This window comes from Calidithermus chliarophilus DSM 9957 (assembly GCF_000430045.1).
GTDB lineage: Bacteria > Deinococcota > Deinococci > Deinococcales > Thermaceae > Calidithermus > Calidithermus chliarophilus.
Window position 1 is genome coordinate 1799461 of record NZ_KE387023.1, and the last position, 54865, is coordinate 1854325.

At 68.0% G+C, this 54865-nt stretch carries 57 protein-coding genes and 5 tRNA genes; 21 read left to right on the forward strand and 41 right to left on the reverse strand.

The genetic code is table 11. The annotated features are described in order from the left end of the window. Positions 1-549 precede the first annotated feature (549 nt). Together MEICH_RS0108805 and cysK are read right to left on the reverse strand one after the other, a co-directional pair. Positions 550-1671, reverse strand: a complete 1122-nt coding sequence (locus MEICH_RS0108805) for an acyl-CoA dehydrogenase family protein (protein WP_027892305.1) — start codon at positions 1669-1671, stop codon at positions 550-552. A 212-nt stretch (positions 1672-1883) separates the two neighbouring features. Further along, on the reverse strand, positions 1884-2840 hold the full coding sequence (cysK, locus tag MEICH_RS0108810) for a cysteine synthase A (RefSeq protein ID WP_027892306.1): 957 nt from the start codon (positions 2838-2840) through the stop codon (positions 1884-1886). A 160-nt stretch (positions 2841-3000) separates the two neighbouring features. Here cysK and MEICH_RS0108815 point away from each other — a divergent pair, with 160 nt between their 5' ends. Beyond that, positions 3001-3471, forward strand: coding sequence for an FKBP-type peptidyl-prolyl cis-trans isomerase (locus MEICH_RS0108815; RefSeq protein ID WP_027892307.1), 471 nt, complete (start codon positions 3001-3003; stop codon positions 3469-3471). A 66-nt stretch (positions 3472-3537) separates the two neighbouring features. Beyond that, on the forward strand, positions 3538-4362 hold the full coding sequence (locus MEICH_RS24345; RefSeq protein WP_036219078.1) for a R2-like ligand-binding oxidase: 825 nt from the start codon (positions 3538-3540) through the stop codon (positions 4360-4362). Positions 4363-4590: 228 nt separating this feature from the next. Here MEICH_RS24345 and MEICH_RS0108825 read toward each other — a convergent pair whose 3' ends face one another. The 3 genes from MEICH_RS0108825 to MEICH_RS0108835 all read right to left on the reverse strand — a co-directional run bounded on the left by MEICH_RS0108825 (position 4591) and on the right by MEICH_RS0108835 (position 7818). After that, positions 4591-5181: a hypothetical protein gene (locus tag MEICH_RS0108825; RefSeq protein WP_027892308.1), complete on the reverse strand. Its 591-nt coding sequence runs from the start codon at positions 5179-5181 to the stop codon at positions 4591-4593. Positions 5182-5282: 101 nt separating this feature from the next. After that, positions 5283-6020, reverse strand: coding sequence for a bifunctional demethylmenaquinone methyltransferase/2-methoxy-6-polyprenyl-1,4-benzoquinol methylase UbiE (gene ubiE, locus MEICH_RS0108830; RefSeq protein ID WP_420804464.1), 738 nt, complete (start codon positions 6018-6020; stop codon positions 5283-5285). Positions 6021-6252: 232 nt separating this feature from the next. Then, positions 6253-7818 carry a DNA repair protein RecN gene (locus MEICH_RS0108835; protein WP_027892310.1) on the reverse strand — a complete coding sequence of 522 codons (1566 nt, stop codon included), beginning with the start codon at positions 7816-7818 and terminating at the stop codon, positions 6253-6255. A 222-nt stretch (positions 7819-8040) separates the two neighbouring features. Between MEICH_RS0108835 and MEICH_RS0108840 the strand changes: the two genes are divergently transcribed. After that, complete coding sequence (locus tag MEICH_RS0108840) at positions 8041-8874, forward strand: sulfurtransferase (RefSeq protein ID WP_027892311.1); 834 nt, start codon at positions 8041-8043, stop codon at positions 8872-8874. Between the two features lie 194 nt (positions 8875-9068). On the opposite strand, the gene MEICH_RS0108850 is transcribed toward MEICH_RS0108840, so the two are convergent. After that, on the reverse strand, positions 9069-9926 hold the full coding sequence (locus tag MEICH_RS0108850) for an SDR family oxidoreductase (RefSeq protein ID WP_027892312.1): 858 nt from the start codon (positions 9924-9926) through the stop codon (positions 9069-9071). Then, positions 9923-10288 (reverse strand): holo-ACP synthase, encoded by a 366-nt coding sequence (gene acpS / locus MEICH_RS0108855; RefSeq protein WP_027892313.1) that lies wholly within the window; start codon positions 10286-10288, stop codon positions 9923-9925. Before acpS ends, MEICH_RS0108850 begins: the two co-directional genes overlap by 4 nt. Before the next feature lie 217 nt (positions 10289-10505). On the opposite strand from acpS, the gene rsmF reads away from it, so the two are divergent. Then, a complete protein-coding gene (gene rsmF / locus MEICH_RS0108860; RefSeq protein ID WP_027892314.1) occupies positions 10506-11867 on the forward strand; it encodes a 16S rRNA (cytosine(1407)-C(5))-methyltransferase RsmF in 1362 nt (453 codons plus the stop codon). Between the two features lie 212 nt (positions 11868-12079). Here rsmF and MEICH_RS0108865 read toward each other — a convergent pair whose 3' ends face one another. From MEICH_RS0108865 to MEICH_RS0108935, 14 genes are all read right to left on the reverse strand, one after another. Further along, a complete protein-coding gene (locus MEICH_RS0108865) occupies positions 12080-13123 on the reverse strand; it encodes a 3-dehydroquinate synthase (protein ID WP_027892315.1) in 1044 nt (347 codons plus the stop codon). Then, entirely contained in the window at positions 13104-13664 is a 561-nt protein-coding gene (locus tag MEICH_RS0108870; protein ID WP_027892316.1) for a shikimate kinase, read from the reverse strand. The genes MEICH_RS0108865 and MEICH_RS0108870 overlap by 20 nt, the downstream gene beginning before the upstream one ends. Before the next feature lie 31 nt (positions 13665-13695). Continuing rightward, the gene (aroC, locus tag MEICH_RS0108875; protein WP_027892317.1) at positions 13696-14847 is read right to left on the reverse strand and encodes a chorismate synthase; all 1152 of its coding nucleotides are present in this window, start codon (positions 14845-14847) and stop codon (positions 13696-13698) included. A gap of 66 nt (positions 14848-14913) precedes the next feature. Continuing rightward, the gene (locus MEICH_RS0108880; protein ID WP_027892318.1) at positions 14914-16398 is read right to left on the reverse strand and encodes a type II secretion system protein GspD; all 1485 of its coding nucleotides are present in this window, start codon (positions 16396-16398) and stop codon (positions 14914-14916) included. A 15-nt stretch (positions 16399-16413) separates the two neighbouring features. Further along, a complete protein-coding gene (locus MEICH_RS0108885) occupies positions 16414-17523 on the reverse strand; it encodes a hypothetical protein (RefSeq protein ID WP_027892319.1) in 1110 nt (369 codons plus the stop codon). Beyond that, positions 17520-18098: a type IV pilus inner membrane component PilO gene (locus MEICH_RS0108890; RefSeq protein ID WP_027892320.1), complete on the reverse strand. Its 579-nt coding sequence runs from the start codon at positions 18096-18098 to the stop codon at positions 17520-17522. Before MEICH_RS0108890 ends, MEICH_RS0108885 begins: the two co-directional genes overlap by 4 nt. Then, a complete protein-coding gene (locus MEICH_RS0108895) occupies positions 18088-18792 on the reverse strand; it encodes a competence protein (protein ID WP_027892321.1) in 705 nt (234 codons plus the stop codon). Before MEICH_RS0108895 ends, MEICH_RS0108890 begins: the two co-directional genes overlap by 11 nt. Then, positions 18785-19924, reverse strand: a complete 1140-nt coding sequence (gene pilM / locus MEICH_RS0108900) for a type IV pilus assembly protein PilM (RefSeq protein WP_027892322.1) — start codon at positions 19922-19924, stop codon at positions 18785-18787. Before pilM ends, MEICH_RS0108895 begins: the two co-directional genes overlap by 8 nt. A gap of 204 nt (positions 19925-20128) precedes the next feature. Continuing rightward, the gene (locus tag MEICH_RS0108905; RefSeq protein ID WP_027892323.1) at positions 20129-21136 is read right to left on the reverse strand and encodes an isocitrate/isopropylmalate dehydrogenase family protein; all 1008 of its coding nucleotides are present in this window, start codon (positions 21134-21136) and stop codon (positions 20129-20131) included. Positions 21137-21227: 91 nt separating this feature from the next. Next, complete coding sequence (locus MEICH_RS24350) at positions 21228-21701, reverse strand: DUF5317 domain-containing protein (protein WP_051304062.1); 474 nt, start codon at positions 21699-21701, stop codon at positions 21228-21230. A 29-nt stretch (positions 21702-21730) separates the two neighbouring features. Further along, positions 21731-23116: an HD domain-containing phosphohydrolase gene (locus MEICH_RS30570; RefSeq protein WP_027892324.1), complete on the reverse strand. Its 1386-nt coding sequence runs from the start codon at positions 23114-23116 to the stop codon at positions 21731-21733. 439 nt (positions 23117-23555) lie between these two features. Continuing rightward, positions 23556-24398, reverse strand: coding sequence for a glycosyltransferase family 2 protein (locus MEICH_RS0108925; RefSeq protein WP_027892325.1), 843 nt, complete (start codon positions 24396-24398; stop codon positions 23556-23558). Positions 24399-24447: 49 nt separating this feature from the next. Continuing rightward, positions 24448-24524 (reverse strand) — tRNA-Val (locus MEICH_RS0108930). Between the two features lie 14 nt (positions 24525-24538). Further along, a tRNA-Cys gene (locus MEICH_RS0108935) sits at positions 24539-24613 on the reverse strand. A 181-nt stretch (positions 24614-24794) separates the two neighbouring features. On the opposite strand from MEICH_RS0108935, the gene MEICH_RS0108940 reads away from it, so the two are divergent. The 3 genes from MEICH_RS0108940 to MEICH_RS0108950 are packed head-to-tail and all read left to right on the forward strand — an operon-like array spanning position 24795 to position 27657. Then, the gene (locus MEICH_RS0108940) at positions 24795-26249 is read left to right on the forward strand and encodes a 2-phosphoglycerate kinase (protein ID WP_027892326.1); all 1455 of its coding nucleotides are present in this window, start codon (positions 24795-24797) and stop codon (positions 26247-26249) included. After that, the gene (locus MEICH_RS0108945) at positions 26246-27256 is read left to right on the forward strand and encodes a S41 family peptidase (RefSeq protein WP_027892327.1); all 1011 of its coding nucleotides are present in this window, start codon (positions 26246-26248) and stop codon (positions 27254-27256) included. The genes MEICH_RS0108940 and MEICH_RS0108945 overlap by 4 nt, the downstream gene beginning before the upstream one ends. Positions 27257-27294: 38 nt before the next feature. Then, positions 27295-27657 carry a hypothetical protein gene (locus MEICH_RS0108950; RefSeq protein WP_027892328.1) on the forward strand — a complete coding sequence of 121 codons (363 nt, stop codon included), beginning with the start codon at positions 27295-27297 and terminating at the stop codon, positions 27655-27657. On the opposite strand, the gene MEICH_RS0108955 is transcribed toward MEICH_RS0108950, so the two are convergent. The 5 genes from MEICH_RS0108955 to MEICH_RS0108975 form a co-directional block, all read right to left on the reverse strand. Continuing rightward, a complete protein-coding gene (locus tag MEICH_RS0108955; protein WP_027892329.1) occupies positions 27621-28388 on the reverse strand; it encodes a nitrilase-related carbon-nitrogen hydrolase in 768 nt (255 codons plus the stop codon). The genes MEICH_RS0108950 and MEICH_RS0108955 overlap by 37 nt on opposite strands. Further along, the gene (locus MEICH_RS0108960) at positions 28385-28687 is read right to left on the reverse strand and encodes a hypothetical protein (protein ID WP_027892330.1); all 303 of its coding nucleotides are present in this window, start codon (positions 28685-28687) and stop codon (positions 28385-28387) included. The genes MEICH_RS0108955 and MEICH_RS0108960 overlap by 4 nt, the downstream gene beginning before the upstream one ends. 5 nt (positions 28688-28692) lie before the next feature. Then, positions 28693-28998, reverse strand: a complete 306-nt coding sequence (locus MEICH_RS0108965; RefSeq protein WP_027892331.1) for a hypothetical protein — start codon at positions 28996-28998, stop codon at positions 28693-28695. Between the two features lie 186 nt (positions 28999-29184). Beyond that, positions 29185-30492, reverse strand: a complete 1308-nt coding sequence (thrC, locus tag MEICH_RS0108970; RefSeq protein ID WP_027892332.1) for a threonine synthase — start codon at positions 30490-30492, stop codon at positions 29185-29187. Positions 30493-30508: 16 nt separating this feature from the next. Further along, complete coding sequence (locus tag MEICH_RS0108975) at positions 30509-31522, reverse strand: homoserine dehydrogenase (RefSeq protein WP_027892333.1); 1014 nt, start codon at positions 31520-31522, stop codon at positions 30509-30511. An 18-nt stretch (positions 31523-31540) separates the two neighbouring features. Here MEICH_RS0108975 and queG point away from each other — a divergent pair, with 18 nt between their 5' ends. Continuing rightward, positions 31541-32653, forward strand: coding sequence for a tRNA epoxyqueuosine(34) reductase QueG (gene queG, locus MEICH_RS24355; RefSeq protein ID WP_036218471.1), 1113 nt, complete (start codon positions 31541-31543; stop codon positions 32651-32653). 246 nt (positions 32654-32899) lie between these two features. Here the strand turns inward: queG and MEICH_RS0108985 are convergent, their stop codons facing one another. Beyond that, complete coding sequence (locus tag MEICH_RS0108985; protein ID WP_027892334.1) at positions 32900-33607, reverse strand: metallophosphoesterase family protein; 708 nt, start codon at positions 33605-33607, stop codon at positions 32900-32902. Between the two features lie 109 nt (positions 33608-33716). Here MEICH_RS0108985 and lnt point away from each other — a divergent pair, with 109 nt between their 5' ends. The 10 genes from lnt (at position 33717) to MEICH_RS0109035 (ending at position 45814) form a co-directional block, all read left to right on the forward strand. Next, the gene (gene lnt, locus MEICH_RS0108990) at positions 33717-35051 is read left to right on the forward strand and encodes an apolipoprotein N-acyltransferase (RefSeq protein ID WP_036218472.1); all 1335 of its coding nucleotides are present in this window, start codon (positions 33717-33719) and stop codon (positions 35049-35051) included. Positions 35052-35082: 31 nt separating this feature from the next. Beyond that, positions 35083-35168: transfer RNA gene (locus tag MEICH_RS0108995), tRNA-Leu, on the forward strand. A gap of 74 nt (positions 35169-35242) precedes the next feature. Continuing rightward, positions 35243-35473 (forward strand): preprotein translocase subunit SecG, encoded by a 231-nt coding sequence (gene secG / locus MEICH_RS0109000; RefSeq protein ID WP_027892336.1) that lies wholly within the window; start codon positions 35243-35245, stop codon positions 35471-35473. Between the two features lie 469 nt (positions 35474-35942). Continuing rightward, entirely contained in the window at positions 35943-37670 is a 1728-nt protein-coding gene (locus MEICH_RS0109005; RefSeq protein ID WP_027892337.1) for an ABC transporter substrate-binding protein, read from the forward strand. A 52-nt stretch (positions 37671-37722) separates the two neighbouring features. Continuing rightward, the gene (locus MEICH_RS0109010) at positions 37723-38724 is read left to right on the forward strand and encodes an ABC transporter permease (protein ID WP_027892338.1); all 1002 of its coding nucleotides are present in this window, start codon (positions 37723-37725) and stop codon (positions 38722-38724) included. 8 nt (positions 38725-38732) lie between these two features. Continuing rightward, positions 38733-40118: an ABC transporter permease gene (locus tag MEICH_RS0109015; RefSeq protein ID WP_027892339.1), complete on the forward strand. Its 1386-nt coding sequence runs from the start codon at positions 38733-38735 to the stop codon at positions 40116-40118. Between the two features lie 177 nt (positions 40119-40295). After that, a complete protein-coding gene (locus tag MEICH_RS0109020) occupies positions 40296-41324 on the forward strand; it encodes an ABC transporter ATP-binding protein (protein WP_027892340.1) in 1029 nt (342 codons plus the stop codon). Continuing rightward, a complete protein-coding gene (locus tag MEICH_RS0109025; protein WP_051304063.1) occupies positions 41321-42325 on the forward strand; it encodes an ABC transporter ATP-binding protein in 1005 nt (334 codons plus the stop codon). Before MEICH_RS0109020 ends, MEICH_RS0109025 begins: the two co-directional genes overlap by 4 nt. Before the next feature lie 143 nt (positions 42326-42468). After that, complete coding sequence (locus MEICH_RS0109030; protein WP_027892342.1) at positions 42469-43686, forward strand: DUF4139 domain-containing protein; 1218 nt, start codon at positions 42469-42471, stop codon at positions 43684-43686. Positions 43687-43951: 265 nt separating this feature from the next. Continuing rightward, positions 43952-45814, forward strand: a complete 1863-nt coding sequence (locus MEICH_RS0109035) for a S9 family peptidase (protein ID WP_027892343.1) — start codon at positions 43952-43954, stop codon at positions 45812-45814. A gap of 141 nt (positions 45815-45955) precedes the next feature. Here MEICH_RS0109035 and MEICH_RS0109040 read toward each other — a convergent pair whose 3' ends face one another. Then, a complete protein-coding gene (locus MEICH_RS0109040; RefSeq protein ID WP_027892344.1) occupies positions 45956-46177 on the reverse strand; it encodes a hypothetical protein in 222 nt (73 codons plus the stop codon). A gap of 233 nt (positions 46178-46410) precedes the next feature. Between MEICH_RS0109040 and murA the strand changes: the two genes are divergently transcribed. Further along, complete coding sequence (gene murA, locus MEICH_RS0109045; RefSeq protein ID WP_027892345.1) at positions 46411-47688, forward strand: UDP-N-acetylglucosamine 1-carboxyvinyltransferase; 1278 nt, start codon at positions 46411-46413, stop codon at positions 47686-47688. Positions 47689-47744: 56 nt separating this feature from the next. On the opposite strand, the gene MEICH_RS0109050 is transcribed toward murA, so the two are convergent. The 4 genes from MEICH_RS0109050 to rpmH form a co-directional block, all read right to left on the reverse strand. After that, on the reverse strand, positions 47745-49172 hold the full coding sequence (locus MEICH_RS0109050; RefSeq protein WP_051304064.1) for a YidC/Oxa1 family membrane protein insertase: 1428 nt from the start codon (positions 49170-49172) through the stop codon (positions 47745-47747). Then, positions 49169-49426: a membrane protein insertion efficiency factor YidD gene (gene yidD, locus MEICH_RS24360; protein WP_051304065.1), complete on the reverse strand. Its 258-nt coding sequence runs from the start codon at positions 49424-49426 to the stop codon at positions 49169-49171. The genes MEICH_RS0109050 and yidD overlap by 4 nt, the downstream gene beginning before the upstream one ends. A 91-nt stretch (positions 49427-49517) precedes the next feature. Further along, entirely contained in the window at positions 49518-49958 is a 441-nt protein-coding gene (gene rnpA, locus MEICH_RS0109065) for a ribonuclease P protein component (RefSeq protein WP_084542249.1), read from the reverse strand. 57 nt (positions 49959-50015) lie between these two features. Beyond that, positions 50016-50156, reverse strand: a complete 141-nt coding sequence (gene rpmH, locus MEICH_RS0109070; protein ID WP_027892348.1) for a 50S ribosomal protein L34 — start codon at positions 50154-50156, stop codon at positions 50016-50018. A gap of 150 nt (positions 50157-50306) precedes the next feature. Here rpmH and MEICH_RS0109075 point away from each other — a divergent pair. Together MEICH_RS0109075 and MEICH_RS0109080 are read left to right on the forward strand one after the other, a co-directional pair. Beyond that, positions 50307-50382: transfer RNA gene (locus MEICH_RS0109075), tRNA-Glu, on the forward strand. Positions 50383-50415: 33 nt separating this feature from the next. Further along, a tRNA-Val gene (locus MEICH_RS0109080) sits at positions 50416-50491 on the forward strand. Between the two features lie 73 nt (positions 50492-50564). Here MEICH_RS0109080 and MEICH_RS0109085 read toward each other — a convergent pair. The 9 genes from MEICH_RS0109085 to MEICH_RS0109125 form a co-directional block, all read right to left on the reverse strand. Continuing rightward, on the reverse strand, positions 50565-51734 hold the full coding sequence (locus MEICH_RS0109085) for a tyrosine-type recombinase/integrase (protein ID WP_169730644.1): 1170 nt from the start codon (positions 51732-51734) through the stop codon (positions 50565-50567). A 70-nt stretch (positions 51735-51804) separates the two neighbouring features. Then, positions 51805-52032, reverse strand: a complete 228-nt coding sequence (locus MEICH_RS0109090) for a hypothetical protein (protein ID WP_027892350.1) — start codon at positions 52030-52032, stop codon at positions 51805-51807. A 180-nt stretch (positions 52033-52212) separates the two neighbouring features. Further along, the gene (locus MEICH_RS0109095; RefSeq protein WP_169730645.1) at positions 52213-52464 is read right to left on the reverse strand and encodes a hypothetical protein; all 252 of its coding nucleotides are present in this window, start codon (positions 52462-52464) and stop codon (positions 52213-52215) included. Next, complete coding sequence (locus MEICH_RS0109100; protein WP_157202684.1) at positions 52461-52733, reverse strand: hypothetical protein; 273 nt, start codon at positions 52731-52733, stop codon at positions 52461-52463. The genes MEICH_RS0109095 and MEICH_RS0109100 overlap by 4 nt, the downstream gene beginning before the upstream one ends. Before the next feature lie 15 nt (positions 52734-52748). Further along, the gene (locus MEICH_RS0109105; RefSeq protein ID WP_157202685.1) at positions 52749-53144 is read right to left on the reverse strand and encodes a hypothetical protein; all 396 of its coding nucleotides are present in this window, start codon (positions 53142-53144) and stop codon (positions 52749-52751) included. Further along, the gene (locus MEICH_RS28540; RefSeq protein WP_157202686.1) at positions 53141-53296 is read right to left on the reverse strand and encodes a hypothetical protein; all 156 of its coding nucleotides are present in this window, start codon (positions 53294-53296) and stop codon (positions 53141-53143) included. The genes MEICH_RS0109105 and MEICH_RS28540 overlap by 4 nt, the downstream gene beginning before the upstream one ends. Before the next feature lie 38 nt (positions 53297-53334). Next, positions 53335-54090 carry a hypothetical protein gene (locus tag MEICH_RS0109115; RefSeq protein WP_169730646.1) on the reverse strand — a complete coding sequence of 252 codons (756 nt, stop codon included), beginning with the start codon at positions 54088-54090 and terminating at the stop codon, positions 53335-53337. A gap of 50 nt (positions 54091-54140) precedes the next feature. Then, on the reverse strand, positions 54141-54425 hold the full coding sequence (locus MEICH_RS0109120) for a hypothetical protein (RefSeq protein WP_157202687.1): 285 nt from the start codon (positions 54423-54425) through the stop codon (positions 54141-54143). Then, entirely contained in the window at positions 54418-54687 is a 270-nt protein-coding gene (locus tag MEICH_RS0109125) for a hypothetical protein (protein WP_027892356.1), read from the reverse strand. Before MEICH_RS0109125 ends, MEICH_RS0109120 begins: the two co-directional genes overlap by 8 nt. Positions 54688-54865: the final 178 nt, after the last annotated feature.

Genomic DNA, 54865 nt, shown 5'->3' on the forward strand with positions numbered 1-54865 from the left:
GCGAGGAATAGCGTAGAGAGGTGCCGATAGCTGGTAGCCCATAGCCGATAGCTAGGCGTGGAACATTCGCTCACCGTTCACGGTGAGCGCCTTTTTCTCTGCTTGCTGGTGGGGGAGGGGCGGTTTGCGGTGCTTTGATTTGGCGACCGCGGTTCCGCCGTCGGAGGGTGTAGGGGAGGCCATTCCACGTGGCGAGGGCATCGCGGTACGCGATCCGGCATACGCCGGAAACCTGCTCCCCCTCGCACCCTCCGAGGGACTCGCGGACATGCCGCCGGGCCTCAGTGCCCGCGTGTGCGGGGGTGCGGGCCGCACCTTGACCCGGCGGCATGCTCGTCTGCGCCACCTCCCTCACCCCCTCCCGCGTGAGCCGCACACCCCGGCCGGGGCGGGGCAGCGACCACCGAACGCCCGTCCCTTGGGGCGTGGGGCTGTAGTTGGCTTACGGGCCGGGCACAACCCCAGTGGATGATCGATTTCAAAAGGGCGTTCGGCTATCGGCTATCGGCTATCGGCTATCGGCTATCGACTATCGACTATCGACACCCCTCAGCGATACAACTCCCTCGAGATTACCAACCGCTGAATCTCGCTCGTGCCCTCGTAGATCTCCGTGATCTTGGCGTCGCGGTAGTAGCGCTCGGCGCGGTATTCGCGGTGGTAGCCGTAGCCGCCCAGCACCTGCACGGCGTCGCGGGTGACGCTCACGGCGGTGTCGGAGGCGAAGAGCTTGGCGGTGGAGGCCTCGAGGGTGAAGCGTTCGCCGCGGTCTTTCTTGGCGGCGGCCTCGAGGGTGAGGGCGCGGGCGGCGGCGATCTTGACGTGCATGTCGGCAAGCTTGAAGCCGACGCCCTGGAACTCGCGGATCTTCTGGCCGAACTGGGTGCGCTCGCCGGCGTAGGACCTGGCGATGTCGAAGGCGGCGCGGGCCATGCCCACGGCCTGGGCGGCGATGCCGATGCGGCCGGAGTCGAGGCCGGCGAGGGCCTGGGCGAGGCCGCGGCCCTCCTGGCCCAGCAGGTTCTCGTCGGGGACGAACACGGCGTCGAAGTGGACTTCGGTGGTGTGGGCGGCGTGGAGGCCCATCTTGTGTTCGGGGCTGCCGAAGCTGAGGCCGGGGGTGCCCCCCTCCACGATGAAGCTGCTGATGCCCGTGTCGCCTCGAGCCATCACCACGTACACCTGGGCCTGCCCGCCGGAGGTCACCCAGCTCTTGACCCCGTCGAGCTGCCAGCCGCCGCTCACCTTGCGGACGGCGAGCTTCATGGAGGCGGGGTCGGAGCCGGCGTGGGGTTCGGTCAGGCAGAAGGCCCCGATCCACTCGCCCCGGGCCAGGGGCACGAGGTACTTCTTCTTCTGCTCGGGGGTGCCGAACTTGTTGAGCATGTACTGCGGGAGGCCGCTGGTGACGGAGAGGATGACGGCCACGCTGGGGTCGGCGGCGGCGATCTCCTCCATGGCCAGCACCCAGGTCACGCTGTCCAGGCCCGCCCCGCCCCACTCCTCGGGGGTCGTCATGCCCAAAAGCCCGAGCTCGGCCAGGGTTCTGAGCTGCGGCCAGGGATACTCGCCCGACGCGTCGTACTGCGGGGCCTTCTCCCACAGCACCTCGCGGGAGACCTGCCGCACCATGTCCAGGACCATCTTCTGGTCGTTGGTCAAGACTGCCATGATACCTATCGTATCACGCGCCTGGTGAAGAAAAAGCGTAATACGTGCCCGGGGAAGGGGAGGGTACCGGGTGGCAGGGAAGGGCGTAGGAGGCTGGTGGCTCGGGGTGAGAGGAACCCCTCCCCGTCGGCGTCGAGGGTCTAGGGCCGGGGGTCGAGGACCAAGGCGTACGACGTACGACCCGCGCCGGGCGTTCGGCTATCGGCCATCAACTATCGACCATCGACCATCGACGGCCTGGCCACGCTCGAGCCCTCCTCCTCCGCGTAAAGCGCCGTGGTGAGGTACTTCGAGCCCGAGTCCGGGCTGATGCAGACCACGCGCTTGCCCTCGCCCAGCTCCCTCGCCACCTGGAGGGCTCCCCAGACGATCCCCCCGCTGCTCATGCCCAGGAAGAGGCCTTCCTCGCGGGCGAGGCGGCGGGCGAGGGGGAAGGCTTCCTCCTCCCACACCTGGATCACCCGGTCGAGCATGCGAACGTCGAGGTTGGGCGGGATGAAGCCGGGGCCCATGCCCTGGAACTGGTGCTGGCCCATCTGGCCGCCGGAGAGCACGTTGGAGCGGCCCGGCTCGCAGGCGATGACTTGCACGCCGGGGACGCGCTCGCGCAGGTAGCGCCCCACGCCCATGATGGTGCCCCCGGTGCCCGAGCCGTAGACGAAGGCGTCGACGCGGCCGTCCATCTGCTCGAAGATCTCGGGGCCGGTGGTCTCGTAGTGGGCCTGGACGTTGGCGGGGTTGTCGAACTGGTCGGGCATGTAGCCGCCGGTCTCGAGCGCGATCTCCTGGGCCTTCTCGCGGGCGGCCAGCATGCGCCGCTCGGGGTCGGTGAGCACCAGCTCGGCCCCGTAAGCCCGCAGGGTGCGCTTGCGCTCCTCCGACATCTGCGCGGGCATGCACAGGATGAGCCGGTAGCCGCGGCTGGCGGCGATCATCGCCAGGCCGATCCCGGTGTTGCCGCTGGTCGGCTCGACGATGACCTGGCCCGAGCCGGGCTTCAAGATGCCGCGCTCCTCGGCGTCGCGCACCATGTACCACGCGGCGCGGTCCTTGATGGAGCCGCCGGGGTTGGAGCCCTCGAGCTTCACGAAAACCTCGGCCATGCCGGGCTCGACCACCCGGCGCAGCTTGACCAGAGGGGTCTTGCCGATGGCGTCCTCGATGAACATGCCCCCTAGCATACGTCGGGCACGGGCCGGGGGGGTGCGGGGGCCTACAAAAACCGAAAGGGCACGGCGGTAACCATTCCCCGCGGGCTAGGGTGGTAAACTCAGGCGTTTGAGTGCCTGCGGCAAGATTCTTCCCACGCCAGGCACGACAGGTGTACCGATGATTGCAACGCAAGACCACGTGGTGACCATCCGCTACGTCCTCACCGTCGGGGGCGAAGTCATCGACCAGGGCGAGCTGCCCTACCTGCACGGCTACGGCAACATCATCCCGGGCCTCGAGGAGGCCCTGGAGGGCAAGCAGGTCGGCGACTCGCTCCAGGTCAGCGTGCCCCCGGAGAAGGGCTACGGCCTCGAGGACCCCGAGGGCGTGCGGGTGGTCCCCCGCGACCAATTCCCCCCGGACGCCCCGCTCGAGCCCGGCGCCCAGCTCTACGCGCAGGACATGGACGGCCAGGTACTGCCCTTCTGGATCATGGAAGTCGACGGGGACGAGGTCACCATCGACTTCAACCACCCCCTCGCCGGGGAGACCCTCAACTTCGACGTGACCATCTCGGGCATCCGCGCGGCCACCTCGGAGGAGCTCGAGCACGGCCACGTGCACGGGCCCGAGGGCCACGTGCACTAGGAAGCGCCGGTAGCTGAGCGCGGAAGGGGCGAGCCACTGGCTCGCCCCTTCCGCTACAATCACCCCATGCGACAACTGGCGACCAGCCGGCCGGGGCGGGCCGAGGACGGCTTCGTGACGCAGCTCTACCACAAGGCCAAGCGCAACTTCTGGGACCCGCAGGCGCTCGAGTTCGACCAGGACCGGCAGGACTGGCAGGGTCTGAGCCCGGACCAGCGGGAGGTGCTGCTGCACCTATCGGCCCTGTTCGTGGGCGGGGAGGAGGCCGTAACCCTCGACCTCGCGCCCTTCCTGTGGCGGGTGAGCCGGGACGGCCGCTACGACGACGCGCTGTTCGTGGCCGCCTGGACCCTCGAGGAGGCCAAGCACGCCGAGTTCTTCGACCGCTTCCACCGCGAGGTGGTGGGCACGGCGCCCGAGCTGGCCGTCTACCACCTGCCCTCCTGGCAGAAGATCTTCTACGCGGCCCTGCCCGATGCCATGAACGCCCTCGTCGCCGACGCCAGCCCCGAGGCCGAGGTGCGGGCTCTGTGCACCTACAACCTCGTCGTGGAGGGAATCCTCGCCGAGACGGGCTACCGGGCCTACCGCGAGGTGCTCGAGCACGGCGCCATCCTGCCGGGCCTGCGCGCGGGTCTGACCCACGTCCAGGCCGACGAGGGCCGCCACATCGCCTACGGCCTGCACACCCTCGGCAAGCACCTCCAGGCCCACCCCCACACCCGCGCGGTGCTCGAGGACGTCCTGGCCGAACTGGTCCCCGCCGCCCTGGGCGTGGTGGAGGAGATCTTCGCCGCCCACGACCCCATGCCCTTCGCCCTCGAGCAGGAACTGTTCGTGGACTACGCCTTCCGCCAGTTGCAGCACCGGCTGGAGGCGCTGGAGAGATAGGGGTGCGCGGCTTGTGCCTCGTGTCCTGTGGTAAGCCCCTCCCCGCGCCCGGGGAGGGGGTATCCCCCCAGCCCCCCTTGCTAAGGGGGGTAGAGACAGGCGTCTGGCGTTTGGCGTTTTGCGTCTCGCGTACGACGTAGGACGTACGACGTACGTTGGGCGTTCGGCGTTTTGCGTTTGGCTATCGGCTATCAGCTATCGGCTATCGACCATCGACCATCGACCCATTCAAGCCCGCAACCCCTTCGACAGCGGTTGCCCCTTCGGCAGCCAGAAGGCGAGGTACTCGTGCTCGAGCCGCATCAGCAGCCGCAGGCCCTCCTCGGTCTCGAAGCGCATGAACAGGGGCAGGCTGAAGCGCGCCTCGCCGCGCTCGATGCGGAAGTTCTCGTAGGTGTAGGCCATGTAGAAGTCCTGCTCGCTGTGCATGAGGCGGTCGGTGTAGAAGACGACGGTTTCGCCGTAGCCCTTGGTGGCCTTGCTCATGTCCTCCCAGAAGATCCCCTGGGCCTCGACCTCGCTCAGGTACTCCCCGCTCACCATGCCCAGGCGGCCGTAGAAGGCGGCGGGGAAGTCCTTGAACTCGTAGTAGAGCCCCTGGGGGCCGTGCCAGAGCTTGATCAGGCCGTTCTCATAGCAGCGCCCCTGGGCGCTCTCGCGGGCGAACTCGCGGGCCAGGCTGAGGTGCTCGAGGTCGGGGAAGGAGCCCATCTCTAAACCCTCGAACAGCAGGCGCTGCGGGTCGATCACCAGGTCGCGCGGGCGCGGCAGGGCGGGCTTGGGGGTGCGGGTTTTGCTCTTGCTCGAACGCAGGGCCATTCTTCTCCTTAGCTCTTGGGGCTCGAGGCCGGCGGGCGCGAAGGGTCTCTTTTCCTTACGCGGGGATTCCGGCCGGCGGATCTACCGGACGGGGTAGCGGCTCACTTCTCGCCGACGTGCAGGGCGGCGATGCCGCCGGTGAACAGCTTGTGGCGCACCCGGAAGCCCGCCTGCTGCATCATCCGGGCGAGGGTTTGGGGGTCGGGGAAGCGCTCGACCGAGGCGGGCAGGTAGCGGTAGGCGGCGGCGTTGCCCGAGATGAGGCCGCCGACGAAGGGCAGGATGCGGGTGAAGTAGAAGCGGTAGAGCACGCCCAGGCCGCTCTTGGGGGGCGGGGGGAACTCGAGGATGCACAGCCGCCCGCCGGGCCGCAGCACCCGGTAGAGTTCGGCCAGCGCCCGCTCGTAGTCGGCGAAGTTGCGGAAGCCGAAGGCGATGGTCACGGCGTCGAAGTGCCCGTCGGGGAAGCTCAGGTTGAGCGCGTCGGCTTCCTGGAAGCGCACCTCGAGCCCGGCCCGCCGGGCCTTGGCGCGGGCGCGCTCGAGCATGGGCGGGGCGAAGTCGCCGCCGACCACCTCGGCGTGGGGGGCGCTCTGCTTGAGCAGCAGGGTCAGGTCGCCGGTGCCGCAGGCCAGGTCGAGCACTCGCCGGGGGCCATGCCCCAGGGCCTCGCGCACCGCGGCGCGGCGCCAGCTCTGGTCCACCCCGGCCGAGAGCACGCGGTTGAGCAGGTCGTAGCGCGGGGCGATCTCGCTGAACATCTCCCGGACGGCCTGGGGGTCGCGTTCGCGGCCAGGTTCGGCAGGGAGCTGGGTTTTGCGCTCGCTCTTCGGCAGCACCGAACGAGTGTAGCACAAGGGGTTAAGGGCAAACGATACCCAGGACAGCTTGCGGGAGAGCCTGCCGCCCGGAGGGGGTTTTATACCAGATTCGGTCAGTCCGTCGCCGGACGGCGACGGACTGACCCGACCGAAGGGAGTGCTCTGGGATTCAAAAAGATAACCTCTGGGATCTTTGGATTTGGATGATTATCTTTTTGAATCCGGTATTATGGGCTCGAGCGCCGGTGAGCTACCGCGCTTGCAGCAGCTCGCGGGCGTGCTGCATGGCGGCGTCGGAGTAGGAGCCCGAGAGCATGCGGGCCAGCTCGCGCACCCGCTCCTCGCCCCCCAGCGCCTGGATCTCCACCCGGCCCTTGTTCTTGACCACCCGGTAGTGCTGCTGGGCCTGGGCGGCGATCTGGGGGAGGTGGGTCACCACCAGCACCTGCCGGCGCTTGGCCAGCCGGGCCAGCCGCTCGGCCACGCGCCAGGCGGCCTCCCCGCCCACCCCGGCGTCCACCTCGTCGAAGACCACGGTGTCGGCCTCGCTGCCCGTGAGCAGCGCCAGCGCGAGCATCACCCGCGAGAGCTCGCCGCCCGAGGCGGCCTTCTCCAGCGGGGCCAGCCCCTGCCCGGGGTTGGCGCTGAAGAGGAGCTGCACCTCCTCGAGCCCCTCCGGCCCCGGCTCGTTGAGGGGGACCAGGCCCACCTCGAAGCGGGCCTCGGGCATCCCCAGGAAGCGGATCTCCTGCGTGGCCTTGGCGCTGAGGTCGCGGGCGGCGGCGCGGCGGGCCTCGGAGAGGGCCTCCCCGGCCTGCGTCAGCTCGGCGTGGGCCTTCGCCACCTCGCCCGCCAGGGCGGCCAGCCGGTCCTCGGCCCCCTCGAGCTCGGCCAGCTCGCGGCGCGACTCCTCCGCGAAGGCCAGGATGCCCTCCACCCCCTCGCCGTACTTGCGCTCCAGCCGCTCGATGAGGGCCAGGCGCCCCTCGACCTCCTCGAGGCGGGCGGGGTCGGCCTCGAGGCCCTCGAGGTAGTCCTCCAGCTCGCGGGCGATGGCCCGCAGGCTGTCCAGGGCGGCCTCGAGGTCGTTGCCCAGGCTCTCCAGGCCGCTGTCGTAGCGGGCGGCGCTGCGCAGCTCCTTGAGCGCGGCCCCCACGATCCCCAGCCCGTCGCCCTCGCCGCTGAGCCCGCCGGCCGCCGCCCCCACCCGCTCGCGCAGGGTCTCGAGGTGGCGCAGCCGCTCGACCTCGTTCTCCAGGCGCTGCTTCTCGCCGGGCTCCAGCCGCGCGTCGTCGATCTCCTTGAGCTGGAAGCGCAGCACGTCCAGCCGCCGCTCGCGCTCCCGCGCGGCCTGGGAGAGCCGCTCCTGCTCGGCCAGCAGGCCCCGCCAGCGGGCGTAGCGCTCGCGGTAGGCCTCGAGGGTCGCCCCTTCGATGAGGCTGTCCAGCAGGCCGCGCTGCGCCTTGCGCGAGGCCAGGGCCAGCGCCGCGTGCTGGGCGTGGATGGCGAGGTGCTCCCCCGTCGCCTCGGCCAACTCGCGCAAGGAGACCACCTCGCCGTCCAGCCGCGGCGTGCTGCGCCCCCCCGCGACCCGCCTCGAGAAGACCCGCCCCCCGAACCACGCGGTCACCAGGAGGCTGTCGGCCCCGGAACGGATCATCCCCTCGGCCTTCTCGCCCAGCAGCAGCGACAGCGCGTCCACCAGCACGCTCTTGCCCGCCCCGGTCTCCCCGGTGAGCACCGTGAGCCCCCGGTCGAAGTCCAGGGCCACCGATTCCAGGACGGCCAGATTTTGCACCTCGAGCCTTTCCAGCATCGCCCCTAGTTTAACGGGCGCCGATAGGCGTGACTGATAGTGGGTGACCAAAGGCGGGTGGTGTGTGGCTCGTGGTGAAAAGAGCTCCCCCTGCCCGCGGGGAGGGTTTATCCCCTCTGGCCCCCCTTGCTAAGGGGGGAACAAGGCGTCTTGCGTCTTGCGTTTGGCTATCCGCTATCGACCATCGACCATCGACCATCGACCTTAAGGTAACTTGTTCCCATGCACCCCCTGGTAACCGCCGAATGGCTCCTCGAACACCTCCAAGACCCCGACCTGCGCGTCGCCGACGTGCGCTTCTCGCTGGCCGACCCCCTGGCCGGGCGCATGGCCTACCTCGAGGCCCACATCCCCGGCGCCGTCTACCTCGACCTCGAGACCGACCTCTCCGGCCCCGTGCGCCCCGACCGCAAGGGCGGCCGCCACCCCCTGCCCGACCCGCAAGCCCTGGCGGCGACGCTCGGGGAGGACGGGATCGGCGACGAGCACTTCGTGGTGGCCTACGACGAAAACGGCATGTTCGCCCCGCGCCTGTGGTGGCTGCTGCGCTGGCTGGGCCACGAGCGGGTGGCCGTGCTCGACGGGGGCATCAGGGCCTTCGTGGCGGCGGGCGGCTCCCTCACCGCCGAGCGGCCCGAGTACCCCAGGGCCACCTTCACCCCCCGCCCGCAGGCGGGCTGGGTCGTGTCGGCGGAGGAGGTGGCCTCGAGGGGTGCAGGCACCGTGCTCATCGACGCCCGGGCCCCTGAGCGCTACCGGGGCGAGGTCGAGCCCATCGACCCCGTGGCCGGGCACATCCCCGGTGCCATCAACCGCAACTGGGCCGACAACTTCGAGCCCGACGGCCGGCACAAGTCCCCCCAGGCCCTGCGCGAGCGCTTCGCGGCGGGCGAGGGCAAGGAGCTCATCCTCTACTGCGGCTCGGGCGTGAGCGCCTCCGCCAACCTGCTGGCGCTCGAGGTCGCCGGGATCAAGGGCGCCAAGCTCTACGCGGGCTCCTGGAGCGACTGGGTGAGCGACCCCTCGAGGCCCGTCGCCAAGGGGGAAGAGGGCTAGGTCTCCCGCGCGTAGTACTCCCACTTGATCCCGTCGGGGTCGCCGAAGGCGATGTAGGGGAAGCGCATCCCCAAGAACTCGTCGGTCTTGGGCCCGATCACCTCCACGACCGTCAGGGAGGGGTGTGCTCTAGGATCCGAAAAGATAGCCTCTGATGGTCTTTGGATTGGACGATTATCTTTTTGAATCCGGCATCAGCCCTTGCGGCCGTACAGGCGCCGGACCAGCCCGCCCAGGATCATCTCGTCCAGCAGGCGGTCGGGCAGGAAGCGCGCGAAGAAGATCCCGGCCTTCGCGTCGCGGCCCACCACGTAGCGGGTGCGCGGGCGCGGGGCGGTGAGGGCGTGCTCGACCGCTTTGGCGACCTCGAGCGGGGGCAGCCCCTTGCCGTCGATGCCCTCCACGTAGCGGATCAGGCCGTCGATCGCCTTGCCGTAGAGGGCGCGGGCCTCGGGCGGCAGCTTCTCGAGCAGTTCGCGGCCCCAGTTCACCCCCTTGCCCCAGATGGGGGTCTGGATGTTGCCGGGCTCGACGACGCACACCTCCATCCCCCAGGGCTTGAGCTCCCGCCGCAGCGCGTCGGAGAGGGCCTCGAGCGCGAACTTCGAGGACGAGTAGGGCCCGAACAGCGGGGCCGCGACCCGGCCCGAGATCGAGCTCATGTTGACCACGCGCCCCCGGCCCTCCCGCAGCAGGCCCAGGAAGCCCTGCAGCACCGCCACCTGCCCGACCACGTTGACCTCGAGCTGCCGCCGCAACTCCTCGAGGGGGAGGAACTCGAGCGGCCCCGCCATCGCGATCCCCGCGTTGTTCACCAGCCCGTCGAGCCTGGGGGTGTGGGCCCGGACGGTCTCCGCCGCGCGGGCGATGCTCTGGGTGTCGGTCACGTCGAGCAGCACGGGGTGCAGGAGGCCCGTGGCCTGCCGGGCCAGGCGCTCGCCGTCCTCGAGCCTGCGCACCCCCGCCCAGACCGTGTGCCCTTTCCCCGCGAGGTGGAGCGCGCAGCACTCCCCGATGCCCGTGGAAGCCCCGGTGATCAGGAAGTGCTTCACAGCGCCTCCAGGACCACCACCGCCGTGGCGTGCTCGTGCTCGTGCGCCAGCGAGACGTGGGCCCGCCAGCCCTCCCGCTGCATGCGCTCGGCGATGCGTGGCGCGAAGTTCAGCGCCGGGCGCGGCCCCTTCATCTCCACCCACACCTCGCGCCAGCCGTGGTTCTCCGGCCAGCACTTCTGAAAAGCCTCCTTGGCCGCGAAGCGGGCCGCCAGCGAGAGCATGGGGTCGGCCTTGGCGAGGCAGTACGCGATCTCCTCGGGGGTGAAGTGGCGCTCGAGAAAACGCTTGGGGTGGCGTTCATACACCCCACGCAGCCTCGAGACGGAGGCGATGTCGGTTCCGACGGCGACGATGGGCATGGAGTCATAGTAAGGAGGCGAAATGCTGAACGCCAAGCGCCGGGCGCGGGGCGCGGGTCGTACGTCGTACGCAAAACGCAAGACGCAATACGCAAAACGCTTTGGCCCCCGGCCCTCGACAAGGGGGCTACCACGAGCCACTAGCTATCAGCTATCGGCCATCAGCTATCGACTATCGACTATCGACCACCGACACCCGTAAGGTAACGTGTTCCCTGTGGATTTGCCCAAGGCTTTCCTGGCCCGTATGAGCGAACTGCTCGGCGGGGAATTCGCCGAGTTTCACCGGGCGCTGACCTCGGCCGACCGCAGTTACGGGCTGCGGGTCAATACGCTCAAGCTCAGCCCCGAGCAATTTCGCTCCGTCAGCCCGTGGCCGCTCGAGCCCATCCCCTGGGCCCCGGAGGGCTTCTACTACCCGCCGGAGGCCCGGCCGGGGCCGCATCCGTTTTTCTACGCGGGGCTTTACTACATCCAGGAGCCCTCCGCCCAGGCGGTGGGGGCGCTGGCTGATCCCCAGCCGGGCGAGCGGGTGCTCGACCTGGCGGCCGCGCCGGGGGGCAAGACCACGCACCTGGCCTCGAGGATGCGCGGCGAGGGCTTGTTGGTGGCCAACGAGGTGGACGGCGGGCGCATGGGGGGGCTGCTCGAGAACGTGGAGCGCTGGGGCGCGAGGCTGGCCGTGGTGAGTGCCCCGGTCGAGCGACTGGCCGAGCAGTGGGGCGCCTACTTCGACCGGGTGGTGCTCGACGCGCCGTGCTCGGGCGAGGGGATGTTCCGCAAGGACCCCGACGTGGTGCGCCACTGGGGCCCGGGGGCCCCGGCGCGCTCGGCGCGGGTGCAGCGCCAGCTCATCGACCACGCCGGGGCGATGGTGCGGCCGGGCGGGGTGCTGGTGTACTCCACCTGCACCTTCGCCCCCGAGGAGAACGAGCAGGTCATCGCCCACTTCCTCACCCGCAACCCCGAGTTCGAGCTCGAGGCCGCCCAGCTCCACCCCAGCTTCGCCCCGGGCGTCCCGGCCTGGGGCGACGGCAACCCCGCCCTAGCCAAGGCCGCGCGCCTGTGGCCCCACCGCGTGCAGGGCGAGGGCCACTTCCTGGCGAAGCTGCGCAAGGTGGACGGCTACGAGGAGACCCCGCCCCGCGAGAAGGTGCCCCCGCTGTCCAGGGAGTCCCGCCAGGCCTGGCAGGGTTTCGCCCAGGAGCACCTGAAGGTGAGCCTCGAGGGCGAGATCTGGGAGCGCGCCGGTCACCTCTACCTCCTGCCCGAAGGACTCCCCAGCCTCGCCGGCGTCAAGGCCCCGGCCCCCGGGCTCTACCTGGGCAAGGTCCAGGCGGGCCGGGTGCTCCCCGGCAAGGCCCTGGCGCACCACCTCGAGCCTTCCCAGGTCGCTCGAGCCGTGGAACTTGCCCCCGACGACCCCCGTGCCCTGCGCTTCGTGCAGAACAACCCGGTCGAGCTCGAGGCCGAGGACGGCTGGGCGGTCGTGGCGGTGGCGACGGCGGTGGGGAGCTTCAGCCTGGGATGGGCCAAGATCAAGGGCGGGGTCGCGCGGATGGGGCGGGCGACGTTGTGAGTCGGTGGTTGATGGCCGGGCGCGGGTCGTACGTCGTACGCAATACGCCTAACGTCGAACGCCCAACGCCGAACGCGAGATGCGAGACGCAAAACGCCTTGTCACCCCCCTTAGCAAGGGGGGCTGGGGGGGGATAACCCCACACGAGCCACAAGCTGACGGCTGACCGCTGAAAGCTGATGGCTGATGGCTGATAGCTGATAGCTGACCGCTTACGGCTTACTGCTAACCCGCTCGAGAAACTCCCCGTAAGCCTGCCGCAGCACTTCTTCCTCCACGGGCTGCACTGCTAGGTGGCCGGGCTCGAGGGGGATGACCCAGTGCAGGTTACTGCCCAGTTTTTTCTTGTCGCGGGCCATGTAGGGCCAGACCTCGTCCCAGCTCAGGGGGGGCAGGGGAGGGGGTTGGAGCCAGCGCAGCAGCGCTTCGACCCAGGGCGTCAGGTCGGTGCCGCCGTGGGCCTTGCCCAGCAGGGCGGCGTAGAGCAGGCCGTAGGCGACGGCGGCGCCGTGGGAGAGGGCGTGGTGGGTGGCGGCCTCGAGGGCGTGGCCCAGGGTGTGGCCCAGGTTGAGCTTCTTGCGCTCGCCCTTCTCGTAGGGGTCGGCCTCCACGACCCGCACCTTCACCGCGACGGCGCGCTCGAGGTACTCCTCCAGCCCCGGCCAGTCGGGGCGCACGGGCTCGAGGCGCATCAGCACCTCGTCGCCGGCGATGATCCCGTGCTTGAAGGCCTCCACCAGCCCCTCGCGGAAGAGGGAGGGGGGGAGGGTGGCGAGGCTGTGGAGGTCGAGGTAGACGGCCTTGGGGGTGTGGAAGGCTCCCACCAGGTTCTTGCCCTCCTCGAGGTTGATCCCGGTCTTGCCGCCCACGCTGGCGTCCACCATCGCCAAGGTGGTGGTGGGGAAGCTCACGTAGGCGACGCCGCGCAGGTAGCTCGCGGCCACGAAGCCGCCGAGGTCGGTGAGGGTGCCCCCGCCCACGACGTACAGCGTGGCGTCGCGGGGCAGCCCGAGCCCGGCCAGCCAGGAGAGCACCCGGCCGTACGTCTGGAGGGTCTTGGCCGCTTCGCCGCCGGTCAGCCCCAGGCGGTGGGGGATGGCCAGGGCCCCCGCGAGCTCGAGGGCGTACCCCTCCACCGCCCGGTCGTAGAGCAGGGCTTTGGGGCCCGGCCCGGCCTCGGCTTTGGCCTGTTCGGTCAGCCCGCTGCCGAGGTAGAGCGGGTAGGCCGGGTTCTGGTCAACGGTCAGCTTCCGCATAGTCCCACAGCTTCTCGATGAGCTCCTGCACCACGTCGTGCACCTCGCGCCCGTCGGTCGAGGCGTGGATGGTGGCCTGCCGGTAGATCTCCTGCCGCTGTTCCATGAGCTGCCGGATTCGCGCCAGGGGGTCGGCGTCCATGAGCAGGGGGCGCTGCCCGGGGCGGCGGCTGACGCGCTCGAGGATGGTCTCGGGGCTCGCCCACAGCGCGATCACCGGCCCCCGCGCCAGCAGCCGCTCGCGGTTCTCGGGCCGGGTGAAGGTGCCCCCGCCCAGCGAGAGCACCAGGTAGTCCTTCTGCACCAGCTCGGCCACCGCCTCGCTCTCGAGCCGCCGGAAGGTCTCCTCGCCCAGGTGGGTGAAGATGTCGGGGATCGAAAGGCCGGTCTCGCGCTCGATGTAGCCGTCGAGGTCGATGAAGTGCAGCATCAGCTCGCGGGCCAGCTCGCGCCCGATGCGGCTCTTGCCCACCCCCATGAAGCCGGTCAGGGCGATCCAGGTGGCCGGACGGTCCACCTCCAGGACGCGGGGCTGGTCCATCACGCACCCCCTCTCGAGCCGGTCGGTGCCATCAGTATGCCAGTACCCGCTCTTTGTAGCGCTCCACCCGCTCGACGAGCTCGTCCAGGGTGTCCCCGCCGAACTTCTCCAGGTAGGCCTGCGCCAGCACGATGCCCACCACGGCCTCGAGGATCACGCTCGCGGCCGGGACGGCGGTGGTGTCGCTGCGCTCGCGGGCGGCGTCGGCGGGCTCATGGGTCACCACGTCCACGGTGGGCAGCGGCCGCATCAGCGTGGCGATGGGCTTGAGCGCGGCCCGCACCACCAGCTCCTCGCCGTTGGTCATGCCGGCTTCGAGGCCCCCCGCCCGGTTGCTCCGGCGGTAGTAGCCCCGGCCCTCCTCCCAGTAGATCGGGTCGTGGACCTCCGAGCCCGGCTTCATGGCGTTGTCGAAGCCGGTCCCGATCTCCACCCCCTTGATGGCGGGCACGCTCATCGCCATGTGCGCGATGCGCCCGTCGAGCTTGCGCTCCCAGTGCATCTGCGAGCCCAGCCCCGGCACCAGCCCCTTGAAGCGGGCCTCGATGACGCCCCCCAAGGTGTTGCCGGTGGCCTTGGCCTCGTCCACCCGGCGGATCACCTCGGCCTCGCTCTGGGGGTCGGTCATGCGCACCGGGCTCTCCTCGACGTGCTCCTTGAGGTTCCAGTCGAAAGGGGTCGCGCTCCACACCCCGGCCATCCCGGCCACGTAGCCCACGCTCTCCACCCCGAAGAACGACAGCAGCTTGTGGGCGATGGCGCCCACCGCCACCCGGGTGGCCGTCTCGCGGGCGGAGGCGCGCTCGAGCACGTCCCGCAAATCCTTGTGACCGTACTTGATGCCCCCCGGCAGGTCGGCGTGGCCGGGGCGGGCCGCCGTGAGGGCCTTCTTGCGCGGCTCGTTGCCCGGGGCCGGGTCCATGATCTCGGTCCAGTTGCGGTGGTCGGCGTTGCGGATCACCAGGGTCACCGGGGCCCCGGTGGTTCGCCCCATCCGCACCCCGCTCATCAGCTCGGCGGTGTCGGTCTCGATCACCATCCGGCGCCCGCGCCCGTACCCGCCCTGCCGCTTCTTCAGCCAGGGGTTGATGTCCTCCGCGCTGAGCGGCAGTTGCGAAGGGAGTCCCTCCACGATCGCGGTGAGCTGAGGCCCGTGGGATTCACCCGCAGTCAGAAAACGCATGCCAAGAGCCTAACACACCAAAAAGCGAGGGGGGCAGGCCTGGCCTGCCCCCCATCGGCTCAGCTTTTAGCGGGCATCGCTGATGATGTTGGCGGTGATGATGATCAGTAGCTCCTCACTGCTGACGGTGCTGGTGCGCTGCTTGAAGAGCAGGTCGAGGATGGGGATGTCGCCGAGTATGGGAACCTTGTTCTCCTCGTTGACGGTGTTTTGCTGGACCACTCCACCGATCACTACGGTCTGGCCATCCTTGATGCGCAGCTTGGTACGGTCGGAGCGGGTCTTCACCTCGATGCTGTTGGCGATAGGGCCTTGCCTGGGCTGCTCCCCGGTCTGGGTGAAAACCTCCAGGGTGATCTGCCCGTCCGCGGTGATCTGCGGGACGACGCGCACGAGCAGGCCCACGTCGAACTCGCGGGTGGGTTCGCCCTGCACCTGCGGGGTGACGATGAGCCTCGAGCCCGACTTGACCTCGAAGTTGGGGTAGTTGTCCTCGACGATCTGGGTCACGTCGCTCAGGCGGCGGGCCAGGCTCTGCTGCTCGAGGATGTCGAGCACCGCCCGGATGTTGAGCGCGGCCAGGCTCTTGGAGGCGTCGAAGATCAGGCTCAGGGCGCCGTCGATGATGCTGCCGACGAGGTTCCCCCCGCTCAAGCTCTCCCACTTGATGCCGAAGCTGCTGACCACGCTGCTGTCCACCGACTGGATGCGCACCTTGAGCTGCACCTGTTTAACCGGCACGTCGAGCTCGCGGATGAGGGCTTCCACGCGGGCCATCTGCTCGGGGCTGGCGGTCACGATCAGGGTGTTGGTGCGAACGTCGGCGGTGAAGAAGGCCGTGCTCTGGGCTTGGGGCTGGGCCTGAGGCTGGGTTTGGCCCTGGGCCTGCTGCCCGTTGCTCTTGCCCTCGAGCGCCGAGCTGAGCACCTCGGCCATCGCCTCGGCGCGGGCGTGGGCCAGCTTGAAGTTGCGGGTAATCCGGTCCACCTGCGCCTGGGGCCGGTCGATCTGGGCGAGCAGGGCGGCGATCTCGGAGTGCTGCTTCTCGGTCGCGGTGATGAGCAGGGTGGGCTGCCCGGGCGCGACGGTCACGCGGATGCCGGGGATTTCGGCCTCAAGGAAGCTCTTGAGCGCGGTGGGGTTGCCGTTGATGGCGTAGCTGCGGCGCACGGTGGGCTCTTCCGTGGGCGTGGTCGGCTGCTGCGCCGTCTTGGGCACGTAGCGCGAGACCACTTCCGGAGAAGCCACCAGCATCACGTTGTTCTCCAGGAGGATGTAGTCGAGCTTGCCGTCGCCGTAGGTGTTGATGAGCAGGTCCCAGACCTGGCGGAAGGGCTTCTTCTCCAGCGAAACCCGCACTAAGGTGGCCGGGATGTCCCGCAGCAGAGGGGTAAGGCCCACGCTGGTCGCCGTGCTGCGCAGGGCGTCCTCCAGCGGGATGCCGTTGGGGGCGATCAGGTCCACCGCCTGGTCGAAGCGGGCGTCCCTGGGGAGGCTACCCGCGAAGGCCAGGCTCAGGAGTAAGACGATAAGGGACAGGATTCGTTGCATAAGCTATCACCGCCTCTAGGGGTTCACCAGTTCGAGCGTAAGGCTTTCCGACCCCTGCACCAAGAGGGCTTCGCGGGCTGTTAAGGTTTTAAGAAGGACCTCGCTCTCGGGGAAATTGCGCCCCACCGGGAGCACGAAGAAGCCGTTCTTGCCCTGGAAGATGCCCACGCTCGTGGGGCCGAGCACCACGCCGACGAGCCGCAGGTTCTGCTCCTGCACGAAGCGGGTCAGGACCGAGACCACCGGGGTTTTGACGACGGGGGTGGTGGCCGGCGTGGTGGGCGTGGCCTTGGGCTCGAGCGTCGGGTTGGGCTGTCCCTGCTGGCCGACGGGAGGGAGGCTGGTGCTGCCGCCGAGGTTGGCCTCGCCGGGCTGGGCCACCTGCGGCTGCGTGGGCTGGGTGGCCTGGGCGGTGGGGACTTCGCGGTCGAGCGGGGCGAGCCGCAGGGGGAGAGCCCCGCCGCTCAGGCTGGGGGCCGGGGCCGGCGTGCTCGCCCCGGCACGGGGGTTGGCGGCCGGAAGCCGGGCCTGGCTGCCGCTGCCCGCGGGGGCCGTGGTGGGCGTCGCGGTGGGGCGAGGGGTGGGGGCCGGAGCCGTCACCCGGATGTTGGGCGAGGGAAGGGGCGTCTGCACCGGGCGAACTTGCACCCGGGGGCCGCTGGGGATGGCCCGGGTCGGGGGCGGGGTCTGCGCCACCACGGGTGGAGGGGTGGGCTGGGTGGCGGTGGCGGTGACGGTAGGCTGCTGGCTGGGCGGGACCTCCTCCGGGAACAGCGGCATGAAGGGGTTGGGAGGTGCCTGCACCTGCAGGCGGCCGGGGGCCGTGGGCCCGGGGCTGGCCTGGGCCGGCTGGGCCGGACCGCTCTGGGCCTCGGGGGCAGGGCTTTCGCCGGGCGTGGTCTCGGCCTTGAGGAAAGGCAGCGGCACGACCTCGAGCGAGCGCGCGGGAACGGTTCCCTCCGGAGGGGTCACGGGGGTGGTGGGCGTGACCGCAGTGTCCGCCGGCTGCCCCACCTGGCTCGCCACCAGGTACCACACCCCGACGAGCCCGGCGAACAGCAGGCCCGCCAGGGCCACCTTGGTGGACTGGGGGAGTTTGCGGAGGGTGTTGCCGAGCTGGTTCATTGCTGCCCTCCCTGCGGCGCCGCGGCCTGACCGGTGTAGACGTAGACGGTCATGGTCATGCTGCTGTTGATGATGGGGTTGCTGCTCTCAGCGCCCACCGTCAGGTTGAGGCCCGCGACGGTGGCGAAGCGCTGGAGGTTCTCGAGCTGCTTCAGGAAGGTGAAGAGCTCGGGGAAGGGCGACTCGACCTGCATCGCCAGGTTGATCGTTCGCACCCCGGCCACCTCGCTGCCGCCGGTGGTGCGCCCGATGGTCTTGAGCGTGACCCCGCTGCGGCGGGCGAGCTGGGTGAGAAGGGTGAGCACCTGGGAGAGGTCCTCTTGCGGGGGCAACTCGCGGAAGAAGCGCTGGCGCTGGAGCTCGAGGTCGAGGATGGTCGCGCGCAGTTGGGGCAGCGCCCGCTCGGCCGCCCGTCCCCGGTCACGCTGCACCGAGAGCTCGGCGATCTGGCTGCGCAGCAGGCCGATCTCCGAACGCATGGGCTGAATCAGGAAGAAGTACAGCCCCAAAGCCAGCAAAAAGGAGGCCAGGATGATGATGATGGCCCATTCGCGTTGGCCGAGCCTAGCGAGCACCTTGTCCACCTCCTGTGGCGCTGCCCTGCGGGGCGGAGCTGGTGCTGCCGGGCGCGGGCTGCGCGCCCGGGACGCTGTCCACCAGCCCGACCGTGGCGGAGAAGGTGTAGACCCCCCGCTGCAGGTCGAGGCTGGAGTCGCGGAAGTTGATGCCGAAGCGCGGCGAGGACTCGAAGGCGTCGACGAAGCGGATGAGCTCGCGCTCGTTGAGGGCTTCGCCGCGCAGGTCGAACTCCACCCGGGCGCTCTTGCCGTCGTAGGCCCCGGCCTGGGCGGCGGTCTGGGACTCGGCGGGCGTGAGCAGCTTGGTGCCGATGCTCTTGAGGTTGACCCCGAAGGCGCTGCCGCTGGGGGCGCTGCTGGAGCGGGGGATCTGGTTGATGACGGCCGCCAGGTAGTCCGACCAGTTGACCTTGCTCTGCTCGAGCTGGCTGCGGATCGCGATCACCTGCTGGAGCTCGGTGCGCTGCTGCTCGAGGCGGCGCTGTTCGGCGATGAAGCGTTGCAACGAGTTGACCTCGATCTGAAGCTGTTCTTGTTCCCTTTGGAGCGCGTTGCGCTCGGAAAGGGTGGAGAAGTAGAGGTAAGCCGTGATGCCCAACGCCAGCCCGGCGAAGCCGACGGCGGCCAGTCGCCACCACCCCGGCTCGACCCGGCGGCGCAGGGTCTTGGGCAGCAGGTTGAGCTTAATCAATTGAACCCACCCCCCGCATGGCTAAGCCCACCGGCACCACGAACTCGGCGGAGAGGCCGCGCAGGTAGTCCGGATCGAAGCGGCTCTTGTCGTAAGACACGTTTTTCCAGGGGTCCACCACTTCCAGCGGGATGCCCAGGGTGTCGGCCAGCAGCGGCACCAAGCTGCGCAGCTTGCTGCCGCCCCCCGCCACGAAGCCCTGGTCGATGCCCAGGTCGCCGACTTGCACCCGGAAGAACTCGAGGCTGCGCCGCAGCTCGGTGGTGAGCTCGACGAGCACCGGGCGGATGGCGTCGTACATGCGCGCCGGGTTGAAGCGCTCGCGCTCGGCGTCGAAGTCGAGGAGCAGGTCCTCGTCCTCGGTGGGGATGGTCGCCAGGCCGTAGTTCTTCTTGGCCTCCTCGGCGGCGGTGCTGTCGAGGTTGAAGGCCTTGGCGATGGCCGCGGTGAAGTCCTTGCCCGAGAGGTTGATGACGCGGTTGAGCAGCAGGCGCTCCCCGCGGGTCAGCACCAGCGCGCTCGACTCCGCGCCGATCTCGAAGTACAGCGTCACCAGCTCGCGGCCGCCGTCGCCCACGAGCTGCGGCTCGAGCACGCGCAGCCCGGCAAAAGGCTTGACGTCGATGATCAGTGGCTCGAGGCTCGCGGCCTTGAGGGTCTCGACCAGGCTGGCTACGGTCTCCTGCCGCGCCGCCCCCACCACCACGTCCATCTGCTCACCTTCCGCTACGCTGTCGAGGGGGTCCAAGGGCGCATAGTCCATCACCACTTCGTCGATGGGGAAGGGGATGTAGCGCTCGGCTTCCCAGCGCACGGCCTCCTCGAGCTGCTTGGCGGCCATCTTGGGCACCTGCAAGGTGCGGGTGATGACCGCCGAGTTGCTCACCGCCGTTACCACGTAGCGCTTGCGGGTACGGATCTCCGCCAGCATCTCGCGCAGCTCGTTGGCCAGCGCCTGTGGATCAGCGATGTTGCCCTCCTGGAAGAGTCCTGGAGGGGTTGGCCGGATGGATAAGCCCCGCAACGTAGGGGGTGTCCCCGACAACTCTACCAGCTTGAGGTTGGCCGAACCGATCTCGAGGCCCAGGGCCTCGACCCGTGGCTTCAACAAGCTGCTAAAGAACTCACGCACACTGCCCCCTTTCGGTCAACATGGGTCTCCAGGACGGTATTTGAGTATAACATTAGCGCAATTCCTGGGACCTTCTGCTTGCATCAGTGTAACGTACCCCGTTGCGACTGCAATGGTCAAATGAACTCCTGGACGAATCTCGTCCAGGAGCCAATTTGAGCCTTTGGGAAGGGTTGTATAAAGAACAAGTTAACGAACCTGGCGTTACAGCGCCGCCGCCACGGCCTTGGCGAAGGTTTCGGTGTTGGCGTCGCCTCCGAGGTCGGGGGTGCGGGGGCCGTTCTCGAGCACCCGGTCCACGGCGCGCTCGAGGCGCCGCGCGGTCTCGTGCTCGCCCAGGTGGTCGAGCATCATGGCCGCGGAGAGGATGGTGGCGGCGGGGTTGGCGATGCCCTTGCCGGCGATGTCGGGGGCCGAGCCGTGCACCGGCTCGAAGATGGCGTTGTCGAGCCCGATGTTGCCGCTGGCGGCGATGCCCAGGCCGCCCACCAGCCCGGCGGTGAGGTCGGAGATGATGTCGCCGAAGAGGTTGGTGGTCACCAGCACGTCGAAGCGCTCGGGCCGGATCACCAGTTGCATCGCGCAGTTGTCGATGATGATGTCCTGGGTCTTGACCTCGGGGTAGTTCTTGGCCTGCTCGAGCACCGTGTTAAGGAACAGCCCCTGGGTCAGCGGGAGCACGTTGGCCTTGTGGGCCACGTGGAGCTGCTTGCGCGGGCGGGTCATGGCGAGCTTGAGCGCGTACTCGCCGATGCGCGAGCTGGCCTTGCGGGTGATCACGGTGTCGGCGATGGCCAGCTCCCCGCCCAGGTAGCTGCGCTCCTGCTCGACGTAAAGCCCCTCGGTGTTCTCGCGCACCACGATGAGGTCCACCCCCTCGCGCGCCCCGGGCACGGGGTGGTACTTGGCGGGGCGCACGTTGGCGAAGAGGTCCAGGCGTTTACGCAGGTAACGGATGGCGCCGAAGAAGCCCGGCACCTTCTTGTTGGGGCTGCTGGCCGCCCCGAACAGGGTGGCGTCGGTGGAGGCGATCTTCTCGACCGTCTCCTCGGGGACTGAGATCCCCACTCTTTCGAAGGTCTCCCAGCCCGCCTCGGCCTCCACGAAGTCGAGCTTCAGCCCGGTGGCCTCGAGCACCAGCCGGGCGGCCGGGATCACCTCGTGGCCGATGCCATCGCCTTCGATCAGACAGATTTTGTAGGTGCGGCTCATTCAAATCACCAGCCGCCATTCTACGCCCTTTTCCGCCGGGCGCATTTCCTTAAACGGCCTGCCCCTACCACGGCCCCGGCGCCCGGCCGGCTCAGTCCGTGTCGAAGCGGATGTCGATGTTCCACTCCTGCCGCCGCTGCCGCCTGGCCTCGAGGCCCAGCTCGAGCACCAGCGCCGCGATCCCGATGATCAGATAAACGTCGCCCAGGCTGAGCACGCTCTTGGCCCAGTAGACGGGGAGGATATCCCCTAAATAGTAGAAGGGCGTGTCCGGGGTCATGAGCGAATGCACCGCGTCCGAGCGGGCCGTGAGCTGCTGGGCCATGCCCTCGCGGGCTTCGGGCGGGACGGCCTCGAGCCACACCGGCATGTGCCCCCGGTTCGCCACGATGACCAGCGTGTTGAGCGCGAAGCCCAGCCAGACGAACCACAGGCTGCGAAGGCGCAGGTTCGCCAGCAGGCCGTAGCTCACGCACGCCAGCACGCCCGCCTTCGCCAGCGGCCCCCCCACCTCGGGGCTCAGCCACCCCCGGCCGGTCGAGAAGCCGACGAGGGCCTCGAGCAAGGCCCCCGCGAGAAAAACCCACCCGGCCTTCAGCTCGACTTTGGCGAAGTCGCCGGGGCGGACTCGGAGCGCGAGGGCAAGGGCAAGTCCAACGAGGGCACTGGCGAGGTATAGCTGCGTAGGAAAACCTCCCGGTCCTTCCAGATGGGGTCCTGCAACCAGATCCCCTTAAAGAGCTTAACCAGTTCCGGGTCGAACTGGTCCCCGGCGAGGTCCTCGAGCTCCTGCATCGCCCGCTGGGGCGACTTGGGGGGCGAGTAAGAACGCCCCGCCGTCATGGCCTCGTAGGCGTCCGCGATGCAGACGATACGCGCCCACAGTGGAATGGCGTCCCCTGCCCGGCCCTCGGGATACCCCCGCCCGTCCCAGCGCTCGTGGTGGTAGAGCACGATCGGCAGGACCTCCTTGAAGTAGCGGGCCGCCGGCTTGAGGATCTCGGCGCCGCGGGTGGTGTGGCTCTTAATCAGCTCGAACTCCTGGCTGGTCAGCCGGATCGGCTTGAGCAGCACGTCGTCGGGGATGCCCACCTTGCCGATGTCGTGGATGCGCGCGCCATAGGCGATCTTGCGCCGATCGGCTTCATCGAGGCCTTTGGCTCGAGCCAGGTCCGTTGCGATCGCCGCGACCCGCTCAGAGTGGAGCCGTGTAAAAGTATCCTTCGCGTCGAGCGCTTGAACGAGGGTGTCGATGGTGGCGTTGAAAGAGTCCTCGAGTTTGACTTTCTCGTCCCAGTAGAAGCGGGAGAAGTAGAGCAGCAGCATAAAAACAAGTACGGTGTATCCACCCCAATCCCCTACGAGCGGAGTTCTATATGCACTCGCCAAAAACAAAGCTACGGGAGCAGTGATCAGGTAGCTATAGGAGAGCCAGCTAAAGTTGTCATGCCAAATCTTTATAACCGGTACCTTTGACGCAAGGTGAATTACAGCTACTACTAGCCCAACATTGACGACGAAGTAGACGATAGATGCGAGAGCTATCCCAGCAAGAGCGGTAACATCAACAGATGCAACCTTTAGTGAGAAGGTTGAGTTGACGAAGAACCAGGTGAAGCTTGCCGCGCTTGCCGCAAGCCCTGTTTGGACACGGTTGAAAAGATCCTTATACCAAGGGTATGTGTGGTTGAGTTGCTCATACCGGAAGATAACCAGCAACGTCGGAGCTACCCACGGCGGGAAAAGTATAGCGGTGGCTAGAGCGACGACGTAGGAGTGTGAGATCCCGGCTTCAAAGGGAAGTTTGACGCCTACTCGCGTAGCAGCTACAAGAAGCAAGCCCCAGAAGAAGATGTCAAAGGCTGAAACATTGCCTACCTGAGATATGCGGGATAACAAGAGTACGGTTAGCAGCAGTAGTGCCGTCAAACCAAAGATATAGATAAGTACTGGCTTAGGCGGCAACGAAGCTTTAGACATTGCTCAAGTACTTTAACAGATACTTAAAATAAAGTCAGGTGCAAGTTTCACAACTTGCACCTGACTACTCCACTTACTTCTCTTGCTTTTACCGCCACTCAGCGCTAGCACCGGCAGCAAGGCCGAGGGCTACGAGGCTGGAAAGCAGAGCGAAAACTTTGTAGGCGAGCTTTTTCATGGTGATCCTCCCCAAGGAACCTAGAACCATTCCGTTCCTGTTCTCTTGAGAGAATCATAAGAAGATCAAGACGCCCGGTCAAGATATATACCGAGTCTATAAACCGTGCCAAAACGGCGTTCTGGACACGCTTCTTGTCGCCTGGGTAATAAAAGACACCCAGACCGTAACTTACAGCCAGCGGGTCGGGTGTGACATTTGAACATCGAGGAGTATAGGGGGGCACTACACTCGCAATGAGGACCCACTGCCCCGTAAACGTTACGGGTGTATCTTACTGCTTTCTTCCAACAAAAAGGAAGAGGGCAGGCCTTTTTGTTGTCCCAGACGTCTTAAAAGCAGGCTATAGGCTGCCTTGTGCTTGGGGTTGGGGTCAAGTAACACCCTTAACCGGGCCTCGAGCCACACCGCCTTACGGTGCAGGCCGTGCAGCCAGGGGTAGTGGGTCTGGCTCACGATCAGCCCGCCACGGTAGCCTTCGGCGATGAAGCGGGGGTCGTTGGGCGTGGAGGCCCCGCCCAGGTGCAGGACTTTGCGGGGTACCAGGAGCACCTCGAGGCCCTTGCGGCGGGCGCGGATGCCCCACTCGAGGTCCTCGTTGTAGAAGAACAAGCGCTCGTCCATGCCGCCGAGTTCGGGCAGGAGGTCACGCTTTAAGAGGATCAGGGCCCCGGAGATCCAGCTCACCGCTCGAGGTGCCCGGAGGTTGAGGTAGTAAGGGGCGTAGAGCGGGCCGAAGGATTGGGGCCGGCCGTGCGGCGTCATCAGGACGGGGCCGGCCATCACGGCTTTGGGGCGGTCGTCCAGGGCCGCTCTCAGGGCCTCGAGGTCGCCCGCCTCGAGGTACACGTCGCTGTTCATGACCGCGACGTGGCGGCCCGTCGCCGCCTCGAGCCCGCGGTTGACGGCGTAGGCGTAGCCCCGGTTGGCGACGCTCAGCGTCTCGACGGCGGGCAGATTCCGGGCGAACTCGAGGCTGCCGTCCGCCGAGGCCGCGTCGACGACGATCAGTTGGGCGTGCGGGTAGTGACGCTGCAGGCGCTCGAGGCACTCGGGCAGCACGCGGAGGGAGTTGTGCGAGATCACGACGACCGAGAGTTCCACCGGACCCAGCTTAACGAAAGAGCGGGCCGGAAATTTCCGGCCCGCTTCCTGGTGGGCGCGATTGGACTCGAACCAACGACCCCTACCGTGTCAAGGTAGTGCTCTAGCCATCTGAGCTACGCGCCCGTGCATCCCTGCTTTGGAGGCGCCGGCCGGATTCGAACCGGCGAATCGAGGTTTTGCAGACCTCTGCCTTACCACTTGGCTACGGCGCCTTGTCGTGCCCAAGTTCGTCCCCGGCTCGGCCTGCCTCGGGGACCGGCATCCGATACCCTAGCACAGGGATTCGAGGGTGTCAACGAAAAGGCTCGGGGTTGAGGCCAAGGAGCGCCGGACGGGGCACAAAAGCCGTCAGACTCCACCTTCCTCATGAGTAAGCCGCCGTATACTGCAACCGTGCGCGAGCTTTTCGTCAAGACCCCGAGGGGGTATCGCTGGCCTTTTTCCAAGGGGTTGCTGACGGAGACCCTGATGAACGCCGGCATGGGCATGGAGGCCGCCATGTCGGTGTCCCACACCGTGGAGGAACGGCTCAAGGCCCGCAAGAAATCCGAGATCTCCGCCGCGGCGCTCAAGCGGCTGGTGGTGAGCGAGGTCGAGCGGGCCTTCGGGGCCGACCTGGCCGCCAAATTGCGCAAGCAGACCCACACCTTCGAGGACATCCTGGTCAAGGAGGGCTACCGGCGGCGGCCCTTCTCCAAGGGGGTGCTGGCGCGCAGCCTCGAGGACGCCGGCTTCGCGCTCAAGGAGGCCTACGCCCTGGCGAAGGCGCTCGAGACCGACATGCGCCAGGAAGGCCTCACCGAGATCACGGCGGAGGAGCTCGAGCGCCGGGTGGTGCGCGAGGTGGAGCGCCGCTACGGCCGCTCGGCCCGCAAGCGCTACGTCGGGCGGCACAACCTGGCGGGGGAGCTGTTCGTCGAGGAGGCAGAGGGGGAGCCGCGGGTGCCCTTCTCCAAGGGGGTCGTGGCCCAGTCGATGATGGAGGCGGGCCTGGCCCCGGACGCGGCGTACCGCCTGGCCCGCATCCTGGAGGGCCGGCTGCGCGAGGAAGGCGACAGCATCGTCAGCCGCTCGAGGCTGCGCGAGATGGTGATGCTCCTGCTCACCGACGAGGCGGGCGAGGACATCGCCCTGCGCTACCAGACCCTGCGCTCGATCAAGCGCACGGTGCGCCCGATCCACCTGCTGATCGGCGGCGTGACCGGCACGGGCAAGAGCATGCTGGCCTCGGCCCTGAGCTACCGGCTGGGCATCACCCGGCTGATCTCCACCGACACCATCCGCGAGATCCTGCGGGCCACCGTGCCCGCCGACTTAGTGCCCACGCTGCACACCAGCAGCTTCGACGCCTGGACCGCCCTGGCTCTGCCCAAGCAGGCCCAGCCCGACGACTCGCTGATCCTGCAGGGCTTCCGCGACCAGGTGGCGCGGGTGGCGGTGGGGCTGCGGGCCATCCAGGAGCGCGGGGCCCAGGAGCGCACCTCGCTGGTGGTGGAGGGCGTGCACGTGGTGCCGGGCTACCTCTCCCACCCCTGGCAGAGCGAGGTGATCCAGATCCCGCTGATGCTGGTGGTCAACGACGAGACCATCCACCGCGACCGCTTCACCCTGCGCGAGAAGGAGACCCAAGGCAAGCGCCCGCGCACCGACTACCTGCGGCACTTCGACGAGATCCGCATGATCCAGAACCACCTCGTCGAGCTCGCGAGCAGCGCGCGCATCCCGGTGATCCCGGGCGAGGACCTGGACCAGGCCATCGAGAAGTGCCTCGAGGTCATCGTCCAGCGGATGCAGGAGGCCTACCGCCAGACCCTCCCCGAGGTGCGGGGCAGGGGAGGGGCCGCTTGAGGGGCGCGACGCTTCGCTGGCTGGCCCTGGGCCTTCTCCTGGGGAGTGCCCTCGCCCAGCCCGACGGCTACGCGCTGCGCCTGGAGCAGGCCTGGCGGCTGGTCCAGGAGCGCTACTGGGACAGCGCCTACAACGGCGTGGACTGGGGGGCGGTGGGGGCGAAGTACCGCGCCCGGCTTCCCGAGGTGCAGAGCTGGGGCGAGCTCTATGGGCTCATCACCGCCATGTACGACGAGCTCGACGACCAGCACACCCGCTTCCTGAGCCCCGAGGAGGCCCGGTACTACCTCGAGGGGATGCAGTGCTACCCCCTGCCCTTCAAGGAAGGGGAGGTGACGGCTCGAGGGCCCTCGAGCCCCTCCGCCCCTCAGGCCCCGCCCGCCCCTAAGCCCGCCCCGCGCGAAAAACCCCGGCCTTCCCCGGAGAAACCGGCCTTCCCGCCCTCGAGCGTGGAGTTCAAGGACCGCGTCGTGGTGTTCCGGCTGAGCGACCTGGTCGACGGCAGCGGCGTGCAACTGCTGCGCCGGGCCATCGAGCGCTACGACGCGCAGGCCATCGGCTACGTGCTCGACCTGCGGGGCAACCCCGGCGGCCTGGCCGTCCGCATGGCCGAGGTCGCGGGCTACTTCATGCGGGGGGTGCCCTGGCGCATGGTGACCAAGGGCCTGGGCGTGGCCCCCCTGCCCACCACGCCGCTCTTCGGCCAGCCCCTCACCCAGAAGCCGCTGGTGGTCCTGATCGACGGGGAAGTGAACTCGGCGGCCGAAGGGCTGGCCGGGGCGCTCAAGAACGCCAGGCGGGCCTACCTCATCGGCACGCGCACCGCCGGCAACACCGAGCTGCTGCTGCCCTACTGCTTCCCCGACGGGGCGGTGGCGCTGGTGGCCTCGGGGGTGTTGGCCCCCTTCAACGGCCCGACCTGGGAGGGGCGGGGGGTGGAGCCCGACCAGGTGGTCGAGAAGGACCCGCTGGCGGCCGCGCTCGAGTACCTCAAGCGCCTGCGCTGATTGCCAAAGCCCGGAGGCTGCCGTAGGCTCGGTTCGGCATGATCGCGGTCGAGGATTTCTTCGTGGCATTGGCGCTGGGGGGTCTGGGATTCGCCGCGGCGCGCTTCACGCGGCTTGGTTGGGGCGTGGCCGGGGTCTGGCTCAACCTGCTGTGGTTCATCTACCAGACCTCCTTCGGTTCGGGCTGGGTGAGCTACCACCACGGGCTGGGGGTGGCCTTCGTGCTGGCCGCGGGGTGGGGGCAGTACGGGCTGGCCTGGGCCCTGGCGCCCTGGCCCCTGCTGATCTACCTGCGCCTCGAGCTCGGCACCTACTGGACCTACCTCCCCAACATGGCCGAGGGGATGCTGCTGGGCGCGGCGGCCTACTTGCTCACGGGCTGGGCGAAGAGGTCGCCGTAGAGGTCGCGGCGGCGCTCGGATAGCACCGGGAACTGCTGGCGCAGGCGCTTGGGCAGGGCAGGGTCGAGCTCGACCACCAGCAAGCCCTCGGCCTCGAGCCGCCCCAGCACCTCGCCCAGCGGGCCCACCGCCAGGCTGGGGGCCCCGAAGGGGGGCTCGGCATGGTTGACGGCCAGCAGGTAGGCCTGGTTCTCAGCGGCCCGCGCGCGGGCCAGCAGCTCCCAGGCCGCCGCCCGCTCGGCGGGCCAGGCCGAGGGCACCAGGAAGAGGTCGGCGCCCTGCACGGCGTAGCCCCGGTACAGCTCGGGGAAGCGCAGGTCGAAGCAGATGCTCAGCCCGGCGGTGAAGCCGCCGAGCTCGAGCGCCACCGGCCTTTCGCCTGGGACCATGGTGCGGGGCTCGTCGAAGGCGGGGATCAGGTGCAGCTTGGTGTAGACCGCGCGCTCGCCCTCGGGCGCCAGCACCCGCAGGCGGTTGGCGTGGCGCTCGCCGGCGGCCTCGAGCACCCCGCAGGCTACGGTCATCCCGCTGTCGCGGGCGAAGTCCTGGAGCCGGGCCAGCACCTCCGGGGTCTGGGCGGCGTCCGGGTAGCGGTAGCCGGAGGAAAACAGCTCGGGCAGCAGGGCCAGCTCGGCACCTTGGGCGTGGGCCTGCTCGAGCCAGCCCAAAGCGGCCTCGAGGGTGGCCTCGGGGGTTTCACGGGTCGCCAGGTGCACCAGTGCGGTCTTCACGGCACGCTCCTTTGCCTCAGGTAGAGCAGGTAGGGCAGGGCCAGCCCCAGCGCCAGCCCGCCCGCGTAGCCCAGGAAATGCCCCACGAAGAGCTGGGTGAAGGCGAGCACCCCGCCCACCCAGGCGTACAGCGGCAGCACGAAGGGCCGCTGCCCCTGCGGGTACTGCAGGATGGCCGCGCCCAGCATCACGCCCAGCCCCAGCCCGACGAGCGGGGGGCTGGAGCGCAGCAGGTAGCCCACGGCGAAGGCCGCCACGCCCAGCAGGGAGAGGGCTTGCGCGAAGCGGTGGGGCGACATAGGCCTTACGACTTGATGAACAGCTTGACCACCACTTGCGAGATCACCAGCGCGACCCCGCCCCACGCGATCTGGGGCTCGCTCCCCGCGAAGCCCATCAGCGCGCAGAACACCCCGGCGGCCAGGAACCACGTCGCGTACTTGGGGTTGACCGTGAGGCCCAGCCCCAGCGCCACCAGAAAGCCCGAAGCAGCCGGGGAGAGGGTGCTGCCCACCAGCACCACGCCGATCAGCAGCCCCAGCGTGATCACGAGGCCCACGAGATAGGCCCCGGGAAAGGGTTCTTTGTTAACTCTCTCCTTCGACTCCATGCCCCGTAGTCTACGCGATCCGGGTGAAGGGGGTGTGGGGAACGGGTGGCTCGTGGCTCGTAGGAACCCCTTCCCGTCGGCATCAAGGTCGAGGGCCAAGGCGTCTTGCGTTTGGCGTTTGGCGTACGACGCAGGACGTACGACCCACGCCCGGCGCCCGGCTATCGGCGTTCAGCATTCCGCATCTCAACCCAGCAGCACCTGCCTGAGCGCTTGCAACGAGGGCTCGACGGTGGTCACCTGGGTCTCCCGCTGCCAGAGGGCCTCGAGCGCCCCGTCCTTGGGCGCCGGGATGCCCAGGGCGCTGGACACGGCCTCGGGGAACTTGGCGGGGTGGGCGCAGGCCAGGGTGACGAGGGGGGTGCGGTCGCCGGTCTCGGCGCGGTAGCGGGCCTGGGCCTCGAGGCCCACCGAGGTGTGGGGGCAGGCCAGGTAGCCGTAGGCCCGGTGGGTCTCGCGCATGCGCTCGAGGGTCGCCTCGTCCGAGACGGTGGTGCCCCAGAACCACGCCCGCATGCGCTCGGGGCCGAGCAGGTGCAGCAGGCGCTCGAAGTTGCTGGGCGAGCCCACGTCCATGGCGTTGGAGACGGTGGCGATGGTGGGGTGGAACCCGTAGGCCTCGGCCTTGCCCGCCAGGAAGTCGGGGAAGAAGTGGTTGGCGTTGTGGGCGGCGAGGAAGCGCTGCACGGGCTGGCCCATCAGAGCGGCAAAAACCCCGCCGGTGAGGTTGCCCAGGTTGCCGCTGGGGACGCAGAAGTTCAGGCGCTGTGGGCTCAGGCCGTGCTCGGCGGCGAGCTGCTGAGCGGCCCAGAGGTAGTACAGCGCCTGCGGCAGCAGCCGCCCGATGTTGATGGAGTTGGCGCTGCTGAGGGGCAGGTGGGCCAGTTCGGGGTCTACGAAGGCCTCCTTGACCATGCGCTGGCAGTCGTCGAAGCTGCCCCGCACCGCCAGCGCCCGCACCCCGGGCCGCCGCACGATGAGCTGGCGCTCCTGCACGTCGCTGACCTTGCCCAGCGGGTAGAGCAGCACCACCTCGATGTTGTCCTGGCCGGCGAAGCCGTCGGCCACGGCGCTGCCGGTGTCGCCGGAGGTGGCGACCAGGATCACGCGGCGCTCGCCGCGCCGGCGCAGGAAGTGCTGCATCAGGCGGGCCATGGTGCGGGCCCCGAAGTCCTTGAAGGAGCGGGTGGGTCCGTGGAAGAGCTCGAGCACGAACAGGTCGTCGCCCAGGCGCACCAGGGGGCAGGGGAAGTCGAGGGCGTCGTGCAGGATGGCCTCGAGCTCGGCCAGCGGGATCTCGGGCTCGAGCCAGTGGCGCAGGACGCTGACGGCGAGCTCGGGGAGGGAGCGCGCGCTCAGCCAGTTGGCGGAGTCAACGGTCGGAACCCTGTCGGGCACGTAGAGCCCGCCGTCCGGGGCCAGGCCCTTGAGCAGGGCGTCCTCGAAGCTCAGCGGGGCTCGGTGGGGGTCGCGGGTGCTGTAGTACTGAATCATCGTGCTCCTGAGCGGCTCAAACTTCTTCCAGCGCCTCGACCTGAACCTCGGGGACGGGGAGCGGGGCCGGGATGGGCAGGTGGCCGGGCTGGCCCGCGACCAGGCGGTAGAGGTCGCCCAGCACCGCGCTGGCGGTGACGTGGCCGCCCGCCCCCGCGCCGGAGAACACCAGCTCGCCCACCTCCTGGGTGCGGCAGACCAGCGCGTTGCGGGCGCTGCCCATCAGGGCCAGGGGGTGGCTGGCGGGCAGGCGCACCGGGCGCACCTTGCCCACCCAGCGCCCGTCCTGGGGGAAGAGGCTGCCGACGAGCCGGATCACCTGGCCGCCGGCGTGGGCCTCGCCAAGCAGTTCGGGGGTGAGCGTTTCGATGCCGCGGGTGTTGGCCCGTACGCCTTCCCAGGCGAGGCCGGGGTCCACGGTGAGCCTCGAGAGCACCGTGAGCTTGTGGGCCGCGTCGAAGCCGCCCACGTCGAGGGTGGGGTCGGCCTCGGCGTAGCCCTTGTCCTGGGCCTCCTTGAGGGCCTGGGCGTAGGGGACGCCCGCCTCGAGCCGGTTCAGGATGTAGTTGCAGGTGCCGTTGAGGATGGCGTGCAGCTCGAGCAGGCGGTTGCCCCACAGGCTTTGCAGTGCCCCGATCACCGGGGTGCCGGCCATCACGCTGGCCTCGTAGTACAGCAGCCCGTCCTCGGCGTAGCCCCTCAGTTCGCCCCAGCGCTCGGCCAGCAGGGCCTTGTTGGCTGTGATCACCGGGGTGTCGGCCTCGAGCGCCCGCAGCACCAGGTCCCCGGCCAGCTCGGTGCCCCCCATCACCTCGACCAGCACGTCGGCCTCGGCCAGGGCGCCGGGGTCGGTGGTGAGGAGGTGGCCGGGGATGCCGGGCCGGGGCTTGCCCGCGTCGCGCACCAGCACCGAGACCAGCTCGGCGCGGTAGCCGAAGGCCTCGAGCCGCGCCCGGTGGGCCTCGAGCAGCTCCACCAGGGAAGAGCCCACGGTCCCGGCACCCAAAAGGGCAATGCGTACCGTCTCCATGCGTGGGATTATATCGGGGTGGATGGCCGGGAGGTCCTGGAGGGCTACGCGCGGGAGCAGGGCTTCCTGACCGCCTGGGCCCCCCTCGAGCTGCCCCAACCCGTCCGGCAGCGCTACCGCGACTGGGTCGGGCAAGGAGCCCACGCCGGGATGGGCTACCTCGAGCAGCGGCTGGAGGAGCGGCTCGAGCCCGCGCGCCACTTCCCCTGGGTCCGCAGCGTGCTGGTGCTGGCCGCGCCCCACGCCTACCCCGACCCCGGCGTGCCCGCGGGTGGCTTGCGGGCGGGCCGGGTGGCCCGCTACGCCTGGGTGCGCGACTACCACGGCCTGCTCGAGCCCCACCTGGCCGCCCTGGAGGAGCTGGCCCGGCGGGCGGGGGTGCAGGCCAAGGGGTACGTGGACCACGGGCCGCTGTCCGAGCGCAGCTACGCCGCGCTAGGCGGGCTGGGCTGGATCGGCAAGAACGGCATGTGGATGCGAATGGGGGAGGGCAGCTACCTCACCCTGGCCGTGCTGCTCACCGGCCTCGAGGCCGCCCCTTTGCCGCTTCACCCCAACCGCTGCGGCCGCTGCGCCCGCTGCTTCACCGCCTGCCCCACCCAGGCCCTCCCCGGCGACGGCACCCTCGACGCCCGCCGCTGCATCAGCTACTGGACCATCGAGCACCGCGGCCTCATCCCCCAGGACTTGTGGCCCGGCATCGGCGACTGGCTGCTCGGCTGCGACGTCTGCCAGGAGGTGTGCCCCTGGAACCGCAAGGCCGCCGCCTTCTGGCAGGGCTTCACGCCCGACCCCGAGCTGGCCCACCCCGACCTTTGGGCCTTCCTCACCCTCTCCGGACGCGCCTTCGCCCGCCGCTTCGAGGGCACCGTCTTCACCCGCCCCGGCCGCACCGCCCTCGCCCGCAACGCCCTGATCGTCCTCTCCAACACCGGCGACGACGCCCACCTGCCCTACTTCCGCCGCGCCTTGCAGGACATAAACCCGGCAGTGCGGGCCACGGCCGCGGCAGGCCTGGTGCGCCTGGGGAAGGCAGGGGAAGCCGAAGCCGCGTTGGGCGACCCCGACCCGGAGGTGGCTCGCTACGTGCAGGAGGCGTTGGAAAAGGTGCCGATAGCTGATGGCCGATAGCTGATAGCCAAACGCAAAACGCAAAACGCCAAACGCCAAACGCCAAACGCAAGACGCAAAACGCCAAACGCAAAACGCGGGTCGTACGTCCTACGGCGTACGCAAAAAGCCAAACGCAAGACGCAAGACGCCTTGGCCCCCGGCCCTCGACGCCGGCGGGCAGGGACGGGGTGGGGTCAACCATGGGCCACTAGCCTCCCGCCGATGGCTGAAAGCTAACGGCTGATGGCTGACGGCTAACTACCCTCATCCCGGATACCGCCCCAGCCGGATCACCTCCGCCACGATGGGGGGCAGTTCCCAGGCGGTGAGGTCGAAGATGACCTGGCCGAAGTCGTAGGGCACTTTGAGGAAGCGGATGTTGAGCTTGCCCTCGAGGTCTTCCTCCAGGATCAGCACGTCGGCGCCCGGTTCGCCGCCCAGGGTCAGGCCCACCGAGCCGGGGTCGATGAGCAGCCCGTCGCCCACGCGGCGGTAGAAGGGGATGTGCCGGCCGGCGAACACGCCCCAGCGGGTGCGGAGCTTGGTGAACATCTCCTGGATCTCGCGGACGTTGGCCTCGGTGTCCAGTTTGGCCTCGGGGTCGTCGGGGAGGCCGTGCAGCGCGGTGAGACGGCCGCCGATGAGCTCGATGCGCTGACGGGGGCGCAGGCCGCGCAGGAATTGGAGCTCGCGCTTGCTGAGCTGTTCGCTGGTCCAGGCCAGGATCGAGTCGGCCACGCCTTCGCGCTGCAGGCCCATCATGGCGAAGGCCACCTTGAGGTCGGCGGCACCCGGCACGCAGGGGATGCCCTCCTTGTCCAGGCGCCGCAAAACCTGACGGGGGTGGGGCCCATAGCCCACCAGATCGCCCACTGCCCAGACCTGGTCCACGCTTTCGTGGCGGGCGGCCTGCAGGGCGGCCTCGAGCGCGGGCAAGTTGGCGTGTATCTCGGCGAGGATTGCCAGACGCATCGAGGACCATTCTTTCACGGATCGCCGCTTTAGGCACGGTCATTAACGGGGCCGTGGCAGCCGGTTAATGCCACGTAACTCATCGGGAAGGGCCGGTATACTTCGAACCGTGCGTTTTGTCGTGGCTGGGCTGGTCCTGGCCTTCACCCTCCCTCCCTTTCCCCTGGGCTTCCTGGCCCCCCTGCCCCTGGCCTACTTCCTGTTCCAGGGCGGTTTCCGGGTGGGCTTTCTGGCGGGCCTGGGCTTCTGGGCGCTGCACCTGATCTGGCTCCCGCAGAGCTTCACCCTCAACTTCGGGCCCTGGGGCGCGGTGCCCTTCATCCCTTTGATCCTGGCTAAGGCGGCGCTGTGGGGGCTGCTGTTCGGCCTTACCGTACGGCGGCCGCTGGCCCGCGTCGGCGGCTGGCTGCTGCTGGACTACTGGACCACCCTCACCGAGGTCAAGTTCCCCTGGGGCTTCTTGGGCTACAGCATGATCGACGCGCCGGGGCGGGTGCTGGCGACGCTGGGCGGGGTGTTCCTGCTCACCCTGATCGTGCTCCTGATGGCCTGGGCCGTCGCGCGCAAGCAGTACTGGGCGCTGGCGGCCTGGGCCTTTTTCTGGGTCATGCCCCTACCCTCCGAGGCCCCGCAGCACCAGGCGCTCCTGGTGCAGGGCAACGTGGACCCCCTGCGCAAGCGCATGGGCCTGCCCGACGACGAGCTCTACCTGCGCCTGACCCGCGACGGCCTCGCCGAGCACCCCCAAGCCCGGCTGGTGGTGTGGCCCGAGACCGCCGTGTACCGTTTCCCGGAGGAGCTCGAGGGGGTCATGGGCTCGAGGGAACTGGTCACGGGCTTCAGCAACGGCCCCTCCAACGAGACGCGGCTGTGGCGGGAGGGGGAGGTGCTGGCGACCCACGTCAAGACCCGCCTCACGCCCTTCGGCGAGACCTACCCCTGGCGCAGGGCGCTGAGCGGGGTCTACACCTTCTTCTTCGAGGCCTTCTTCGGGCCCGGCAGCAGCTTCGGCGACCGCGAGCCGGGCGGGCGGCCGGTGGCGCTCGAGCGCTACGGCGCCTACATCTGCTACGAGTCGGTCTTCCCCGCCGTCACCCGCGACCTGGTGCGCCAGGGCGCCCAGGTGCTGGTGCTGGGCACCAACGACGCCTGGTTCGGCCCCAGCTTCGGCGCCGAGCAGCACTTCCAGATGGGCCGCATGCGGGCCGTGGAGACCGGGCGCTGGCTGCTGCGCGTGGGCAACGACGGCGTGACCGCCTCGGTCGACCCCTGGGGCCGGGTGGTCAACCGAATGAAGCAGCACGTCGAGGGGGTCATGCTCGCCCCTTACGCGCTGCGCGAGGGGCAGACGCCGTACGTGCGCTTGGGGGACTGGGTCGTGGCCCTGGGCGCGCTTCTGCTGGCTTTCGGCTTGCGAACGGGGCCGAGAATGCGTATGATTTGAAGTCGCCGGGCCGGTAGGCCCCGGCCACAATGCCGGGATGGCGGAATCGGTAGACGCACTCGACTCAAAATCGAGCGGTTAACAGCCATGGGGGTTCGAGTCCCCCTCCCGGCACCAGAATAAGCATCTGTGCTTGCTGGGCGGGTCAGACCGGGGGCTGAGGGCCTGACCCTGGAAATACGGAGGAAGCTGTGGAAATCCTGCACACCCTGTTCGTGATCGGCTACGTCCTGATAGCCGCCTTTCTGGTCTACCTGGTGCTCAACCAAGAGCCCAAGAGCGGCGGGGCCGGCGACCTGCTGGGCGGCAGCAGTGACCTCTTCAGCGCCCGGGGCGTCACCGGCGGCCTCTACCGCCTGACCGTGGTCCTGGGCGTGGTCTTCGTGGTGAGCGCGCTCATCCTGGGCATCTGGCGGATCTGACCGGAACTGGCGCCGGGCGGGGGCGGCATGGCACCCCGCCCGGCGCTTTTCCAGCATCTCGGGCAGGGGCCGCGAAACCCTCCGGCGAGGCTGGATCGCCCCAGCGAAGCCGCACCCACAACCCCGCCCGGCCGGGCCTGGCACCGCCGCAGCGGCGGAGGACGGCGAGCCATAGCCGCGTGAGCGCGTCGTTTTCTGGAAAATACCCTAAAATTCCATAGACACGTCTGCTTAACCAGGATGGCCGGTTATGTACGCCGACCGGCCATTGGCGGGGAGCCATTAAGGCTTAATCCTCCACCGTTCGGTGGATAAAACGCTCATCCTGCCCACTGAGCTTGTCACCGCCGTGTCTTGACATATAAGGGTCCGATCTATAGCGTTGAACCAAGTCCAATCCCTAGTGCCTTACTCAGAGATGTGAGCTACAGGTGCTCGGGCTATTTGGATTGTCGTTCTGGAGGCTCAGATGAAGAAAATCCTGGCTCTAAGCATGCTGGCTTTGGCAGGGCTGGCCGTGGCCCAGCCCAAGGTGTTCAAGGGGGTGGAAGCGGGCAAGGCGGGCGGTAACTACCGCATCTCCGCCATCTCCGACCCCCGCACCTTCAACCCCTTCGTGGCCCGCGAGACTTCCTCCACCAACGTCATCGCGCTCTTCCTGCCGACCCTCACGGGCTACGACCCCTACGGCCTGAAGCCTGAGGGGCTGCTCGCCCAGTCGTGGGAGCTTCGCAACAACGGCCTCTCCGTGATCTTCAAGCTGCGCCAGGGCGCGAAGTGGTCGGACGGGCAGACCATCGACGCCGACGACGTGATCTTCAGCGCCACCGCCCACGCCGACCCCAAGGTCAACTCCAACTCCCGCAGCTCCTTCGTCATCGACGGCCAGCCGGTGAAGTGGACCAAGGTCGACCAGTACACCGTGCGCGCCGACTTCCCCAAGCCCTACGCCCCGGCGCTGATCCAGGGGTGGTACATCGCGCCCGAGCACATCTTCGGCGAGGCCTACAAGGCCGGCAAGATCGCCGAGCTGTGGACCCTCGAGACCCCGGTGAACCGCATCGTCTCGGGCGGCCCCTTCATGCTGGAGTCCTACGCCAAGGGCGAGCGCGTGGTGCTCAAGCGCAACCCCAACTACTGGGGCGTGGACGACAAGAACAACGCCGTCGCCTACCTCGAGCGCTACACCTTCATCACCGTGCCCGACCTCAATGCCTCGCTGGCTAAGTTCCTCGCGGGCGAGACCGACGCCTACAACGCCTCCAACGCCGACCAGGTGGCCCAGATCCTCGAGCGCGTTCGCTCGGGCGGCCTGAAGGGCGAGGTGTTCCCCAACGCCGACGTGACCACCGGCACCGAGTTCATCGTCTTCAACTGGAACAACAAAGACCCCAACAAGGCCAAGCTGTTCCGCTCGGTGAAGTTCCGCCGCGCCATGGCCCACCTGGTGGACAAGAAGTCCATGATCGAAGTGGCCCTGGGCGGCCTGGGCCAGCCCATGTGGAGCCCCATTTCCATCCCGGTCAAGCAGTTCTTCACCGACGACGTGATCAAGTACGAGTTCAGCCCCCAGAAGGCTGCCGCCCTGCTGGCCGAGCTCGGCTTCCGCAAGAAGAACGCCCAGGGCTTCCTGGTGGATGCCTCGGGTAAGGTGCTCGAGTTCAACTTCGTCACCAACCAGGGCAACAACACCCGCGAGAAGATCGCCCAGATCTTCGCCGAGGACGCCAAGAAGGCCGGCGTCAAGGTCAACTACCGTCCCGTCGACTTCAACGAGCTCGTGCGCCAGCTCACCCAGCCCGCCGCCGACGGCACCCGCGACTTCGACGCCATCCTCATCGGCCTGACCGGCAGCATCGAGCCCGCCTTCAGCCGCAACACCTGGCAGCTCAACGGCTCGCTGCACGCCTGGAACCTGGGCGTCGGCGGCCAGGCTCCCAAGCAGGTCGAGTCCTTCGAGGTGCTCATCGACAAGCTGATGACCCAGGGCGCGACCACCCTCGACCCGGCCAAGCGCCGCGAGATCTACGTGCAGTTCCAGAAGGTCGTGGCCGAGAACCTGCCCTTCATCTACACCGTAGCCCCGGCGTACAACCCTGCCCGCAACGCCCGGTTGGGCGGCCTGTTCCCCAAGGCGCAGCTCAACTCCATCGTGGGCCAGTTCCCCTACATCGAGACGGTCTTTACCAAGGAGTAACCCTCCTTGGGCATAGGGGGGCGGCATATGCCGCCCCCCAAACCCTAGAACCATGTGGAACTATATCGCCCGTCGTTTCTTGCAGCTCATACCGACCTTTGTAGGGGCTACGATCCTGGCCTTCGTGATCATTCAGATCGCCCCTGGGGACGCGATCACCCGTTTCGAACTGGACCCCACGGTCGAGCGTGAGCAGATCGAGCGGCTGAGGCAGCAGTTCGGCCTCGACCAGCCGGTCCCCGTGCAGTACGCCAAGTGGCTCAGCGGCGTGCTGTTCCACGGCTACCTGGGGATTTCGCTGGACTACCGCAGCGACGTCTGGAGCGTGATCCGGCAGCCCATCCTCAACTCGATGGTGCTGGTGGTGCTTTCGACGCTGCTGATCTTCGCGGTCGCCATCCCCATCGGGGTGTACTCTGCCGTGCGCAAGTACTCCCTGGGGGACCGCACCCTGACTTTCCTGGCTTTCTTCGGACTGGCCGTTCCCAATTTCTTCTTCGGTCTCATCATGCTCTACTTCGCCATCTGGGTGAACGACAACGTGGGCAGGCCCATTCTCCCGATCGGGGGGATGACCTCCCAGGAGATCGGCGGGGTGCCCTACCTGGAGGCCCCGTGGTGGCAACGCACCCTCGACGTGCTGTGGCACTCCATCCTCCCGGTCATCGTGCTCTCGACCTCCGGTATGGCGGGGCTGGTGCGGATCATGCGCGGGCAGATGCTCGAGGTGCTCTCGCAGGACTTCGTGCGCACCGCGCGGGCCAAGGGGGTCGCTGAGCGCATGGTGATCTACAAACACGCCCTGCGCAACGCGGTGATCCCCATCGTCGCGGGGATCGGCGGGCTGCTGCCGGGGCTGATCGCCGGGGCCGGGCTCGTCGAGGTGGTCATGGCCTGGCCGGGCATCACGCCCGCCTTCTTGCAGGCGGTGTCGGCCATCGACATCTACGTGATCATGGGGCTCATCACCATCAGCACCTTCCTGCTGATCATCGGCAACCTGATCTCCGACCTGCTCCTGGCCTGGGTCGACCCCAGGATTCGCTACAACTAGAGGCGGTTATGACTCGCAAGATCGAAGCCAAGCCGCAAGGAGCAGTGGAAAGCCGGAGCTTCTTCCAGGAGGCCTGGATCCGCTTCCGCCGTCACCCCCTGGCCCGTCTGGGCGGCGGGGTGCTGCTGGTGCTCTACCTCGGCGCCTTATTCGCCGACTTCTTAGCCCCCTACCCGGAGACCAAGAGTTTCCGCGACCTGACCTTCTCGCCGCCGACCGTCATCCACTGGCGCGACGACAACGGGCGCCTGACCCGCCCGTACATCTGCGCCGTCGAGCGCAAGCGCAACCTCGAGACCTTCAAGCTCGAGTTCGTGCAGAACTGCTCCGAGAAGTACGTGATCAACTTCTTCGTGCAGGGGGAGCCCTACAAGTTCCTGGGCTTCATCCCCGCTAACCTGCGCCTGATGGGCGGGGACTGGCTGCAGAACGAGCAGGCCTACCTCTTCCTGTGGGGTTCCGACGACTTCGGCCGCGACCTGTGGGGCCGCATCTGGTACGGGGCGCGCGTCAGCCTCACGGTGGGCATCTTCGCCACCGCGCTGGCCCTGCTCATCGGCGTGTTCATGGGCAGCCTGTCGGGGTTCTTCGCCGGCAAACCCCTCACCCTGAGCGTGGGGCTGTTCAACCCGGCGTACCGCAAGTTCCTCTCCAGCAGCCCGCTGCCCAACCTGCTCAAGACCCTGGGCTGGCTGGCGCTGTGGGGCGGCCTGGCCTGGCTGATCTGGGTCACGGTCAGCGGGTTCCTGGCGACGAGCCGGGGCCTCGAGGCCGTCGTCTTCGGGGTGGTGGGGATCGGGCTGCTTCTGGCCATCGGCTACGCCATCCTGTTCCCGGTCATCAAGATCGACCTCGACACCGTCATCATGCGCGCCACCGAGGTGCTGGCGGCCATCCCCGACCTCTTCCTGCTCATCACCCTCTCGGTGCTGATCCCGCAGGGCATCCCCCCCGCGATGCGCTTCTACCTGGTCATCTGCATCCTCTCCTTCGTCAACTGGGGCGGCCTGGCGCGGGTGATGCGCGGCCAGATCCTCCAACTGCGGGAGATGGAGTACGCCCAGGCGGCCCAGGCCATGGGCGCCTCCGACGGGCGGGTGATCACCCGGCACATCCTGCCCGGCACCTTCACCTTCCTGATCGTCAACGTGACGCTGGCGATCCCCGGGTTCATCCTGGCCGAGTCGGGGCTTTCGTTCATCGGCCTGGGGATCCAGGACCCGGCCTCTTCGTGGGGGCTGCTGCTCAACAAGGCCCAGGCCCAGGGCATCACCGCCTTCGTGGACCGGCCGTGGATGCTGATCCCGGGGCTGTTCATCTTCGCCGCCATCCTGTGCTTCAACTTCATGGGCGACGGCCTGCGGGACGCGCTCGACCCCAGGGCCAAGCGTTAGCGCCGCACGGGTACCCCTCTGCCCGAAGGTGGAGGGGTGCTCGGCTGCCGGGCGGGCGGATTATGATTGGAAAAAGCCTTAGCTATGGGCCCAAAGCTTTATTTTTCGCCCGCCATGGCGTATAACCTATGCAGAGTTTATGCGGTAGAATGCTGAAGATACACCCAAGGAGTTCGGATGGACGATAAGCGACTGCTCGAGGTCAAGGACCTGAAGGTTCACTTCTTCACCGATGACGGCGTGGTTAAGGCCGTAGACGGTGTTTCTTTTCACATCGACAAGGGAGAAACCCTGGCCGTGGTGGGCGAGTCGGGCTCGGGCAAGAGCGTGACCAGCCTAGCGATCATGCGCCTGATCCCCAACCCCCCGGGGCGCATCGTGGGCGGGGAGATCCTCTTCCGCGGCAAGGACGGGCAGGTCAAGGACCTCGCCAAGCAGGACGAGGCCTCCATGCGCAAGATCCGCGGCAACGACATCGCCATGATCTTCCAGGAGCCCATGACCTCGCTCAACCCCGTCTACACCGTGGGCGACCAGATCGCCGAGGCCATCGTGCTGCACCAGGGCAAGAGCAAGAAGGAAGCCCTCGAGCTCTCCGCCGAGATGCTCGACCTCGTGGGCATCCCCGAGCCCCGCAAGCGGCTGTCGAACTACCCCCACCAGATGTCGGGGGGCATGCGCCAGCGCGTCATGATCGCCATGGCGCTCTCCTGCAACCCCTCGCTCCTCATCGCCGACGAGCCCACCACCGCGCTCGACGTGACCATCCAGGCGCAGATCCTCGAGCTGATGTACAAGCTTCAGGAAGAGATCGGCATGAGCATCCTCTTCATCACCCACAACCTGGGCGTGGTGGCCGAGATGGCCGACCGGGTGGTGGTGATGTACGCCGGGCGGGCGGTGGAGGAGGCCGACGTCACCCCCACCTTCAAGCGCCCCAAGCACCCCTACACCATGGGCCTGCTGAACTCGGTGCCCCGCCTCGACCTCGCCGCCGAGCACCAGCAGCGCCTCGAGGCCATCCCCGGCAACGTGCCCAACCCCCTGCGCCTGCCCTCGGGCTGCGCCTTCCACCCCCGCTGCAAGTACTTCCAGGCGGGCCGCTGCGACACCGACATCCCGCTGTTGCAAGACACCGGCGGCGGCCACATGGTGCGCTGCGTGCGCTGGGCCGAGATCCAGGCTGAACAGGGGGTGACCGCGTGAGCGTTCCGACCCCCAAAGCCGCCGCGACCGAGAACCTGGTCGAGGTCAAGAACCTCAAGAAGTGGTTCCCCATCCGCGGCGGCATCCTGAGCCGCGTGGTGGCCAACGTCAAGGCCGTCAACGACGTGAGCTTCAACGTGCGCAAGGGCGAGGTGCTGGGCCTGGTGGGCGAGTCGGGCTCGGGCAAGACCACCGTCGGCCGCACCATCCTGCGCCTGATCGAGCCTACCGACGGCAGCATCAAGTTCGCCGGCAACGACATCACCCGCATCCCCAAGTCGGAGCTGCGCACCTACCGCCGGAAGATGCAGATCATCTTCCAGGACCCCTTCGCCTCCTTGAACCCGCGCATGACGGTGGGCGACATCATCGCCGAGCCGCTGGTGATCCACAACCTCGAGGGCTCCGCCCAGGCCCGCACCGAGCGGGTGGCCGAGCTCCTGCAACTCGTGGGCCTCAACCCCGACCACATCCGCCGCTACCCGCACGAGTTCTCCGGCGGGCAGCGCCAGCGCATCGGCATCGCCCGCGCCCTGGCGGTTCGCCCGGAGTTCATCGTGGCCGACGAGCCGGTGTCGGCGCTCGACGTGTCGATCCAGGCCCAGGTGGTCAACCTCCTGCAAGACCTCAAGGAGCAACTGGGCCTCACGGTGCTCTTCATCGCCCACGACCTGGCGGTGGTGGAGTACATCTCCGACCGCATCGCGGTGATGTACCTGGGCAAGATCATGGAGCTCACCACCTCCAAAAACCTCTACCGCTCGCCCAAGCACCCCTACACCGAGGCGCTGCTGTCGGCCATCCCCATGCCCGACCCCACCCTCAAGCGCGAGCGCATCGTGCTGCAGGGCGACATCCCCAGCCCCATCAACCCCCCCTCGGGCTGCGTGTTCCGCACCCGCTGCCGCTACGCCATCAAGGAGTGCGCCGAGACGGTGCCCGAGCTGCGCGAGGTGGCCCCCGGCCACTTCAAGGCCTGCATCCGCGACGACATCCTGTGAGGGGCGCGACGACCGATAGCCGCTAGCTCATAGCCGAGCGCGAGACCCTGTAGGGGCAGGCCCAGAGCCTGCCCCTGCGTTTTTTAGCCGAAGCCCGGAACCTTTCTCATCGGGCCTTACTGCTGGGGTGTTTTACTTGGCTCATGAGACAGCACCTGTTGGCCGCGCTCGCGCTCTCTTTGGGGATCTCTCTCGCACAGGAAGCCACCATCTACCGCGGTTTCGCCGAGGTGCGCCAGCCCGTGACACTGCCTGTGGGCGCCTGGACCTGGGAGCCCTCGCAGGCGGTGGTGCAGAGCCTGATCGCGGGGACGCTCGAGCTCAGCGGCGTGGAGGAAATCTCGCGCCTGGTGCAGGTGCTGCCCCCGAGCAGCCCCCTGGCCGCGTACAGGGGCAAGAAGGTGCAGTTCTACTGGGAGGGGCAGTGGCGCGAGGCCACCGTCGTCGACCCCGACCGGCCCATCTTCGAGTTCGAGGGCCGCTACCTCACCGCCCTGCCCGGCCTCATCGCCTACCCCGACCCCAGCGGGCTGCGCCCGGGCCCCGCGGCCCGCGTCACCTTCCGCTACCAGGGCGGCGGCGCGGCCAGCCTCAGCTACCTCAGCCGGGGGCTGGGCTGGAAGCTGTACTACACCCTCGAGGGCGTGGACCTGACCGGCTGGGCCGCCCTGGAGAACAACCTCGGCCAGCCGATGGAGTTCAAGCAGGTCGAGCTCGTCGCCGGGAGCGTGCCGGTGCTCGAGGGCGGCTTCGACCAGCCCGTCCCCGCCCCGCAGGCGCTGGAGTCGCGGGCGCCTGCGATGGACAAGGCCGGGGCTGAGTTCATGGGCGAGGCCGGGGGCACCTACCGCTACCGGCTGCCCGGGGCCCTCACCCTCCCGCCCGGTCAGACCGAACTGCCCTTCCTGCAGGCCAAGGTGCAGCCCACCTACACCTGGCGCTGGCAGTCGGGCTTCACCAGCGCCAGCGAGATCAGCTTTGAGCGCGGCTACCGCTTCGCCGCCCCCGAGAACCTGGCGGGCGGGTTGGTGAGCATCCGCGACCAGGGGGTCTTCGTCGGGCAGGCCTTCCTGCCGGAAACCCCCAAAGGCGCCCCCGCGGCGCTCACCCTCGGCCCCGACCCCGAGGGCAAGGCCGCCCGCAAGGTCGAGGTGCTGGCCCAGAACCGCTTCCGCGTGACCACCACCGTCAAGAACCCCAAGAAGTACAGCCTCGAGGTGGAGATGGCCGAATTCTTCCCCCAGCCCTTCACGCTCGAGATCACCGGCGCCGAGCGCACCCCCGAAGGCTACCGCGCCAGGTTCACCCTGGCCCCCGGCGCCAGCCGGACCCTGACGTACACGGTGACGCTGCCGAAGTGAGGGTGATTTAAGCCGTCAGCGGTCAGCTATCGGCCGTCAGCGAAAGGCTTGTGGCTTGTAGTGAAAAGGGAACCCCACCCCGCGCGCGGGGTGGGTTTATCCCCCTGGCCTCCCTTGCCAAGGGGGGAACAAGGCGTTTTGCGTCTCGCATCTCGCGTTCGGCGTTGGGCGTTCGACGTTAGGCGTATTGCGTACGACGTAAGACGTAAGACCCGCGCCAGGCCATCGGCGTACACCACACGACACCTTGCCTTAGATTGATAGCGTGCAACCCGAAATCCTCTACCGACTGCGCTTCATTTCCAACCTCACCGAAGGCCCCGGCAACAAGCCGCTGTTCGTCCTCACCGACATCGAGCGTCCGGAGGGCGATAAGGAGCCGCCCAAGTACCGTCCGCGGCTGGCGCTGTGGGACGGCGGGCTCAGGCTGCTGACCCAGGGCGAGGCCCGCAACCCCCAGTGGAGGGGGGAGTACTACTACTTCACCCGCAAGGTGGACAAGGCCAACCAGCTCTTCCGGATGCCGGTGGGCGGGGGAGAGCCCGAGCAGCTCACCCGCTTCAAGGGGGGAGCGAACAGCTACAAGGTGAGCCCGGACGGCTCGAGGATCGCCCTCTTGAGCCCGGGCGACCGCGAGCCCCCCAAGCCCGACCAGCCCCAGAGCTTCGCGTCGTGGCCCTTCAAGTTCGAGCAGCGGGGCTTGCTGCAAGACACCCCGGCGGCGGTGTGGCTGTGGGAACAGGGGCAGCTACGCCAACTGCACCAGCCCACGCTGGAAGTCACCGAGATGGCCTGGAGCCCCGACGGCCAGCAGCTCTACTTCGTCTCCTACGGCAGCCTGCAGGAGCGCCTGGAGGGCAAGCAGCGGGTCTACGCGCTCGACCTCCAGGGCCGCGTGCGCGAGCTCTTCGGCGGGGAGGGGCCGGTCAGCGGCCTCGAGCCCGCCCCCGACGGTTCGGGCCTGGTCTACCTCGCCCACGCCTACGAGCGGGGCTCCGCCACCGACGCCCGCCTGACCTACCGGCCCTTCGGGGGTGAGCCCAGGGTGCTGGCCCAGGGCAACTTCACCAACACCATCAACTCCGACTGCCGCTACGGCACCTACGCCCAGACCCCCAAGTTCGGCCCCGACGGGCTGGTGTACGTCGTCGAGACCAAGGAGGGCCACGCCCGCCTGCGCAAGGTTTCGCTCGAGGGCGAGGTCAGCAAGGTACACGGCATCGGGGAGAGCGTGCTGGCCTTCGCCCTGTGCGGCCGCGACCTCTACGTCCTCACCGAGACCGCCACCCAGCCTGCCCGCCTGGGTCGCCCCGGCGAGACCCTCTTCGACCCCAACGCCGAGGTGCCGCTGACCTTCCCTGAGCCCGCGCCGGTGGCCTACCGCGCCCCCGAGGGCCACACGGTGCCGGGCTGGGTGCTGCTGCCGGAGGGGGAGGGCCCCCACCCGCTGATCCTCTACATCCACGGCGGCCCCCACACCGCCTTCGGCAGCGCCCCCATGCTGGCGCACCACCTCTTCCGCGAGGCAGGCTTCGCCGTGGCCTACTGCAACCCGCGCGGCTCGAGCAGCTACGGCGAGGCCTTCGCCGACCTGGGCTACCAGTGGGGCGAGATCGACCAAGCCGACCTGCTGGGCTTCCTCGACGCCGTGCTCGAGCGCTTCCCCCAGCTCGACCGCGCGCGCGTGGGCGTGGCCGGGGGCAGCTACGGCGGCTACATGACCAACTGGCTCACCGCCCGCGTGCCCGAGCGCTTCAAGGCCGCCGTCACCGACCGCAGCATCTGCAACTGGACCAGCTTCTTCGGCGCTTCCGACATCGGCCCGCGCTTCGTGCAGCTCCAGCTCGGGGCCAGCGTGTGGGACCGGCCCGAGGTGCTGTGGGCCAAGAGCCCGCTGAGCCTGGTGCACCAGGTCAGGGCCCCCACCCTGGTGGTCCACTCCGAGCAGGACCACCGCTGCCCCATCGACCAGGGCGAGACCTGGTACACCGCCCTGCTGCACCGGGGCGTCCCCACGCGCTTCTTCCGAGTTCCGGAGGAGGGCCACGAACTCTCCCGCTCCGGCCGCCCCGACCGGCGGGTAGCCCGCCTCGAGGCCTACCTGGAGTGGTGGCGGCAGCATTTGTAGCGCTGAGGGTGATCAGCGCTAAGCCGTCAGCTCGTGGCGTGTGGCTAGTGGTTTGTCAAGGGTCAAGGGTCGAGGATCGAGGGCTAAGGCGTCCCGCGTATTGCGTCTTGCGTACGACGTACGACGCAGGACGTACGCCCCTTAGCTCTCTTCTTCCTCGGGCTCGAGGTTCTTGAGCAGGTCCTCGAGGCTGGCCTTGCCCTCCTCGAGGTCCTGCGCGATCTTCTGGATCGCCAGGCGGACCACCTCCGACTTGGAGACCAGGCGCTCGGGGTTGGAGAGCTCGTAGGCGGCTTTGGTCAGCAACGCGTCCTGCTCGTCGCTGATGACCACCTGGAGCCTTTTTTTCTCTTTCTTCGCCATTGTGCTCCCGCCTGCACCCTGCGCGGCCTCCGAGCCTGCACCCGTCAACGACCAATCTATTGCATCGTCATGAAGTTGCTCCGAGGGGCTTCATGGGTGCTTAACTCATTAAGCGGCAGTTTAGCACAGTGCACTAATGCTTGACAACGCAAAAAGCACTACATACACTCAAGTTGAGCATCATGTGTAAGATGCTGAATACATAGGGCCTAGGAATAGGGTGATCGATACGTATGGAACAGGCTATGTGGGTGCGGGGCGGAACGCCGCTGAGCGGCGAGCTTAGGGTATATCCCGCCAAGAACTCGGCGCTCAAGCTCATGGCGGCCAGCCTCCTGACCGCCGACCCGGTAACGCTGCTGGAGGTCCCGCGCCTGCGGGACGTGGACGTGATGCTCGAGCTGCTGTCCCACCTGGGCACCCGCTACGCCTGGGAGGGTCGCACCCTGCACCTCCACACCCCTGAAATCACCAACACCGTCGCACCGTACGAGCTCGTCAACAAGATGCGGGCCAGCTTCAACCTGCTGGGCGCTTTGGTAGCCCGCGCGGGCGAGGGCACCGTTCCCCTGCCCGGCGGCTGCGCCTTCGGCCCGCGCCCGGTGGATCAGCACCTCAAGGCCCTGCGCGCCCTGGGCGCCGAGGTCAGCGAGGACTCGGGCTACTTCACCGCCCGGCGCGTGCGCCCCCTCAGCGGGCGGGTGGTCTTCGACATGCCCACCCTCGGCGGGACCGAACAGGCCCTGCTGGCGACCGCCCTCGGCGGCGAGGCTACCCTGATCCTCACCGCCCAGGAGCCCGAGATCGAAGACCTCTGCTACTTCCTCAACGCCATGGGCGCCGACATCCGCGGCGTCGGCAGCAGCATCCTCCAGGTCAAGGGGGCGCCGCGCCTGGGCGGCGTGACCTACCGGGTCATCCCCGATCGCATCGAGGCCGCCACCTTCTTGCTGGCCGCCGCCGCCACCCGCGGCCGCGTCACGCTCACCGACGTCGAGCCGCTCCACCTCGACGCGCTGCTCGACAAGCTGGCCCAGGCCGGGCACCGCATCGAGGTCGGCCCCGACTGGATCCGCCTCGAGGCCACCCCCGACCCCAAGCCCTTCAACATCGAAGCCCGCGAGTACCCCGGCTTCGTCACCGACATGCAGCCGCTGGCGGTGGGCTACCTGGCCGCGGCCCAGGGCAACGCCCTGGTCTCCGACCGCATCTACCCCGACCGCTTCACCAACGTCCCCGAGCTGCTGCGTATGGGCGCCGACCTGACCCTCAAGGACCGGGTGCTCTCCGTCAACGGCAAGAAGCTGCACGGGGCCACGGTCAAGGCCACCGACATCCGCGCCGGCGGCGGCCTGGTGATTGCGGCGATGGCCGCCGAGGGCGACAGCCGCATCGAGGGGATGCAGTACCTCGAGCGCGGCTACGAACAACTCCCCGAACGCCTGCGCAGCCTGGGGGCCCACGTGGGCCTGGTCACCGACGAGCCCGTGCTGGCCGTCGCGGCCGATTAACGGTTTCTCGAAAGGAGGAGCGCCCGGGAACCCCGGGCGCTCTCTCGTCGTGGCGGCTACTTGGACTTCGCGTTCGCGGTGGCGGGCTTGAGGTCGCCCAGGCTGCGCTTGATCAGCCACTGCTGGGCGAGGGTGATGACCATCGAGAGGATCCAGTAGATCGAGACGCCCGAGGGGAAGCTGAAGATGAAGAACACGAACACCAGGTTCATGATCATGCCCTGGCGCAGCGCGTCGGGGTTGCCGGCCGCCGAGAGGTAGGTCGAGGCGAGGGTGGTGAGGATGTAGAGGATGGGCAGGATGTAGAAGGGGTCCGGCAGGGCGAGGTCGGGGATCCAGAGCACGCCCTGGCCGAACTCGTAGTTGGCGATGACCTTCCACAGCACGAACAGCACGGGAAGCTGCAGGAACAGGGGCAAGCACCCCGCGAAGGGGTTGATCTTGTGCTCCTGGTACAGCTTCATGGTGGCCTCGGTGCGCTTCTCCGGGTTGTCCTTGAACTTCTTGTTGATCTCCTGGATCAGCGGCTGGATCTTGTTCATCTCGGCCATGCTCTTGTACTGCTGGTGCATCAACGGCCACAAAAGCAGGCGCACGATCAGGGTGAGGAGGACGATGCCGAAGAACCAGCTCCCGGTCCAGCGGTGGCCCTGCTCCATCACCCACAGCAGGGCGAGCGAAAGGCGGCCCCAGATGTCGGGGTTGAAGAGGCCGGGCAGCTCGAGGTAGCGCTCCACGTGCAGCCGCACCATCTCGTTGAAGCCGCCGTAGGCGCGGAAGGTGGTGGCTTGGCCGGCGGGAGCGCTGATCTCGAGGGTGGCCGAGTCGCCGCTGGGCGAGCGGGCCAGCTTGGCCTGGTCGAAGCCCTGGACGGGCTGCACGACCATGGCGTAGCCCTTGGTGGGGGAGTGCTGCCACGCCACGTAGACCGGCTTGCCGCTGCCGCTCTCGGTGGGCTGGGTGTTGCCGGGGGTGAGCCACTTGGTGAGCGGGCGGTCGGTTCCGCCGATGCCGCTCCAGCTCAGAACCCTGGGGCTGTCCGACTCCACGCTGACCTCGAGGGAGAGGAACAGCGGGTCGATGACGTAGGTGAGCTTGGCGTCGCCCTGGGTGAAGGTCGCGGTGAGCTTGCCGCCCTTGTTGCCGTTGGGTGCTTGGGTGAACTCGGCCTGCGGGCTGGTGAAGCCGGAGAGGGTGCCCGGCAGGGGCACGCCCGGGCGCACCAGGTTGAGCTTGCCGTTGTAGTTGCCCTTGAAGTCGGTGCCGCGCACCTGCTTGGGGTACCAGCCGACGATCTGGCCCTGGGTGTTGAGGGCGACGTCGGCGAGGTTGGTCACGGCGACCTTTTCGTTCTTGCTGTCGCCGTTGACGTCGGCATCGCGCCACTCGGCCTTGAGGGCCAGGGCGGGGGAGAGGGTGAAGAGCAGACCTAGGGTCAGTCCCAGGGCCAGCTTGGCCAGCCTGGGGCGGCTACTGTGGTTCATCGTTCCTCCGTTGGGGTGGGCCAGACGTTGAAGCGGGGGCGGTGCTGCGGCACGGGGTCGAGGCCGCCGGGGTGCAGCGGGTGGCACTTCAGCAGCCGCCGGGCCGCGAGGTAGCTCCCCCAGAAGGCCCCGTGGCGCTCGAGGGCCTCCAGAGCATAGCAGCTACAGCTCGGGTAAAAACGGCAGGTCGGCGGCTTCAAGGGCGAGATGAAGCGCCGGTAAAACCGCACCAGACCGATCAGCAGGGACTTCACTCCAGCTCCGTTTCGCGGTGTTCGGCCGTCCTCACCTCTCCCTGCTCGAGGGGCTCGAGCGGGGGGAGGGGGCCGTTGACCCGCACGCGCGTCATTGTATCAGCCCGGATTTCTTCAAGGTGAAAGCCAGGTCGCGGTGTAGCTCGGCGTAGGAGGCTGTCGCGGCCTCGGGCTGGGCCACCACCATTAAGTCGCAGGGGGGCAGCAGCATCCGGCGCAGGATCTCGCGCAGGCGGCGGCGGATCTTGTTGCGCACCACCGCCTTGCCCACCTTCTTCGACACCACCAGCCCGGCCCGGGCTGGCCCGGCGCGGCTGGGCAGCCAGCGCACCGCGACGAAGCGCCCACGGGCGGCACGGCCCTTCTTGAGGCGGGCGAAGGCCCACTCGCCCTTCAGGGACTCCAGCCGCGGCCCGGCCTCGAGGCGGGGCTGGGGTGCCGGCTTGGGCGGGGCCTCGAGCGGCAACACCTCGCCCTCTGAGCGGGCGGGCTCGGGGCGAGGGACACGGCGGCGGGGCTTGAGGGGGTCCATAAAAGACAACCTCCCGCTGGCCCGAGGGGCGCGGGAGGGTCAGAAAGTGCTCACGCCTTAGCCGGAGACGGAAAGGCGGGCACGGCCCTTGGCCCGGCGGCGGGCGATCACCTTGCGGCCGTTCTTGGTCTTCATGCGCACGCGGAAGCCGTGAGTCTTGGCGCGCTTGCGCTTGTTGGGTTGCCAGGTGCGCTTCATTGCAAATCCTCCGAACCCGGTGCTAAACCGGCAGCCCAAGAAGTCTATCACATGAACCCACCGAGCGCAAAGCCCCGGGGTGTTTACGAATCGCGGATCATGTGCTAACGTTATGTCTTGCGGGTTCGACCCCCGCCCACCACGCCAAACGGCCCCATCGTCTAGTGGCCTAGGACGCCGCCCTCTCACGGCGGTAACAGGGGTTCGAATCCCCTTGGGGTCACCAAAGTCATAAGCCCGGCCTCAAGGCCGGGCTTATGGGCGCTTAGCTCAGCTGGTAGAGCATATCCCTTACAAGGATGGGGTCGGGGGTTCGAGTCCCTCAGCGCCCACCACGTCACAGACGCAAAACCCCCTTATGCACTCTTTGCATAAGGGGGTTTTGGGGTGCAATCTGGGTGCAATCCGTCAGTTCAGGGTGCGAGGGGCGGGGTTCAGCAGCTCGCTCAGGGGTACGGCCACCTCTTCGAGTTCCCACGCTGCTACCGAGCGGTAGATGTCCAGGGTGATCGAGGGCCGGGCGTGTCCCAGCCTGCGGCTCACCAGTTCGATTTGCCGCGTCTTCTGAGCGAGCAGTGTGGCGTGGGTGTGGCGCATCATGTGCGGGCTCAGGTGGGGCAGCGTGGCCGCTTCGATGGCCCGCTTCACCTCTTCCTCGGGCTGTCCCTGCATGGCCTTCCGAATCTCCTTGGCCCGCTTGCGGTTATAGGTCTTGATGATCTGGGCCATGTCCCGGTTCACGTTGCGCGGGTGCAGGGGGTGGCCGGTGCTCGAGGGGAACACCAGCCCCGAATCGTGCCACTCCCTCCCCAGCAAGCGGCGCTCTTCGGCTAGCTTGGCCTTCCACTCCCCCAGCACGGCGGCCACGTCCGGCCCGAAGCCCACCACCCGGCGGCTGCTGCGGGTCTTGGGGGGGCCGATGTGGACTTGACCGCCCACCACGGTTAAGGTCTGCTCCACCCGCAGGGTGCGGGCCTCCAGGTCCACGTGTTGCCAGGCCAGGCCCAACAACTCCTCTCGCCTCAGGCCGGTGGCAAAGCCCAGGTAGAACAGCGGATACAGCCGGTAGGGGCGGGCCACCTCGAGGAAGCGGGCCACGGTAGCGGCGTCCCAGGCATGCACCCGGCGTTCGGCTACGGGCAGGCGCAACCGCACCGGTTCGCAGGGGTTGCGAGGCAGAACCTCCATCGCTACCGCGTGGTTCAAGGCCGCGCTCAGGGTGGTGAGGGCCATACGCACCGTGGTAGGCCCCAGACCGCCATCTTGCAGCTTGCGGGCCAGGGCCTCGACGTGATGGGGGCGTAAGCGTTTCAGTTCAAGGCTCCCCAGGTGGGGGCGTATCCGCTTGAGTCCCTGCTCGTGCTTGAGCCGGGTATTGGGGGCCCAGTTTCGGGCTTTAGCCTGAATCCACGAGGCTACCCACTCGCCCACCGTCAGGCGCTCGTGCGTGGATAACATCCCCTGGGCGGCAGCTACCTGAAGCTCACGGGCCTTCTGCATGGCCTCTTCCGGGGTGGCCCCGAAGACCCGGCGACGGTCCAGCTTCCCATCCGGGCGGCGTCCCAGGGTGACTTGCATGGTCCACTTATGCCCGCGCTTGGTGGGTTTGGTGCCCGATCCATGAGGGCGCTTCTCCAAAGGGCGTTCTCTACTCGCCATCCCCTACCTCCATCCCCAGGGCCTTCAAACCGGCCTCAAACACCTCCCCCCGCTGTTTCGTGCTCATGGACTCGAGCAGGGCGGCCACCGGCTTCCGCAGCCGCACCCGCACCCTCGGGTTCACCTCACCCATCTCCAAAGCCTCGACACCGAGGGCCTTTAGGCGGCGCTCTTTGGGCGGCCTTACCCGGCTAACGTGGTGCTCTTTGTTCGCCATATGAGCATTCTAGCATCGTAGGACTCAATGAAGATACTTCCCTTAATCAACATTAAGGGAAATATGCTCCCTCTAGAGGTACCAGCCAGGAACCGCGTCCAGAACGGCGTTTCTCGCCTGACCGCGTAAAACGGCTTTTAAGGCCCCTCCCTCGAGGGGGCCGGTGTCGGACATTGAGGGTCAGAGCTGCTCGGAGCCCCAAACCTCCCAGCGGGGATTCTCGGAGAGGTACAGGGTAAAGCCCTGGGCGTAGGGGTTGGACTCCAGGGCCTCAGCAAGAAGCTGGTGGTACAGGGCGGCTTCTGCATCGCTGAGGGTGGTGGGTGCGTCCTCCCCCTCGTCTAGCGGCTCGGGCCTGTAGACGAGGGCGATCACTTGGGGGTGAGGGCTTAGGCGGGATTCAAGCTCGGAAACGCGTTTATCCAGGCTCATAGCAGTACCTTCTTCATCGCTCTGGGTTGCTGTAAGGCTTGCTCGAGGGCCTGCAACCGGGCCTCGAGGTCGCCCTGCTCGGTGGCCTTGAGGTAGGCCCCGGCGGTGGTTGCCAGGGCACTAATGGCCTTCAGGCGGGCGTGTACGTCCTGGGCACCGTCCTGGGCGATGGCCTCGGCCTCAAGCAGCATCCCCCACAGCACGGCGCGTAGCTGTCCCAGATCACCGGGTTTACGGCGGCGTAAGCGCTTAAGTTTCGGCGTGCTCATCGCCATAATTCAAGACTACCCCCCCTCCCCCCACCGTGCAGCTCCCAGGCCCAGCAACGTCACCAGCGCGGCCAGGGGCAGCCGGGGGTTCTTGCGCCATCGGCTGACCACCTCGAGAAGCAGCGGGCGGGGGTCGGATGGAGGAAGGGGCAGATCGGTGGGCCACAGTGCCAAATCGCTCTGACCCCGCTCGAGCACCGGCAGGGCGGCATCGGCCCAAGCGTCCCAGGGGGCTAGCGCGTCCTCGAGGTCGGAGAAATCGTCGAGTTCGACGGGCTTGAACGGCCCCTCGAACATCCCGGCGGGAAGGCCGTCCAGTGTGGCGCGGAACCGCGACCAGAAGGAAGCCCAAGCCGCACTGTGGGAGCTACGGGCGTGGGCCTCGAGTCGTGAAAGACGCTCGGCTCTCATAAATCGATCACCTCGAGGGAAAGCGGCAGAAGCAGCGTCCCAGACGGGGTTTCGAGGGTCAGGAAGGGCTCTCCATTCAGCCCGACGCGGCGAAGCGAGGCAAGCAGCTCATCGGCAAGCCCGGCCTCGAGGACAAGCTTGAGCAGATCCAAACGAACGGCCAACTGAGGGAATTTGCGAGGTTCGGCGGTCATAGCGATTTGGCGGGGTCAGGCGCGGCCACGGCTGCGGGCTGGGGGCTGAAGGGCCTGGACAGAAGCCCGTCAAGGATCAGCGCGGCGTAGTCCTCGGGGGCTTGGGGCGGCGAGTAGTCCCAGTTTTTGCCCTCGAATGAGGGACGCTCGAACGCGTTGGTGGGCTGAAGGCCGGGCGGTAGCTGGAGCAGGGCGCGGGCATCGCCGCCAAGCTCGTCCAGGACGCGCTCGAGGGCGGCAAGGCGCTTGGAGTTCTCGGTGTCGCCGCCAAGGTGGGGCCACCCACCGGGCTCGAGCTGGGCGAAAAGGCTCAACCACCTCTCGCGGCTCTGCCGCCAACGGGCAACGATGGCCGGCGCTTGGCGCTGGAGGGCGCTCACGGCTTGCTGTACGCCGAAAAGCAGGGCCGCGAGGTCTTCCCGGTGCTCGGCAATCTCGGCGGCGAGGGTGCGGGCTCGCTCGAGCAACTCCTGCCGGTGCTCACGGCGCTTAGCCTCAGCAATGCTTTGCTGGACGCTAGTAATCTCCTGCTCAATGGAGCTAACCAAGTCCTGAGCGGCTCGAGCGCGGGTAAGGTGGTTGAGTTTGGCGTGCAGGTCGGTGCTCTCTGCGGCCTTGCTCTGGGCGGCCTCGAGTTCGGCGCGGGCTGCGGCAAGTTGGGCTTGTAGGGCGGCGAGTTTGCTTTGCAGATCGTTCATTTTGACTCCTCTTGGTGAAGAAAGTGGCTCTGGGTCGGTGTGGGTGCGCTCCATCCCCGGCGAGGATGGGCGGGGGGCGCGGTGGGTGCAGGTGCGGGCTCACGCTAGGCGTCCATCCTGGGGGCGGCTTGTGTCTGGTGGCTACGCAGCAGTATTTCCTCGAGCTGCCTTGCCACGCGCCCGAACGCGGGCAGTGCCTCGGGTGGGGCGGGGGTACCGCTTTGCAGCGCGTCCAGCACCCGCAGCACCCCAATCCGCTGGTTTACAAACCCGGCCAGCAAGTCAGGGCGGTCGTGGGTCAGCAGCAACGTTTGATCGTTCAGCCGCAGAATGTGCCCAAGCAATCGGATGAGTTTATCCGTGTCGTTCGGCTTCCCCTTTTTACCCATGCTGCACCTCCGATTGCACCTCGGCCAGCACCTCCCGGCGCACCGGGCGGGAGATGGTGCCCGGCCACAGGGCGATGATCTGCACCGGCCCCTCGGGGTAGGGGTAGGTGACGGCCAGGCTCTCCAACATTTCCCGCAAGAGGGAGGTCACACCCTCGGGGTCCAGCCCCTCGAGGCTGCGGTACCCACGGGCCAGGCCACCAATATCCACCCGCAGCCGGGGAGCCTGTAGCTCCACCAGCCGGGCGGCCAGGGCGTCCACCTGGGAGAGTAGGTAGGCCCAGGGGGTTTTGTCAGTTTTGTCAACGGGGGTCTGAGGGTTTTGCGAAAACTCGGGGTTGGCAGAGGGTTCGGGTTGGCCCTCGAAATTTTGCAAAACCCCCTGGAGGGGCGTTGACAAAACCGCCAAAACCTCGGGCTCCGGGGTAGGGGGACGGGTT

What these genes read in the sequence shown, in the direction of transcription:
- MEICH_RS0108805 (WP_027892305.1), bottom strand. Translation starts at nt 1,671, where the DNA reads ATGGCAGTCTTGACCAACGACCAGAAGATGGTCCTGGACATGGTGCGG.
- cysK (WP_027892306.1), bottom strand. Translation starts at nt 2,840, where the DNA reads ATGTTCATCGAGGACGCCATCGGCAAGACCCCTCTGGTCAAGCTGCGC.
- MEICH_RS0108815 (WP_027892307.1), top strand. Translation starts at nt 3,001, where the DNA reads ATGATTGCAACGCAAGACCACGTGGTGACCATCCGCTACGTCCTCACC.
- MEICH_RS24345 (WP_036219078.1), top strand. Translation starts at nt 3,538, where the DNA reads ATGCGACAACTGGCGACCAGCCGGCCGGGGCGGGCCGAGGACGGCTTC.
- MEICH_RS0108825 (WP_027892308.1), bottom strand. Translation starts at nt 5,181, where the DNA reads ATGGCCCTGCGTTCGAGCAAGAGCAAAACCCGCACCCCCAAGCCCGCC.
- MEICH_RS0108835 (WP_027892310.1), bottom strand. Translation starts at nt 7,818, where the DNA reads ATGCTGGAAAGGCTCGAGGTGCAAAATCTGGCCGTCCTGGAATCGGTG.
- MEICH_RS0108840 (WP_027892311.1), top strand. Translation starts at nt 8,041, where the DNA reads ATGCACCCCCTGGTAACCGCCGAATGGCTCCTCGAACACCTCCAAGAC.
- acpS (WP_027892313.1), bottom strand. Translation starts at nt 10,288, where the DNA reads ATGCCCATCGTCGCCGTCGGAACCGACATCGCCTCCGTCTCGAGGCTG.
- MEICH_RS0108865 (WP_027892315.1), bottom strand. Translation starts at nt 13,123, where the DNA reads ATGCGGAAGCTGACCGTTGACCAGAACCCGGCCTACCCGCTCTACCTC.
- MEICH_RS0108870 (WP_027892316.1), bottom strand. Translation starts at nt 13,664, where the DNA reads ATGGACCAGCCCCGCGTCCTGGAGGTGGACCGTCCGGCCACCTGGATC.
- aroC (WP_027892317.1), bottom strand. Translation starts at nt 14,847, where the DNA reads ATGCGTTTTCTGACTGCGGGTGAATCCCACGGGCCTCAGCTCACCGCG.
- MEICH_RS0108880 (WP_027892318.1), bottom strand. Translation starts at nt 16,398, where the DNA reads ATGCAACGAATCCTGTCCCTTATCGTCTTACTCCTGAGCCTGGCCTTC.
- MEICH_RS0108885 (WP_027892319.1), bottom strand. Translation starts at nt 17,523, where the DNA reads ATGAACCAGCTCGGCAACACCCTCCGCAAACTCCCCCAGTCCACCAAG.
- MEICH_RS0108905 (WP_027892323.1), bottom strand. Translation starts at nt 21,136, where the DNA reads ATGAGCCGCACCTACAAAATCTGTCTGATCGAAGGCGATGGCATCGGC.
- MEICH_RS30570 (WP_027892324.1), bottom strand. Translation starts at nt 23,116, where the DNA reads ATGTCTAAAGCTTCGTTGCCGCCTAAGCCAGTACTTATCTATATCTTT.
- MEICH_RS0108950 (WP_027892328.1), top strand. Translation starts at nt 27,295, where the DNA reads ATGATCGCGGTCGAGGATTTCTTCGTGGCATTGGCGCTGGGGGGTCTG.
- MEICH_RS0108960 (WP_027892330.1), bottom strand. Translation starts at nt 28,687, where the DNA reads ATGTCGCCCCACCGCTTCGCGCAAGCCCTCTCCCTGCTGGGCGTGGCG.
- MEICH_RS0108965 (WP_027892331.1), bottom strand. Translation starts at nt 28,998, where the DNA reads ATGGAGTCGAAGGAGAGAGTTAACAAAGAACCCTTTCCCGGGGCCTAT.
- thrC (WP_027892332.1), bottom strand. Translation starts at nt 30,492, where the DNA reads ATGATTCAGTACTACAGCACCCGCGACCCCCACCGAGCCCCGCTGAGC.
- MEICH_RS0108975 (WP_027892333.1), bottom strand. Translation starts at nt 31,522, where the DNA reads ATGGAGACGGTACGCATTGCCCTTTTGGGTGCCGGGACCGTGGGCTCT.
- MEICH_RS0108985 (WP_027892334.1), bottom strand. Translation starts at nt 33,607, where the DNA reads ATGCGTCTGGCAATCCTCGCCGAGATACACGCCAACTTGCCCGCGCTC.
- MEICH_RS0109005 (WP_027892337.1), top strand. Translation starts at nt 35,943, where the DNA reads ATGAAGAAAATCCTGGCTCTAAGCATGCTGGCTTTGGCAGGGCTGGCC.
- MEICH_RS0109010 (WP_027892338.1), top strand. Translation starts at nt 37,723, where the DNA reads ATGTGGAACTATATCGCCCGTCGTTTCTTGCAGCTCATACCGACCTTT.
- MEICH_RS0109015 (WP_027892339.1), top strand. Translation starts at nt 38,733, where the DNA reads ATGACTCGCAAGATCGAAGCCAAGCCGCAAGGAGCAGTGGAAAGCCGG.
- MEICH_RS0109020 (WP_027892340.1), top strand. Translation starts at nt 40,296, where the DNA reads ATGGACGATAAGCGACTGCTCGAGGTCAAGGACCTGAAGGTTCACTTC.
- MEICH_RS0109030 (WP_027892342.1), top strand. Translation starts at nt 42,469, where the DNA reads ATGAGACAGCACCTGTTGGCCGCGCTCGCGCTCTCTTTGGGGATCTCT.
- MEICH_RS0109040 (WP_027892344.1), bottom strand. Translation starts at nt 46,177, where the DNA reads ATGGCGAAGAAAGAGAAAAAAAGGCTCCAGGTGGTCATCAGCGACGAG.
- murA (WP_027892345.1), top strand. Translation starts at nt 46,411, where the DNA reads ATGGAACAGGCTATGTGGGTGCGGGGCGGAACGCCGCTGAGCGGCGAG.
- MEICH_RS0109050 (WP_051304064.1), bottom strand. Translation starts at nt 49,172, where the DNA reads ATGAACCACAGTAGCCGCCCCAGGCTGGCCAAGCTGGCCCTGGGACTG.
- rnpA (WP_084542249.1), bottom strand. Translation starts at nt 49,958, where the DNA reads ATGGACCCCCTCAAGCCCCGCCGCCGTGTCCCTCGCCCCGAGCCCGCC.
- rpmH (WP_027892348.1), bottom strand. Translation starts at nt 50,156, where the DNA reads ATGAAGCGCACCTGGCAACCCAACAAGCGCAAGCGCGCCAAGACTCAC.
- MEICH_RS0109085 (WP_169730644.1), bottom strand. Translation starts at nt 51,734, where the DNA reads ATGCAAGTCACCCTGGGACGCCGCCCGGATGGGAAGCTGGACCGTCGC.
- MEICH_RS0109090 (WP_027892350.1), bottom strand. Translation starts at nt 52,032, where the DNA reads ATGGCGAACAAAGAGCACCACGTTAGCCGGGTAAGGCCGCCCAAAGAG.
- MEICH_RS0109095 (WP_169730645.1), bottom strand. Translation starts at nt 52,464, where the DNA reads ATGAGCCTGGATAAACGCGTTTCCGAGCTTGAATCCCGCCTAAGCCCT.
- MEICH_RS0109100 (WP_157202684.1), bottom strand. Translation starts at nt 52,733, where the DNA reads ATGAGCACGCCGAAACTTAAGCGCTTACGCCGCCGTAAACCCGGTGAT.
- MEICH_RS0109105 (WP_157202685.1), bottom strand. Translation starts at nt 53,144, where the DNA reads ATGAGAGCCGAGCGTCTTTCACGACTCGAGGCCCACGCCCGTAGCTCC.
- MEICH_RS0109115 (WP_169730646.1), bottom strand. Translation starts at nt 54,090, where the DNA reads ATGGAGCGCACCCACACCGACCCAGAGCCACTTTCTTCACCAAGAGGA.
- MEICH_RS0109120 (WP_157202687.1), bottom strand. Translation starts at nt 54,425, where the DNA reads ATGGGTAAAAAGGGGAAGCCGAACGACACGGATAAACTCATCCGATTG.